The 55297-nt window shown below is 60.0% G+C and carries 63 protein-coding genes and 5 tRNA genes (1 of these 68 only partly in view); 14 read left to right on the top strand and 54 right to left on the bottom strand.

Going from position 1 to position 55297, the window contains the following annotated elements:
- The first annotated feature begins 106 nt into the window (after positions 1–106).
- Positions 107–448 (top strand): hypothetical protein, encoded by a 342-nt coding sequence (locus tag RIN56_10140; GenBank protein ID MDR7867169.1) that lies wholly within the window; start codon positions 107–109, stop codon positions 446–448.
- Positions 449–644: 196 nt separating this feature from the next.
- Here RIN56_10140 and RIN56_10135 read toward each other — a convergent pair whose 3' ends face one another.
- The 12 genes from RIN56_10135 to RIN56_10080 form a co-directional block, all read right to left on the bottom strand.
- Positions 645–1325 (bottom strand): hypothetical protein, encoded by a 681-nt coding sequence (locus RIN56_10135; protein ID MDR7867168.1) that lies wholly within the window; start codon positions 1323–1325, stop codon positions 645–647.
- The gene (locus RIN56_10130; protein ID MDR7867167.1) at positions 1322–1852 is read right to left on the bottom strand and encodes a 2-oxoacid:acceptor oxidoreductase family protein; all 531 of its coding nucleotides are present in this window, start codon (positions 1850–1852) and stop codon (positions 1322–1324) included. The genes RIN56_10135 and RIN56_10130 overlap by 4 nt, the downstream gene beginning before the upstream one ends.
- Positions 1849–2601: a thiamine pyrophosphate-dependent enzyme gene (locus RIN56_10125; GenBank protein MDR7867166.1), complete on the bottom strand. Its 753-nt coding sequence runs from the start codon at positions 2599–2601 to the stop codon at positions 1849–1851. The genes RIN56_10130 and RIN56_10125 overlap by 4 nt, the downstream gene beginning before the upstream one ends.
- Before the next feature lie 4 nt (positions 2602–2605).
- Complete coding sequence (vorB, locus tag RIN56_10120) at positions 2606–3667, bottom strand: 3-methyl-2-oxobutanoate dehydrogenase subunit VorB (GenBank protein MDR7867165.1); 1062 nt, start codon at positions 3665–3667, stop codon at positions 2606–2608.
- A 27-nt stretch (positions 3668–3694) separates the two neighbouring features.
- Positions 3695–3901: a 4Fe-4S binding protein gene (locus tag RIN56_10115; protein ID MDR7867164.1), complete on the bottom strand. Its 207-nt coding sequence runs from the start codon at positions 3899–3901 to the stop codon at positions 3695–3697.
- Positions 3902–3905: 4 nt separating this feature from the next.
- The gene (locus RIN56_10110; GenBank protein ID MDR7867163.1) at positions 3906–4817 is read right to left on the bottom strand and encodes a bifunctional enoyl-CoA hydratase/phosphate acetyltransferase; all 912 of its coding nucleotides are present in this window, start codon (positions 4815–4817) and stop codon (positions 3906–3908) included.
- Between the two features lie 171 nt (positions 4818–4988).
- Positions 4989–6053 (bottom strand): butyrate kinase, encoded by a 1065-nt coding sequence (gene buk / locus RIN56_10105; GenBank protein ID MDR7867162.1) that lies wholly within the window; start codon positions 6051–6053, stop codon positions 4989–4991.
- A 172-nt stretch (positions 6054–6225) separates the two neighbouring features.
- Positions 6226–7629, bottom strand: a complete 1404-nt coding sequence (locus tag RIN56_10100; GenBank protein ID MDR7867161.1) for a sodium:solute symporter family protein — start codon at positions 7627–7629, stop codon at positions 6226–6228.
- A 120-nt stretch (positions 7630–7749) separates the two neighbouring features.
- Positions 7750–9003, bottom strand: a complete 1254-nt coding sequence (larA, locus tag RIN56_10095; GenBank protein MDR7867160.1) for a nickel-dependent lactate racemase — start codon at positions 9001–9003, stop codon at positions 7750–7752.
- A 157-nt stretch (positions 9004–9160) separates the two neighbouring features.
- The gene (locus tag RIN56_10090; protein MDR7867159.1) at positions 9161–10426 is read right to left on the bottom strand and encodes a (Fe-S)-binding protein; all 1266 of its coding nucleotides are present in this window, start codon (positions 10424–10426) and stop codon (positions 9161–9163) included.
- Positions 10427–10438: 12 nt separating this feature from the next.
- On the bottom strand, positions 10439–11818 hold the full coding sequence (locus tag RIN56_10085; GenBank protein MDR7867158.1) for an FAD-linked oxidase C-terminal domain-containing protein: 1380 nt from the start codon (positions 11816–11818) through the stop codon (positions 10439–10441).
- Positions 11819–12126: 308 nt separating this feature from the next.
- Positions 12127–12900 carry an IclR family transcriptional regulator gene (locus tag RIN56_10080; protein MDR7867157.1) on the bottom strand — a complete coding sequence of 258 codons (774 nt, stop codon included), beginning with the start codon at positions 12898–12900 and terminating at the stop codon, positions 12127–12129.
- Between the two features lie 375 nt (positions 12901–13275).
- On the opposite strand from RIN56_10080, the gene RIN56_10075 reads away from it, so the two are divergent.
- Positions 13276–13731, top strand: coding sequence for a DUF1259 domain-containing protein (locus RIN56_10075; GenBank protein ID MDR7867156.1), 456 nt, complete (start codon positions 13276–13278; stop codon positions 13729–13731).
- Between the two features lie 56 nt (positions 13732–13787).
- Here RIN56_10075 and RIN56_10070 read toward each other — a convergent pair whose 3' ends face one another.
- The 10 genes from RIN56_10070 to RIN56_10025 form a co-directional block, all read right to left on the bottom strand.
- Positions 13788–14984 carry a radical SAM protein gene (locus RIN56_10070; protein ID MDR7867155.1) on the bottom strand — a complete coding sequence of 399 codons (1197 nt, stop codon included), beginning with the start codon at positions 14982–14984 and terminating at the stop codon, positions 13788–13790.
- A gap of 60 nt (positions 14985–15044) precedes the next feature.
- Entirely contained in the window at positions 15045–15314 is a 270-nt protein-coding gene (locus RIN56_10065; GenBank protein MDR7867154.1) for a hypothetical protein, read from the bottom strand.
- A gap of 46 nt (positions 15315–15360) precedes the next feature.
- Positions 15361–15561, bottom strand: a complete 201-nt coding sequence (locus RIN56_10060; protein ID MDR7867153.1) for a hypothetical protein — start codon at positions 15559–15561, stop codon at positions 15361–15363.
- Positions 15562–15625: 64 nt separating this feature from the next.
- Positions 15626–15874: a hypothetical protein gene (locus tag RIN56_10055; GenBank protein MDR7867152.1), complete on the bottom strand. Its 249-nt coding sequence runs from the start codon at positions 15872–15874 to the stop codon at positions 15626–15628.
- A gap of 216 nt (positions 15875–16090) precedes the next feature.
- Complete coding sequence (locus tag RIN56_10050) at positions 16091–16327, bottom strand: hypothetical protein (protein MDR7867151.1); 237 nt, start codon at positions 16325–16327, stop codon at positions 16091–16093.
- A 27-nt stretch (positions 16328–16354) separates the two neighbouring features.
- A complete protein-coding gene (locus RIN56_10045; protein ID MDR7867150.1) occupies positions 16355–16576 on the bottom strand; it encodes a hypothetical protein in 222 nt (73 codons plus the stop codon).
- 313 nt (positions 16577–16889) lie between these two features.
- Positions 16890–16974: transfer RNA gene (locus tag RIN56_10040), tRNA-Leu, on the bottom strand.
- An 18-nt stretch (positions 16975–16992) separates the two neighbouring features.
- Positions 16993–17068: transfer RNA gene (locus RIN56_10035), tRNA-Lys, on the bottom strand.
- A 7-nt stretch (positions 17069–17075) separates the two neighbouring features.
- Positions 17076–17151: transfer RNA gene (locus RIN56_10030), tRNA-Gln, on the bottom strand.
- Positions 17152–17165: 14 nt separating this feature from the next.
- A tRNA-His gene (locus RIN56_10025) sits at positions 17166–17241 on the bottom strand.
- A gap of 220 nt (positions 17242–17461) precedes the next feature.
- Here RIN56_10025 and RIN56_10020 point away from each other — a divergent pair.
- Entirely contained in the window at positions 17462–18328 is an 867-nt protein-coding gene (locus tag RIN56_10020; GenBank protein ID MDR7867149.1) for a hypothetical protein, read from the top strand.
- A gap of 331 nt (positions 18329–18659) precedes the next feature.
- Here RIN56_10020 and RIN56_10015 read toward each other — a convergent pair whose 3' ends face one another.
- The 8 genes from RIN56_10015 to RIN56_09980 form a co-directional block, all read right to left on the bottom strand.
- Entirely contained in the window at positions 18660–18857 is a 198-nt protein-coding gene (locus RIN56_10015) for a hypothetical protein (protein MDR7867148.1), read from the bottom strand.
- A 101-nt stretch (positions 18858–18958) separates the two neighbouring features.
- On the bottom strand, positions 18959–19114 hold the full coding sequence (locus RIN56_10010; GenBank protein MDR7867147.1) for a hypothetical protein: 156 nt from the start codon (positions 19112–19114) through the stop codon (positions 18959–18961).
- 5 nt (positions 19115–19119) lie between these two features.
- On the bottom strand, positions 19120–19323 hold the full coding sequence (locus RIN56_10005) for a uracil-DNA glycosylase (protein MDR7867146.1): 204 nt from the start codon (positions 19321–19323) through the stop codon (positions 19120–19122).
- Positions 19324–19406: 83 nt separating this feature from the next.
- Positions 19407–19637 carry a hypothetical protein gene (locus RIN56_10000; GenBank protein MDR7867145.1) on the bottom strand — a complete coding sequence of 77 codons (231 nt, stop codon included), beginning with the start codon at positions 19635–19637 and terminating at the stop codon, positions 19407–19409.
- Positions 19638–19649: 12 nt separating this feature from the next.
- A complete protein-coding gene (locus RIN56_09995) occupies positions 19650–20888 on the bottom strand; it encodes a DNA polymerase IV (GenBank protein ID MDR7867144.1) in 1239 nt (412 codons plus the stop codon).
- A gap of 137 nt (positions 20889–21025) precedes the next feature.
- Positions 21026–21538 (bottom strand): metal-dependent hydrolase, encoded by a 513-nt coding sequence (locus RIN56_09990; GenBank protein ID MDR7867143.1) that lies wholly within the window; start codon positions 21536–21538, stop codon positions 21026–21028.
- Positions 21539–21585: 47 nt separating this feature from the next.
- Positions 21586–21978: a response regulator gene (locus RIN56_09985; GenBank protein MDR7867142.1), complete on the bottom strand. Its 393-nt coding sequence runs from the start codon at positions 21976–21978 to the stop codon at positions 21586–21588.
- A gap of 44 nt (positions 21979–22022) precedes the next feature.
- Positions 22023–22778: a flavin reductase gene (locus RIN56_09980; GenBank protein MDR7867141.1), complete on the bottom strand. Its 756-nt coding sequence runs from the start codon at positions 22776–22778 to the stop codon at positions 22023–22025.
- Positions 22779–23035: 257 nt separating this feature from the next.
- Here RIN56_09980 and RIN56_09975 point away from each other — a divergent pair, with 257 nt between their 5' ends.
- The gene (locus tag RIN56_09975) at positions 23036–23302 is read left to right on the top strand and encodes a hypothetical protein (protein ID MDR7867140.1); all 267 of its coding nucleotides are present in this window, start codon (positions 23036–23038) and stop codon (positions 23300–23302) included.
- A 166-nt stretch (positions 23303–23468) separates the two neighbouring features.
- Here RIN56_09975 and RIN56_09970 read toward each other — a convergent pair whose 3' ends face one another.
- The 4 genes from RIN56_09970 to RIN56_09955 all read right to left on the bottom strand — a co-directional run bounded on the left by RIN56_09970 (position 23469) and on the right by RIN56_09955 (position 25199).
- Complete coding sequence (locus RIN56_09970) at positions 23469–24425, bottom strand: hypothetical protein (GenBank protein ID MDR7867139.1); 957 nt, start codon at positions 24423–24425, stop codon at positions 23469–23471.
- A gap of 55 nt (positions 24426–24480) precedes the next feature.
- Positions 24481–24642, bottom strand: coding sequence for a hypothetical protein (locus RIN56_09965; GenBank protein ID MDR7867138.1), 162 nt, complete (start codon positions 24640–24642; stop codon positions 24481–24483).
- Positions 24643–24664: 22 nt separating this feature from the next.
- Positions 24665–24958 (bottom strand): DUF2325 domain-containing protein, encoded by a 294-nt coding sequence (locus tag RIN56_09960; GenBank protein MDR7867137.1) that lies wholly within the window; start codon positions 24956–24958, stop codon positions 24665–24667.
- An 82-nt stretch (positions 24959–25040) separates the two neighbouring features.
- A complete protein-coding gene (locus tag RIN56_09955; GenBank protein ID MDR7867136.1) occupies positions 25041–25199 on the bottom strand; it encodes a FeoA domain-containing protein in 159 nt (52 codons plus the stop codon).
- Between the two features lie 557 nt (positions 25200–25756).
- Here RIN56_09955 and RIN56_09950 point away from each other — a divergent pair.
- Positions 25757–26296, top strand: a complete 540-nt coding sequence (locus RIN56_09950) for a ferritin family protein (protein MDR7867135.1) — start codon at positions 25757–25759, stop codon at positions 26294–26296.
- A 118-nt stretch (positions 26297–26414) separates the two neighbouring features.
- Here the strand turns inward: RIN56_09950 and RIN56_09945 are convergent, their stop codons facing one another.
- The 3 genes from RIN56_09945 to RIN56_09935 form a co-directional block, all read right to left on the bottom strand.
- Positions 26415–27020 (bottom strand): class I SAM-dependent methyltransferase, encoded by a 606-nt coding sequence (locus RIN56_09945; protein ID MDR7867134.1) that lies wholly within the window; start codon positions 27018–27020, stop codon positions 26415–26417.
- Between the two features lie 180 nt (positions 27021–27200).
- The gene (locus RIN56_09940) at positions 27201–27719 is read right to left on the bottom strand and encodes an ECF transporter S component (GenBank protein ID MDR7867133.1); all 519 of its coding nucleotides are present in this window, start codon (positions 27717–27719) and stop codon (positions 27201–27203) included.
- A gap of 322 nt (positions 27720–28041) precedes the next feature.
- A tRNA-Arg gene (locus RIN56_09935) sits at positions 28042–28118 on the bottom strand.
- A gap of 150 nt (positions 28119–28268) precedes the next feature.
- On the opposite strand from RIN56_09935, the gene rarD reads away from it, so the two are divergent.
- Positions 28269–29246 (top strand): EamA family transporter RarD, encoded by a 978-nt coding sequence (rarD, locus tag RIN56_09930; GenBank protein MDR7867132.1) that lies wholly within the window; start codon positions 28269–28271, stop codon positions 29244–29246.
- Between the two features lie 138 nt (positions 29247–29384).
- On the opposite strand, the gene RIN56_09925 is transcribed toward rarD, so the two are convergent.
- The 4 genes from RIN56_09925 to RIN56_09910 all read right to left on the bottom strand — a co-directional run bounded on the left by RIN56_09925 (position 29385) and on the right by RIN56_09910 (position 33036).
- Positions 29385–29777: a bacteriohemerythrin gene (locus tag RIN56_09925; GenBank protein MDR7867131.1), complete on the bottom strand. Its 393-nt coding sequence runs from the start codon at positions 29775–29777 to the stop codon at positions 29385–29387.
- Between the two features lie 116 nt (positions 29778–29893).
- Positions 29894–30700 (bottom strand): hypothetical protein, encoded by an 807-nt coding sequence (locus tag RIN56_09920; GenBank protein ID MDR7867130.1) that lies wholly within the window; start codon positions 30698–30700, stop codon positions 29894–29896.
- A gap of 221 nt (positions 30701–30921) precedes the next feature.
- Positions 30922–31836 carry a 2-dehydropantoate 2-reductase gene (locus RIN56_09915; protein MDR7867129.1) on the bottom strand — a complete coding sequence of 305 codons (915 nt, stop codon included), beginning with the start codon at positions 31834–31836 and terminating at the stop codon, positions 30922–30924.
- A gap of 225 nt (positions 31837–32061) precedes the next feature.
- A complete protein-coding gene (locus RIN56_09910; protein ID MDR7867128.1) occupies positions 32062–33036 on the bottom strand; it encodes a M48 family metalloprotease in 975 nt (324 codons plus the stop codon).
- Positions 33037–33363: 327 nt separating this feature from the next.
- Between RIN56_09910 and RIN56_09905 the strand changes: the two genes are divergently transcribed.
- Together RIN56_09905 and RIN56_09900 are read left to right on the top strand one after the other, a co-directional pair.
- Complete coding sequence (locus RIN56_09905) at positions 33364–34350, top strand: metallophosphoesterase (GenBank protein ID MDR7867127.1); 987 nt, start codon at positions 33364–33366, stop codon at positions 34348–34350.
- Between the two features lie 80 nt (positions 34351–34430).
- Positions 34431–34667, top strand: coding sequence for a hypothetical protein (locus RIN56_09900; protein MDR7867126.1), 237 nt, complete (start codon positions 34431–34433; stop codon positions 34665–34667).
- A 52-nt stretch (positions 34668–34719) separates the two neighbouring features.
- On the opposite strand, the gene larA (RIN56_09895) is transcribed toward RIN56_09900, so the two are convergent.
- Positions 34720–36015, bottom strand: a complete 1296-nt coding sequence (gene larA / locus RIN56_09895) for a nickel-dependent lactate racemase (protein ID MDR7867125.1) — start codon at positions 36013–36015, stop codon at positions 34720–34722.
- 120 nt (positions 36016–36135) lie between these two features.
- Entirely contained in the window at positions 36136–37467 is a 1332-nt protein-coding gene (locus RIN56_09890) for a polysaccharide deacetylase family protein (GenBank protein MDR7867124.1), read from the bottom strand.
- Between the two features lie 38 nt (positions 37468–37505).
- Between RIN56_09890 and RIN56_09885 the strand changes: the two genes are divergently transcribed.
- Positions 37506–40178, top strand: coding sequence for a molybdopterin-dependent oxidoreductase (locus RIN56_09885; GenBank protein ID MDR7867123.1), 2673 nt, complete (start codon positions 37506–37508; stop codon positions 40176–40178).
- Positions 40179–40211: 33 nt separating this feature from the next.
- On the opposite strand, the gene RIN56_09880 is transcribed toward RIN56_09885, so the two are convergent.
- Positions 40212–40391, bottom strand: a complete 180-nt coding sequence (locus RIN56_09880; GenBank protein ID MDR7867122.1) for a hypothetical protein — start codon at positions 40389–40391, stop codon at positions 40212–40214.
- 2180 nt (positions 40392–42571) lie between these two features.
- Here RIN56_09880 and RIN56_09875 point away from each other — a divergent pair.
- A complete protein-coding gene (locus RIN56_09875; protein ID MDR7867121.1) occupies positions 42572–43132 on the top strand; it encodes an N-acetylmuramoyl-L-alanine amidase in 561 nt (186 codons plus the stop codon).
- Positions 43133–43497: 365 nt separating this feature from the next.
- Here the strand turns inward: RIN56_09875 and RIN56_09870 are convergent, their stop codons facing one another.
- The 6 genes from RIN56_09870 to RIN56_09845 all read right to left on the bottom strand — a co-directional run bounded on the left by RIN56_09870 (position 43498) and on the right by RIN56_09845 (position 48263).
- Positions 43498–44184 carry an LrgB family protein gene (locus RIN56_09870; GenBank protein ID MDR7867120.1) on the bottom strand — a complete coding sequence of 229 codons (687 nt, stop codon included), beginning with the start codon at positions 44182–44184 and terminating at the stop codon, positions 43498–43500.
- Entirely contained in the window at positions 44172–44543 is a 372-nt protein-coding gene (locus RIN56_09865; protein ID MDR7867119.1) for a CidA/LrgA family protein, read from the bottom strand. Before RIN56_09865 ends, RIN56_09870 begins: the two co-directional genes overlap by 13 nt.
- Positions 44544–44632: 89 nt before the next feature.
- The gene (locus RIN56_09860) at positions 44633–45754 is read right to left on the bottom strand and encodes an HD domain-containing protein (GenBank protein MDR7867118.1); all 1122 of its coding nucleotides are present in this window, start codon (positions 45752–45754) and stop codon (positions 44633–44635) included.
- Between the two features lie 393 nt (positions 45755–46147).
- Positions 46148–46678 (bottom strand): hypothetical protein, encoded by a 531-nt coding sequence (locus RIN56_09855; protein MDR7867117.1) that lies wholly within the window; start codon positions 46676–46678, stop codon positions 46148–46150.
- A gap of 125 nt (positions 46679–46803) precedes the next feature.
- Entirely contained in the window at positions 46804–47448 is a 645-nt protein-coding gene (locus tag RIN56_09850) for a tetratricopeptide repeat protein (GenBank protein MDR7867116.1), read from the bottom strand.
- A 107-nt stretch (positions 47449–47555) separates the two neighbouring features.
- Positions 47556–48263, bottom strand: a complete 708-nt coding sequence (locus RIN56_09845) for a glutamine amidotransferase (protein ID MDR7867115.1) — start codon at positions 48261–48263, stop codon at positions 47556–47558.
- A 250-nt stretch (positions 48264–48513) separates the two neighbouring features.
- Here RIN56_09845 and RIN56_09840 point away from each other — a divergent pair, with 250 nt between their 5' ends.
- Entirely contained in the window at positions 48514–49038 is a 525-nt protein-coding gene (locus RIN56_09840; protein ID MDR7867114.1) for a DUF3231 family protein, read from the top strand.
- A gap of 89 nt (positions 49039–49127) precedes the next feature.
- Here RIN56_09840 and nadC read toward each other — a convergent pair whose 3' ends face one another.
- From nadC to RIN56_09820, 4 genes are all read right to left on the bottom strand, one after another.
- Positions 49128–49958, bottom strand: a complete 831-nt coding sequence (gene nadC, locus RIN56_09835; GenBank protein MDR7867113.1) for a carboxylating nicotinate-nucleotide diphosphorylase — start codon at positions 49956–49958, stop codon at positions 49128–49130.
- The gene (gene nadB, locus RIN56_09830; GenBank protein MDR7867112.1) at positions 49955–51538 is read right to left on the bottom strand and encodes an L-aspartate oxidase; all 1584 of its coding nucleotides are present in this window, start codon (positions 51536–51538) and stop codon (positions 49955–49957) included. Before nadB ends, nadC begins: the two co-directional genes overlap by 4 nt.
- Complete coding sequence (nadA, locus tag RIN56_09825) at positions 51539–52444, bottom strand: quinolinate synthase NadA (protein MDR7867111.1); 906 nt, start codon at positions 52442–52444, stop codon at positions 51539–51541. It lies immediately after the preceding gene.
- A 135-nt stretch (positions 52445–52579) separates the two neighbouring features.
- Positions 52580–53095, bottom strand: a complete 516-nt coding sequence (locus tag RIN56_09820; GenBank protein ID MDR7867110.1) for a transcription repressor NadR — start codon at positions 53093–53095, stop codon at positions 52580–52582.
- 170 nt (positions 53096–53265) lie between these two features.
- On the opposite strand from RIN56_09820, the gene RIN56_09815 reads away from it, so the two are divergent.
- The 3 genes from RIN56_09815 to RIN56_09805 form a co-directional block, all read left to right on the top strand.
- On the top strand, positions 53266–54120 hold the full coding sequence (locus RIN56_09815; GenBank protein ID MDR7867109.1) for a DUF2935 domain-containing protein: 855 nt from the start codon (positions 53266–53268) through the stop codon (positions 54118–54120).
- A gap of 131 nt (positions 54121–54251) precedes the next feature.
- Entirely contained in the window at positions 54252–54944 is a 693-nt protein-coding gene (locus RIN56_09810; protein ID MDR7867108.1) for a DUF421 domain-containing protein, read from the top strand.
- Positions 54945–55091: 147 nt separating this feature from the next.
- A protein-coding gene (locus RIN56_09805) for a methyl-accepting chemotaxis protein (protein MDR7867107.1) crosses the window boundary here: on the top strand, positions 55092–55297 show its start. 1204 nt of this gene lie beyond the right edge of the window; 206 of the gene's 1410 nt are visible here — the first part of the coding sequence; its start codon is at positions 55092–55094; its stop codon lies off the right edge, out of view.

Here is a 55297-nt window from a genome sequence, read left to right as displayed (position 1 = left end):
CGTCCGCCTCTCGCCGGCCGGTTTACACTTCGCCGCGGCCGCTACCGCTTTGGCGGAATCTTCCCGCTCATGGTAAAATAAATATATAGTGCGGAGGTGACGGTTCATGGGTCTCTTCCTGCTGTGGTCGGCCAGAGTTCTCGGCGCGCTGGCCACCGCCTTCTTCCTGTCCTTCTTCGCCGGCGAAGGCATCCCCGCCTTAATGCGCGGCGCCCCGCCCGACGGAGACCTGCTTATCTTTTTGCCCCTGCTGCTCATCGCCGTCGCCGGCTACTTCGCCGCCTGGCGGGCCGAGGCCGTCGGCGGCCGGCTGCTTGTCGTCGGTGGCGGCGCCATGATGCTCTACCACCTCGCTCACGGCGACCCGGAGATCGCCCTCATCTATGGCCTGCCGTTCATAATAACCGGCGCGCTTTATATTTTCCACCAAAAACTTAGCGGCCGTTGATACAAAAAGCAACCCCGACCGGAATCTCGGTCGGGGTCTTTTTCATCCCAAACGGTTTACCCTGAATTGCCGGGGCTGAGATAAAAAGCTCCAGATGCAAGGCGCACCGGAGAACACGACGCAGGCGTACTCGGTCGTACGCCGAGGAAGTGTTCGAGGAGCAACGCCGCAGATGGACTTTTTAGCCAGCCCCCTGTTATTTTACTCTCTTCAATTGTTGGGGTTTCCGCTTGGCAAACGCCAATATCCCCCCCAGCGCGATCGACAGGAACGCCGCCATCAGCACCCGGAACTCGGGCGGCAGCAGAAACGTCACCGTATGGGCCGGAATCCAGAACAGCGGCAGCGTCCTTACCACCACGAAGCTCACGAACCCGTGCCAGTCGATGCGGCCTATCACCGTTTTAAGCTCCACCCTCGCCAGGTTGGCCAGCTTGCCGTCGGCCAGGTCGATATACGTATCGGTGACGCGGTGGAAAGCCATGAAGGTCGGCGCGAAAGCCAGATTCATCACCGTGCTGATCAGGAAAGCGGTCACGAAAGTAGCCGTCGCGCTGTAGCCGCCCGGCAGCATCCCCTTCGCGATCGCCGCGACCACTCCGGTGCTGAACACCTGGAACATCAGCGTGATCGCCATCCCCAGCACGCCCCACACCGCGGCCCGCATCCACAGACCGACCGGCCGCCGCCACTGTCCGACCGTTATCCTCAAAGCCAGCAGTTCGCCCATCGTGGCCAACACGACGAACTTGGCGAACCCCATCATATAAGGGTAAGCGGTGCTCAGGCCGACGAACGCCTGACGGGTGTCGGGCAGCGCCAGAACAAGGACGATTACGCCCAGGCCAGCCAGCCAGAGGAAATCCCCAGACCTCATTGACCGAGGCCCTTCCGCACCGCCGCAAGATTAAGCTCGTAAAGCTCGGGCTTCTTCTTGCCGACAACGGCGCTCACAGCCTTCTCCACGCTGGCCAGATCGACCATCGTCAGCTTGGGCAGCAGCGCCCCCAGGCAGACCATATTCGCCAGGCTGACGTTGCCCAACTCGTTGGCCATCTCCCCGGCCGGCACGGCGATAATCTCGATATCGTCGCGCTTCTCGGCCGTGGAAATGATCGAACTGTTCGCCACCAACACCCCGCCCGGTTTGACGCGCGGCAGGAACTTGTCATACGACGGCTGGTTCAAAACGATGGCGAAATCGGCGTACTCGATGACCGGGGAATGGATCTCCTCATCGGAAATCAGCACCGAACAGTTGGCGGTGCCGCCGCGCATTTCAGGGCCATAGGAAGGGATCCAGCACACCTCGCGGCCGTCCAGCATGCCGGCGTAGGTGAGGATCTTGCCGATGAACATGACGCCCTGGCCGCCGAAACCGGCCAGAAGAATTTTATCCATCATAGCGCCTTCACCTCCTCGGTCACCTTAAGCTCGCCCATCTCGTACACGGGCAGCATATTCTCCTGCAGCCACTTCAGGCTGTCGGCCGGCGACAGTCCCCAGTTGGTCGGGCAGGTCGACAGGATGCTGACAAGCGCGTACCCCAGCCCGGCCTGCTGCACCTGGAAGGCCTTCTTCAGGCACTTCTTGGTCTGGATGATATTCTTCGGCGTATCGACCGAACAGGCGGCCACATACACCGCGCCGTTCAAGGTCGCCACCGTCTTGGGCATATCGATTGGTGTGCCTACCAGGGCGCAGTCGCGGCCGTAAGGGCTGGTCGTCGTAATCTGGCCGCCGATCGTCGTCGGCGCCATCTGCCCGCCGGTCATGCCGAACACCGCGTTGTTGACCATGATCGAAGTGATCTTCTCGCCGCGGGCCGCCACGTGGATGGCGTGGGCGGTGCCGATCGCGGCGATGTCGCCGTCTCCCTGGTAGGTGAAGACGACCTTATCGGGCAGGGCCCGCTTGATGCCGGTGGCCACCGCCTGAGCGCGGCCGTGGGCGGCGCCCACGAAATCGCAGGCGAAGAAATCGAGGGAAAAACCGGCGCAGCCTACCGGCGCGACGCCGATGGTATCGCCGATGATGTCAAGCTCCTCCAGCACCTCGCCGATCAGACGGTGGATGACGCCGTGGGTGCAACCCGGGCAGTAATGGAAAGGCAGCTCGGTAAGGCCTTTGGGTCGGCCGAATACTCTTTGCACGCTGTTACACCTCCACCGCCAGGTCGAAGACCTGGCCAAGCTTGCGCAGAATTTCGTTCTCGCTGGGCAGCATGCCGCCCAGGCGGTTATGGAAATACACCGGCGTGCGGCACTCGACCGCCAGCTTCACGTCCTCGACCATCTGGCCGAAGTTCAGTTCCACCGTCAGGATGCCCTTCACGCCGTCCAGGTTGGCAAACGCCTCTTCCGGGAACGGCCAGAGAGTAATCGGGCGGATGAGCCCCACCTTAAAGCCCTGTTTGCGGGCCTTCAGCACCACACTCTTGGCGATGCGGCCGCATGTGCCGTAGCCGACGATCAGATACTCGGCGTCCTCGGCATGGAAGGATTCCCAGCGCTGCAGGCTATCCTTCATCTCGGCGAATTTGGCCTCCCAGTGGAGGTTGTTGACCTCGCCGATCTCGTTAGTAAGGGAATAGCTGGCCACCTTGCGCTTGGCCCGGCCTTTGCAGCCGCCCACCGCCCAGTCCTTTGCCGGCAGCTCGGCCTTGGGCCGTTTTTTCAGTTCCACCGGTTCCATCATCTGGCCGAGGAACCCGTCGGACAGGATGACCACCGGCGTCCGGTACTTATCGGCGAGATCGAACGCCTCCATCGTGAAATCGTACAACTCCTGGCCCTTCGACGGCGCCAGCACGATCTGGCGGTAGCCGCCGTGCCCGCCGCCCTTGGTGCACTGGAAATAATCCGACTGGGACGGACCCAGTCCGCCGAGGCCGGGACCCGTGCGGTTGACGTTTACCACGACCACCGGCAGCTCGGCCGCGGCCAGATACGACATACCCTCCTGCTTGAGGCTGAACCCCGGGCTGGAGGAAGCCGTCATAACCCTCGCGCCCGTCGTCGCGGCGCCGTAACACATATTGATCGAAGCGACTTCATCTTCGCCCTGCAGGACAGTGCCGCCCGCCTTGGGAAGATGCTTCGACAGATACTCGACAATCTCGGTCGAAGGGGTTATCGGATAACCGAAAAACAATTTGCAGCCGGCGCGGATCGCCGCTTCGCCGATGGCCTCGTTCCCCTTCATAAGTTCCTTGGACACTCGCTTCATCTCCTTTCCCGCTGCTTGCTAATCCTTGTAGATCTCCAGGGCAAGATCGGGGCACACCGTGCCGCACAGCCCGCAGCCGATACACTTGTCAGGGTCGGCCGGCGTCACCACGTAATAGCCCTTCGAATTGGGTTTGTCGCCGATGGCCAGCACCTTGCGGGGGCACACCCCGATGCACAGGCCGCAGCTCTTGCAGTACTCGCTCAACACAACGACTTTCGCCATTTGCTCACCGCCTTTCCGCCCCGCCCGCCGCCAGGCAGGCCAGAGCGATCGAATATAATTTGCCTTCCGCCGTTTCGGCGCGGGAAGTCAGCACAATGGGGTTCCTGGCGCCGAGCACTATCCCGGCCATCTTCGCCTTGCCATAATATAAAGTGGCCTTGCCCAGCGCGTTCCCTGTCTCGATATTCGGCATCAGGAAAAGGTCGACCTGGCCGGAAATCCGGCTGGTGATACCTTTGTGCCTGGCCGCTTCGGGGTTGACCGCCACATCGAAAGCGATCGGGCCCTCCACGACCCCCGGCGGCAGCTCGCCGGCGGCCGCCATATCGGCGAGCGCCTTGGCGTCCAGCGTCGCCGGCATCTTGGGGCTGACCTGCTCGTTGGCCGTCAGCACAGCCACGTTCGGCCGCTCGATACCGAGAGCCTGCAGCGCCAGCATGGCGCTCAGCAGGATATCCTTCTTCTCCGCCAAGGTCGGCGCGATATTCATCCCCCCGTCGGAGTGGAAAATCAGCTTGGGCTCGCCCGGCACCTCGAAAACCGCCAGGTGGCTCAGCAGCCGCCCGGTGCGCAGGCCCACCTCGGGATGGAGCACCGCCTTGAGAAAATCGCTGGTGTTGATGAGGCCTTTCATCACCACCTGGGCCTCGCCCTTGCTCACCAGCGCCACCGCCGTCAGCGCCGCCTTGTTCATATCCTTCTCGTCCACCACCGGCGTATCGGCCGGCAGACCGACCTCCGCCAGCAGCGGCCGGATGGCCGCCTCGTCGCCGACCAGCAGGGGACGGGCCAGGCCGTTATCCTGGGCCAGCTTCACCGCCTGCAGCACATCCTTGTCCTGGGCCGCGGCCACGCTGATCGTTATCTGCCCCGGCCGTTTGGCCCAAGCCAGAACTTCTTGAAAATTCCTTAGCACTAACTTACCCCCTAAACCGTTCTCCCCCAAAGGAATCGTGCCGGCTGATTTAGGAAGCTCCAGATGCAAGGCGCACCGGAGGCTGACACCGGAAGCGTACACGAACGTACGCTGAGGATGGCAGCCGAGGAGCAACGCCGCAGATGGACTCCCTAAACAGCCGCCCCGTATCTACTTATATTCCTTAGCCTTTTCTTCGCCGCGTAGCACCCGCAGCGCCCCCAGCATCAGCGACTCCATCTCCTCCTCGCCGGGAGACACCACCACCGGGGCGATATGCTTGACGCGCGCCGTCACCGCCTCGGTGATCCGCTTTGAATACGCGATGCCGCCGGTCAGCACGATATAGTCCACCTCGCCCGCCAGCACCGTCGCCAGCGCGCCGATCTCCTTCGCCACCTGGTAAGCCATCGCGTCCAGCACCAGGTCGGCCTGGGCGTTGCCCTCGGCGGCCATCTTCTCCGCCTCGCGGACATCGCGCGTGCCGAGGTAGGCGAACATGCCGCCGGAGCCCAGCATTTGTCCCGCCAGCTCCTTGGCGGTATACTTGCCGGAATAGCACAGCTTCATCAGCAGCGTCGACGGCAGCCCAGCGCAACGGTCAGGGGAAAAAGCCCCCTCGTCCTTGCCGTTGCTGACATCGATCATCCGGCCTTTGCGGTGGGCGGCGACGGAAATCCCCGAACCCAGATGCGCCAACACTATGTTAAGATCCTCGTAGCGCCGGCCCTTCTCGGCGGACACCTTGCGGGCCACCGCCTTATGGTTGAGAGCGTGAACCAGGCTGACGCGCGGCAGCTCGGGCAGGCCGGAGATGCGGGCCACATCCTCCATCTCGTCCACCGACACCGGGTCGACGATGAACGCCGGAATGCCCAGCTTCTTCGCCAGATCGAGCGCCAGCGCGGCGCCGAGATTGGAAGCGTGCTCGCCCTGGGGACGGTGTTCGAGGTCGTCGACCATCTGCGCGTTGACTTCGTATGTACCGCTGGTCATAGGCTTCATCAGCCCGCCGCGGCCGACCACGGCGCTGAGGCTGTTCAGCGCGATGCCCGCCTCCGCCAGCGTCTTGAGGATGAGCTCCAGGCGGTAGTTCTCCTGGTCGAAAATGCGGGTGAAACCCTTCAGCTCCTCGCCGTGATGCTCGACCGTCTTCTTGAACAGCGGCTTTTCAGCGTCGAACACGGCCAGTTTGGTCGAAGTGTTTCCGGGGTTGATGGCGAGAATCCTTTCCACAGCAAACCTCCCCTAAGTTGTTCCGACAGACGGAACAGTGTTCCATAAATACGCAAGTAGATAAATGGGGCCCAGCCCCACTTATCTACTTTTTTCTACTATGATTCTACCTTATATTTTTCACGGCTGCAAGACTATTATCCGTCTGCCGTCACAAAACTCGGCCGGCGGTCTACTTAGCCCCCGTCACGTTGGCCGGGCGCGGGTCGAGGAAATAGACGGCCAGAAAGGTGACAATCGCCACCGGCCAGGCGAGGTAGATGGGATGAGATACGATGCGGATGGCCGGCACGAACTGCCACAGGGCCAGGAAGATTATGCCGGTCAGCAGCGTCCAGAAGGCCGAGCCCTTCTTGCACAGGCCGGGGGTAAACAGCAGACCGAGCAGCACGACGGTGTACGAAGTCGTGAGCGTCAGGCCGATGAGCAGCGTCTTAATGATCCCCACCGCGTACGTGGCCATCCAGTAGGTCAGGGCGCTGATGCCCAGCACGGTCAGCCGCGAAATCAGCATCTGCTGTTTCTCCGGCACATCGGGGTTGATAAACCGCTTGTAGATGTCGTTGACCACCAGCGTCGAGCTGCCCAGCAGCAGGCCGACGGCGGTGGAAACGTCGGCCGCCCACAGGCCGGAGAGGGCCAGTCCGGCCACCCACGGGTTGAGCTCCAACAGCGTCTTGGGCAGAGCCATGGCCGGGGTGATGCCGGGGAACTTGGCCGCAGCCACGATGCCGAATATCGCGCAGATGAAGCCGGCCGGGAGAATGATCAGGCCGCCGAGGATGAAGCCCCACTTGGCCTTTTTGCCGTCCTTGGCGGCGAAGGCGATCTGGGCAACCGCCTGGATGGACTGGGCCTGGGTAAGCATGACCACGAACCAGGCGACGATGATCGCCATCGGCAGCCCGGCGAGCAGGTCGAAGCCCGGATGGCCGGCCGGCAGCGAAGAAACCACCTTGCCGATACCGCCGGCATTGCTCACTACCATGGCCGCGCCGGCGACAATCCCCAGATAAATTACGATGACATTGATGATGTTGCTGAGCCCGGCGGCCCAGTAACCGCCCACCAGCGTTACGCCGATGAACACGACCGCGCTGACCATCATGCCGCTGTTGAAGGTGAAAATCCCCGGCATGAGCGCGGCCAGGATGGCCCCGCCGGCCACGTACTGCAGCGAGGTGATGACCATCTGGATGATGATCTGGCCGAAAACGCCGATGACTCTTCCCGAGGTATCGAAATGGCGTTCGAGGATCTCAGGCACCGAAGTCGTCTCGAACTGGCGGAATTTTTCCGCCACCAGGAAACCGGCGGCGATGGCCCCCGCCGCCCAGGCGGCGTTGTACCAGCCGGCGGCCAGACCCTGCTTATAGGCTCCCTCGGCCACACCGATGGTCGACGCCCCGCCGACCGCCAGGCCGGCGATCATCGTCGCCACGATCGCGGGGCCGAAGCCGCGGCCGGCGAGCAGATACCCGAGATAGCCGCCGCCCTTGCTGAGCTTGGTGGAATACCAGGACACCGCGTACAGGACTAAAATATAAACAATAACAATACCGAGGGCGATGTTCACCTGCACAAACCTCCCTTTTTATTGCGGCCGTCCGTCGGCGGCGTCTTGCCCCGCAGCCCGGCGGCCCCCGTCTAATACCCCGCTGCTAAAAAAACGTCTGTCCCTCCCCCTTCTTGCCCCCTATTCGAGCTGCGGAAATGTGAGCGTGCCGTGCGGCATTATATGGACCAGGCCGCCGCCGGGCAGGACCGCCGCCAGCGCATCGGCCACCGACGCCGCCGGCTTCATCCCCACCCTGGCCGCCGTCGCGGCGTCCAGGCCGCTCACCAGGTAAACAGTCTTGCTTTCCAGGATCTGCTTCGTCCGCAAAGCCACGAAGCCGGGCATCGTAAAATTTTCATGCAGCGCCGCACTCATCGCGGCATACGTCTCGTGCCGGAACCAGCTCAGAAAAGCCTCCGGGCCGGGGCCGTCGAAGCACTCGCTCACCAGGATGATGGCGCCGCCGTCCCGCGCGGCGTAGTCGGCATTGTCGAGCGCCTTGATCGACTGATAAAGCTGGATATCCTTCGGGTACCCGCCGCAGCTGGCGACAACGACATCCGCCTTCTCGCCGATAGGGACGGCGAACGCCTCCTCGACGACCTTCGTGCCGGCGGCGTGGGCCTCGCGCCAGTGGCCGGCCACGATGCCGATGAAATCCTTGTTCTCGTTCACCACCACATTCAGCAGGAAATCCGGCGCCGCCAGCGCGCAGATCTCGTCCATATCCTCGGCCACCGGGTTGCCGGCCATCACGCCGCCGCCGATCTCGCCCGGCCCCGCCTTGAGAGCCAGCCCGTGGTTCTCCTGGATGGTCGCGTACCCGGCCACGCCCGGGGCTACGCTCTTGCGGCCGCCGCCGAAGCCGGCCAGCAGGTGGTAAGATATGCCGCCGGTCAGAATGAGCTTCGGCGCCTCGTACACCATGCGGTTGAGCAGTACCGCCGTCCCCCGGCTGCTCCTGCCGAGATCGACAAGGTCGGCCGCCTGGCAGTCGTGGTCATAAACCTTCACCCGCCGCAGCACCTCATCGCCGACGATCAGACGGTGCTCCTCCGCGGACTGGCTGCGGTGGTCGCCGGTCGCGAACACCACCGCCACATCGGCGTCAGGCACGCCGACCGCATTCAGCTCGTCGAGCAATATGGGCACAAGCACGTCGCTCCGCACCCACAGGCGGGTAACGTCGCTGACGACGATCACCACCTTGTCGCCGCGCCCGAACACCTGCCGGAAGGGCGGCGAACCGATCGGCGCGGCCAGCGCGGCCAGCACCCCGGCCTTCATATCGGCCACCGGCCGGGTCGGGTTGGAACCGATAATATTCACCCGGTAAGAATCAGGTATATCGAAAACTTCGTCGCGTTTGCCGTAATGGACGCTATATTGCATACTATAGTCCTACCTCTCTTTCAGGGGAAGCTTCCCCAAAAGTCCATCTGCGGCGTTGTTCCTGCGGGCGCTTGCTAGCGTACGTCAGTACGCGTCGCGGCGCGTCCTCGGAGCCGCCTTGCATCTGGAGCTTTTGGGTCGCTTCGCACAAATCGATTTATTTCTCGTCCTTATACGCCCGCGCCAGCAGTTCGGCCGTATGCAGCACCTCGCCGGCCACGCCCCGCTGATTCATGCCGTCGCGGATATGCATCATGCACATCGGGCAGCCTGTCACCACCGTGTCCGCGCCGCTCGCCGCGATATCGTCCACCTTATGGTCGTTGATGCTGCGCGACAGGTCGTAATGGGCGAGGCTGAAGCTGCCGGCCGCCCCGCAGCAGCGCGCGGGCGCCTTCAGCTCCTTGAAGGTCAGCCCCGGCACGCCGGCGATCAGCTGGCGCGGCTGCCGCCTCACCCCCTGCGAACGGGCCAGATGGCACGAATCGTGATAAGTCGCCGTCGCCGCCAGCCCCCGCATCTCCGCCGTCAGGCCGACCTCGGCCAAAAACTCGGCGAAATCCTTCGTCTTGGCCGCCAGAGCGGCGACCTTCGCCGCATACCCCGGCTCATCGGCCAGCAGCGCCGCGTACTCCTTACGGAGCGCCGCCCCGCACGACCCGCACGCCGTTATCACCGCATCCACCTCAAGGTCAGCCAGCGTATCCACCGTCGCCCGCGCCAGCTCCACCGCCGTCGGCACGTCGCCGTTCACGTACACCGGCGTGCCGCAGCAATGCTGGTCGGCGGGGATGACCACCGCGACGCCGTTGCGTTTTAAGACCTCGACCACCGCCTCGCCGATCTGGGGATAAACGTAATTGATCATACAGCCGGTGAAAAACGCCACCGTCTTGCGCGGGTTATCCACCGCCACCACCGCGGGCACGCGGCTCCGGAAGGGCCGCGCGTCCACCGGCGACACCAGCCGCCTCATATCCAGCCCCATCGGCAGCCTCGGCAGCATCCCCTTGCCCCCCGGCGCCGGCCGCAGCACCAGCCCCTGGAACACCGACCCCATGCTCATCCCCAGGTCGAACAGGCGGCGGTTCTTCAGCCCGAGGCGGAAAATCAGTCTTTTCAAAAGCGGCAGGCCCTTATCCTCGGCCAGCTTGCGGCGCGCCGCCAGCATAAGCTGGTCGAGCTTCACCCCGCTCGGGCAGCTCTCCTGGCACGCCTTGCACATCAGGCACCACGACATCCGCTCCTCGAAGCCCGCGCCGGCCGCGTCCACATCGCCGCGGATGACCGCCCTGATAAGATTTATCTTGCCGCGGGCCACCGTCGACTCCGCCTTCAGCTCGCGGAAAACCGGGCACACCGACTGGCACGCGCCGCACTTGATGCACCTTATTACTTCCTTCTCCAGCTCGCTCCACTGCATAGCCCCCACCCCCTAAACCAGCTCGGGGTTGAGGATATTATTCGGGTCGAGCGCCTTCTTGATGGCCCGCATCGCCAGCATGCCGCCCTCGCCCAGCTCCAGCGGCAGATACTTCTTCTTCACCAGGCCGATGCCGTGCTCGCCGGTCAGCGTGCCGTCCACCGCCAGCGTCGCGGCGAAAATCTCCTCCGCCGCCTTCTCCACCCGCGCCATCTCCTCCTTATCCCGCTCGTCAGTCAGGATGGTGGCGTGCAGGTTGCCGTCGCCGGCGTGGCCCAGCACCGCGATGATGATATTGTACTTATCCGCGATCGCGCGGATGGTCCGCACCATCTCCGGAATCTTATCGCGGGGTACCGTGCAGTCCTCGCCGATAATCGTCGGCCGCACCCTGGAAACGGCCGCGAACGCCGAGCGGCGGGCCACCCACAGCTCGTCGGCCTCCTTGGCGTCCTTCGCCACCTTCACCTCGGTAGCCCCCTGCTCGCGGCAGATGCGGGCGATGATCCCCACCTGCTTGTCCAGCACCGCGGCGTCGCCGTCCACCTCAATGAGCAGCACCGCCTCCGCCTCCACCGGCAGGCCGATATTCACCGCCGCCTCAATATTGCGGATATAAATATTGTCCAGCAGCTCCAGCGTCGTCGGGATCACCCCGGCCATGAACACCTGGGCCACCGTCTCCGCCGCCTTTTCCACATCGTCGAAAATCGCCAGCATCGTCTTCTTCGCCTCAGGCAGCGGCAGCAACTTCACGATCGCCTTCGTCACCACCCCCAGCGTCCCCTCGGAGCCGGTCATAAGGCGGGTAAGATCGTAGCCGGCCACGCACTTCATCGTCCGCGCCCCCGTCTTGATGATCTCGCCTGTCGGCAGCACCACCTCGAGGCCGAGGACATAATCCCGCGTCACGCCGTACTTGGCGCCGCGCGGCCCGCCGGCGCACTCCGCCACATTGCCGCCCATCGTCGAAAACGCCTTGCTCGCCGGATCGGGCGGATAAAAAAGGCCGAGCTTCTCCACCTCGGTCTGGAAATCGGCGGTTATAACCCCCGCCTCCACCTCGGCGACCATATTCTTGCGGTCGATGGCCACGATCTTATTCAGCCGCGTCAGCACCATCACCAGCGCCCCGGCGCAGGGAATGCTGCCGCCGCTCACGTTCGACCCCGCCCCGCGCGGGATGACGGGGAACCTATGCTCGTTCGCCAGCTTCAGCAGCGCGGAAACCTCGGCGGCGCTGCCCGGATAAACCACCAGGGCCGGCATCCCCTCCTTGCCCGCTGTCACCGCCGACGCGTCGTAAGTGTAACAATACCTGTCCTCATACTTCTCCAAAACGTGCTCCGCCCCGACGATGCCCTTCACCGCCGCGACAACCGCCTGCTCCATATCCTAGACCTCCGCTCTTCTGTTCCGCCAGATGGAACAGCGTACCGAAACTGTCCATCCCTGACGAGCATATTTCCTTCCTAGTTCAATGTATAATGTAATATTCCTCCCCTAATCTGTCGTTTTTTTCATAGCGGCCGTTGATAAACCCCCATCTGCGTTGTTGGCCCTCCGCGTGCTCACTCGGCGTACAGCTTAAGTACGCCTCCGTTCGCATGCTCGGTCCGCCTAGCATCTGGGGGTTTCTGAACGGCCTTTCGCATCGAAAAGCCTTTTTTATCGAATTTTTTAATCAGCAATGACCGGGGTTAACCGAGGGAGGACGAAATCGCCCCTGTCGTCCTCATAACCTCGGCCGCAATCTCCGCAAACCGCGCCCGCACCCTCGTCGTCGGGCCCGACAAGCTCAGAGCCGCGATAATGCCGGCGTGGCGGTCCAGGATCGGCCCGGCGACACACGTCAGGCCGAGCTCCAGTTCCTCGTCGTCGACCGCGTAACCCCGCCGCCTGATCGTCTCCAACTCCGCCAGCAGCTTATCCCACGAACAGATCGTCTTCTCGGTGAACGCCGGCAGCGGATTGCCCACGAACCGCTCCAGGTAACTGCGGGGGCTGAACGCCATCAGGCACTTGCCCACCGCCGCGCTGTGGCAGGCGGCGCTCGAACCCACCGGCGGCGTCAGGCTGAGCACCTGCTGCCGGCCCTGGATCTTGTCGATGATGATATGCTTGGGATACGTCAGCGCGCTCTTATCGAGGATCGAGATATGCACAACCTCGTCGAACATCTCCGACAGCTCCTTGGCGAAGGGATAAGCGATATTCTTCAGCGGCAGCCGCTCGCGGATCAGCATCCCCAGCGAATACAGGCGGATGCCCAGCCAATACTTGCCGTTGTCGGGGTTCTGCTGCACAAAGCCCTTGGCCTCCAGCGTCGCCAGCGTGCGATGGGCGGTGCTCTTGTAAATGCCGAGGGCCGAGCCGATCTGCGTCACCCCCATCTCCTTGCCCTCCTGCTGAAGCAGCAGCAGGATATCGAGCGCCCGGTCAATGGAATTTATAAGTTCGTTGTCGCCGGCCATATCGTCCCTCCCAGGTTCGGACCTTTTCCTAAAGAGTAGCATAAACAATCCGCGGCAGCAACCTCTCGGTACCGGCCGTTGATAAGCCCCCATCTGCGTTGTACCCGCAAGGAGTAGGCCGCCCCTCTAACCGCTAACGCGCCAAGAGTGGCGCTCTTACGACTGCGTTTGCTTGCTTGCGTACCGAGTACGCGCGATGCTGTTAAACCGATCCTGTGCAAACAACGCATCGGAGGAAACGGTGGCGCAAGCCTCGTCGTGCCTGGCATCTGGTGGCTTCTGAACGGCCTTTGCTCCGCTCTCCCGCTCCCGCGTTCACATAACATCCCCATTTCCCATACTATATAATGAAAACCATTACGGGAGATGATATACTTGCCCAAAAACAACGCCGTCCCCGCCTACGTCGCCGGCGAGATCGCCAACAACGCCAGCGTCTGCCGGCAGTTCGCCCGCATCCTCGGCGGCGACGTCCTTGACTCCGCCGACGACTCCTGCACCGTCATGCGCGCGCGGCCCGAGCTCTCGCTGACCATCCTCGGCCGCCCTTACGAAGCCATGGCAATGTTCGAATACCAGTCCCCCGACACCGACGGCAACACCCTCAACACCGGCGAAGTCCCGATGCGCCAGCGGGATGTAAACCCCTTCATCGACAGCCTGCGGGCCGACGGCCTCCTCGTCGCCACCATCCAGACCCACTGGCTGTTCGACCGGCCGCGTCTGATATCCGTCCACTTCGAAAACATCGGCGACCCGATCGGCTTCGCCGAAGCGGTGGCCAACGCGTTTACCGTGCTGGCCGGCCGCGCGGATGAAGAACCCGGGTAACGCTCCCCCAAACGTGAAGCCCTCCGGCAAATGCCGGAGGGCTTTAAAAATTTCCCCTACCCCAATATCCTCTTCACCGCGGCGTCCGCGTCCTCCCACTCCCCGCTGTACGGGTCGTAGGTGCAGTACCACGGCTTCGCGGTCAAACCGCCGTCCAGCGTATCCGGGCGGCAGTCGTGGCAGGCATAGCGGAACTCGCAGTCCCGGCAGCCCTCCACCTTGTCCTTGTTCATCCCGCAGATATCCCGCTTCAGCAGCGCCTTCAGCCCCGTATCCCGCAGGCTGCCGTGGCTGATCCGCCGCTCCATCACGCACGGGTAAACCTCCAGCGCCGGCGAAATGCACACATCGCGGCCGAAGCAATTGTGGCGGGCCAGCGCCCGTTCCACCGTCTTCCTCTGGAGCGGCCAGCGGAACATCTCCTTCGTCGTCAGCCGCCGCTTCACCAGCTCCGCGTCCAGCAGGCCGATATTGCCGCGCCCCGTCAGGCGGACGACATCGCTCCCCTCGTCGAGGTTGTAGGCATCGGTGTTCTTCTCGCCCAGCGAAATCCCCGTCATGCGGATGCAGGCCGTCCGGCAGGGCACCCCGTGCTCCTTCAGCAGCGCCACCGCCGCCGCCGTCCGCGCGTGCGAGCCCGCGCCCTTCGTCACCTTATCGTGCTCCGCCGCGTCGTACGAATACACCGACACCGCCACGTTGATCCCGTGGGCCTTGAAAAACTCGCACCACGCCTTATCGATCAGCGTGCCGTTCGTGAACACCTCGAAAAACTTGAACTGCCCGGCGGCGTACTCAGCCATCCGGCGGAAATCGGGATGCGCCATCGGCTCACCGCCGATCAGCTGCACCTTTTTTATCCCCGCCGCCTTCACCTCGGCCACCGCGCGCCCGAAGTCGGCGAAGCTCATGTCCCGGCCCTCGCCGGCCTTGGCGTTCTCGTAGCAGTGCAGGCACCGCAGGTTGCAGCGGTCGGTTATCACCAGCCAGGCGAAGCTCGGTTTCACCGCCGGCCCCGTCCGCTTGCGCACCGGTCCCTGTCCCGCCGGGCCGAGGATGCCGGCTTCCGCCAGCTCGTCCCTCACCGCCGCTTCCTCGGCGTCCAGCGCCAGACCGCGCGCGTGCTTTACGGCCACCTCGCCGGCCTGCTCCGATACCCGGTAAAGCTTGCCGCCGGCCAAGTCGTAAATGCAATGCTTATGCGCGCCCTTCACCAGCAGCAGATCCTTGCTGAGGGCTACCGTCTTCCTCATCCTCTGTTCACCGCCATTAAATAATCCTTCGTCAGCCGTCAGGCCGGGCGTCAGGTCGGCCTACCCCTGCGGCGACGGGAATGGCCCGCAGAAATCCGCTCCCGCTTTTCCCTGCAGCGCCTGCGACTTCCCGCAGGTCACCTTCTCTTTCGGCTCGCACGGCGTCGCCGTCGGCATGCAGCCCACTTTCCCCTTCGGCTCGCACGGCGACCAGGACGGCTGGCATCCGATGTTTTTCCCGCCCGACACCTTGTCCAGGCTCTCGTCCGTCAGCTTCTCCACGCTCTTGCCCTTCTCTTCGCCACAGGAGCCCTTCTTGTTACAGGTCATTTTCTTTCTCCTCCTTCACATATTGTTGCCGGCCGTTCGCCGCCGGCTATTCACGCGGCGGACACCAGGGCGGTGTTAACGGCTTGCAGGCCGAGCGAGACGGGTCGCACATAACCGCCGGCCAGCAATTTTTGTCGGGGGCACCCTTTTTCTCCGCGCCTCCCGACACCTTGTCGAGCTGCTCGTCGGTCATCTTTTCAACGTTCTTGGCCTTCTCTTCCTTGCCGGGACCCTTATCGCCGGTCATCGGTTCCCCATCCCCTCGTCACGTTATTGGCGGCCGTTTCATGCTAGCAACCTCGCTGGGCTCCCTAGTCCTGCTTGGGATGGCACCCGCCGGTCGGCCCGCACCAGTGAATCTCCGGCGCCGCCTTATGCGGCTCGCACTGCGGCGGCCACGACGGCTTGCAGCCCACCTTCCCCTCGGTCCGCTTCTCATGCTGGGGCTGGCAGATCAGGCAGATCTTCCCGCCCGACACCTTGTCCAGCTTCTCGTCCGTCAGCTTCTCGACATTCCCGGCCTTCTCTTTTGTGTCGGCGCCCTTCTTGTCTGTAGCCATTCTCTTCACTCCTCGCTTTTTTCCCTCTTCACCCGTCCCGTCGCTTAACAAATCCTTTTTCTTCCTTCTTCGACAAAACCTCCCTATCTCCTGCAAAAAATATAACCTACGGTAATTTTTTTTGCAAAAGATATCCTCCAGTATTAACCGGAGGTTTTATTAAGCAACGCTATTATCCTCTTGCGGCGCGTTAATTCCACCCGCTCTCTCCGGGCCTTATCGCCAGGCCGCCGGCACGCAGCCGCCCTTCCGCAAGGGCTCGCACGGCGGAGCATTAGCCGACGGCACGCAGACGAAACTTGACAAGACATAGCCATGCTCAAAATCGTATCGCACCATCCCTGGCTCGCAGCGGCTGTGCCCGCCCGAAACCTCGGTAAGCTTCTCATCCGTCAGCTGCTCCACGTTCCTGGTCTTCTCTTCCTTGCCGGAGCCGTCCTTATTGCCCGTCATCCTGCCGCTCCTCCGTTATTGTTCTCCTCAGCGGGCCCGCACCACCGCGCACTCCGGCCCCGGCCCACACTGCTCGCGCTTCGGCGGTGGCGGCGGCGGCGCGCACTGCTCCGGCTGGCAAGGCCTGTCCTGTCGGTTCACTATCCCGCCCGACACCCTGGTAAGCTTCTCATCCGTAAGCTGCTCCACACTCTTTTCCGGTTCGCCTTTGCCCGCCTTCTTGCCGGCGCGCTTCTTCGCCTCGGTCAAATCCGTTCCTCCCCCTTTGCCGCAATCCTTTTTCTTCCTCTTTCGACAAAACTTGCCTATCTCCTGCCATAAATATAACCAACAGCAAAAATATTTACGAAAAAAAGCCTCCGTTTTTAACCGGAGGCTTTACGACTGTCATCTTATGTCATTTATCAGTCTTGGCGTCACGCTCGCCCTTTTCTGGCCGGCCGTCAGCCTCTTGCGCCCTCCGCCCCCCATGCGCCTTATATCGGCCGCCGCAAAGGATTTTCCCGCCGCGCAAAAAAACAAGACCTCCGCCTATCGGGCGGAAGCCTCGGTCTCATCTATATGGTGCGGGCGAAGGGACTTGAACCCCCACGGTTTTACCCAACGGATCCTAAGTCCGTCGCGTCTGCCAGTTCCGCCACGCCCGCATGTCCAAACATAGAAAATGGTGACCCACGATGGACTCGAACCATCGACACCCTGATTAAAAGTCAGGTGCTCTACCGACTGAGCTAGTGGGTCACATTAGTGGCAGGGGCGGCTGGACTCGAACCAACGCATGACGGAGTCAAAGTCCGTTGCCTTACCGACTTGGCTACGCCCCTGTGTATTGATTTAGTGGGGTGACTGGAGGGGCTCGAACCCTCGCATAACGGATCCACAATCCGCCGTGTTAACCGCTTCACCACAGCCACCATAAGTGCCGGCAGCCCCTGCTGCGACAGAATATATTCTATCATGGGGGTACCCTTATGTCAATAAGGTTGACAGCTAAAAATAAATGGAATTAATGGGGACTTTTGGAATAAATTTCGCTCACTTTCCGACGAAATATTTTCACAACTGGCAGGATTTGTAAATTTTTACTCGAATGTAAATATTTGCCATAAAAATATCACAGGAGGATAATCACCGATGAAAAATCCGCTCCGCACCCGTATCCTGGCGATCCTGCTCGCGGCCCTCTTCACCGCCGCCCTGCCCTGCGCCGCCCTCGCCGCCGAGCGCCCCCCCCAGCGCATCCCCGCCGGCATCTTCAACCTCTTCCTCAGCGACGAACTTCAGGGCCCCCTTCAAGGTCCGGTCAAAAAAGTCACCGTCAAAAGTGGCGAATCTTACTGGTCCGCCTCTTTCGCCCACGACGGCAAGCCCCTGAGCCGCGAACAATTCATCCCCGGCTTCACCAACGAAGAAATCGCCTACGAAGCCGGCCGCCCCGTCAAACGGATCGAAAACGCCGGCGACAAGCAGGTCGTCTACTTCGTCCGCTACGACCCAGCCGGCCGCACCTTCAAACTCCTCGTCCCGACCCTCGGCGGCAAAATGGCCGAGCTGGGCGCCGGAACGATGGACGCCAACGGCCTGGTCACCGCCAAAACCGTCCGCTACGCCGAAGGCGTCCTATACGAAGCAGCCTACGAATACAGCCCCGCCGGCCTCGTCGCCCGCGAATCGTCGCGGCTTACCAAGCGCGGCACAATAAACATCGAACGCGCCTACGACAAAAGCGGCCGCATCCTGAGCCGCCTGACCGTAAACTCTCCCCAGCCCGACGGCCAGCCGAACGCAGAAAGCCAGAACAAGCTCGAATACCGCTACGATCTCAGGGGGCGGCTCACCGACGCCTTCTACCAGTCCGACAAACCCGCCACCACCGTCACCCTCTCCATCCAGGGCGAATACGACAAGCGGGGCAACTGGACCAGGCTCGTCATGACCCGCCGCGACGCCAACGGCCAGGCGTCCGCCCAGACATTCACCCAGGAAATCGAATACTACTAACCTTCTCGGCCGTTGATAAGCACCCATCTGCTGCGTTGTTCCTGACGTTCTGTGTTCGAGGCTCTGTCAGCGCATTATGCCAGGTGCATACCGCCTGCTACGATCAGTGCACGAGCCGCTTGCTAGCGTACGTACCGAGTACGCGGCCGGACGCTTTCGCCATCCTTGGCGCGTCCGGCACTAGGCCCGTCCGGGGCCGTCGTCGCTGCGCGTCCTCGGAGCCGCCTTGCATCTGGGCGCTTCTGAACGGCCTTTGCCTATCTCCAAAACCGCCCTCTACCCCCCATTAAAAAAGCTTCGCCCGCGGCGAAGCTTTTTTAGTTATCCCTGCCTAATCCGCCGGGGCACTACCGCCCCGGTACCTTATCACCTGATCGATCGTCATCTGAGCCAGCGCCAGATTCGGCACCCGCTCGGCGATCCAGCGGCGCCACAGCTCCATCAGCTCAGCCTCCCCGGCCCGACGGGCCCCCGGATTCGCCGCGAAAAAGCACTCCAACTCGCCCTCGGCAAAATTGTCGATCAACATCCACACCCCGCTTAGCAATCAACTACGCGGGGTAATTATACCATATATTTCCAAAAAATTCCACTTATTTTACACAATTTTCCATAAAAATTCCGACCTGGCTAGCTCTGTTTGAGAGCCTGGTCGAGCATCGTCTGGGTTATCCAGCGGTAATAAGCCTCGCCGCACCGGTCGCAGCAGTAAAGGTTCCAGCCGTGAACCGGCTGCTTGCCCACCAGATGGGCGATTCCTCCGCACTCATGCCTCACTCTGAACATCGTTCCTACCTCGCTCCGTCATTATCCTGCTCCCCTTTCGCCGCCTTCGCGGCGAAAGACAAACACTCCAGCCCGGAAGCATCCTTCGTCACCAGGCACGGAGCGGCCTTGCTCTTGAACCCCATCGCCCTGCAGCCATAGGGAAAGTCCCTGTCCCACGTCACGTAATAATGACGGCACATAAGACACAGCGGTTTCGCTGGCGGCATCGCGCATCCTCCGGGAACCGTATAAAATCGTGTCAACTTATATTATACCAGCATTACTGTCCGCTAGGAAAACTTTTTCCGGCTCACCTCTCCACAAACCACTTCCCCTCGTCGCAGAACAAATATATCTCCTTGCCCCGTATCCGGCAGGTATACCTCACCCCCAGGCCGCCGCCCTTTAAGGACGGCGCCTGCCGCACATCCGTCACCCTGTCCACCTCATACCGCCGGCCATCGGTCCACGTAACCAGGAGCGGCCTTATCCGGCCGCCCTCGTCGTGCTCCGCCGTCACCTTCACGAACGTCTTGCCCATATAACCCCTCACCTACCGGAAGAATGATATCGGATGAATCACATGGTCATCCTTGGGATTGAACCCCGTCAAAGCGCGATCCTGGAGCATCGCGCAGCGCTGCACGCTGTAAGGCCCGAACCGCTGCCTTATGCCGTCCACCGTCCTCTCCAGCGCCTCCCTGTCCGCCGCGTCCGCCGCGAACAGGTCGAGCTGCGTCAGGCTGTCCGCCGTCACCAGCTCCGCGCCGCGGACACCGATGCTGCGGATCGGCTTCTCCCAGCCGTAGTGCTCCCGGAAAAGTCCCATCGCCCGCGCGGCGATCTCCGACGAAACACAGGTCGGCGCCGTCAGCTTACCCTGGCGCTCGAAAGAGAACAGCTCCGCGTCCCGCACGCTCACCGCCACCGTCCGGCACTTCAGCCCGTGCCGCCTTAGGCGCGCAGCCACGCTCTCCGCCAGCACGAACACGATCAGCCTCACATCCTCCTCCGAAAGCAGATCGCGCGGCGTCGTCGTGCTGTTGCCCACCGACTTTATAAAGCCCTCCTCGCCGCTGCGGCGCACCGGCGAATCGTCCAGCCCGTTGGCGAAATGCCACAGCGTCTCCCCCCACACCCCCAGCAGCAGGCGGAGAGCCTTCACCTCGCGTCCCGCCAAATCGCCGATCGTATAAACCGCCCTGTTCGCCAGCCTGCTTTTCGTAGAGCGCCCCACATACAGCAGCTCCCCCACCGGCAGCGGCCACACCAGCTCGCGGAAATTTCCCGCCGTTATCGCCGTCGTCGCGTCCGGCTTCTTCATATCGCTGCCCAGTTTGGCGAAAATCTTGTTGAACGACACACCCACCGACGCCGTCACCCCCAGCTCCTCGCGCAGCCGGCGGCGGATGGCGTCCGCGATCGCCGCCCCGTCGCCGAACAGGCGCACCGAGCCGCTCACATCCAGCCACGCCTCGTCGATCCCGAAAGCCTCGATCTGATCGGTATAATCGGCGTAAATCGCCCGCGCCAGCCGCGAAAAACGCAGATACTTACGGAAATCCGGCGGCAGGCACACCAGTCCGGGGCATTTCTGCTTCGCCTGCCAGATAACCTCCCCCGTCTTCACCCCGCACCCCTTGGCCAGATTATTCTTCGCCAGGATGATGCCGTGCCGCGCCGCCACATCCCCGGTTACCGCCACCGGCAGCCCGCGCAGCTCAGGCCGGTACAGGCACTCCACCGACGCGTAGAAATTATTCAGATCGACATGCAGCACCGTCCTGGCCAAACCCTCACCGCCTACACCAAACGCATGTTCGTATTTTTAGTATAACGGCGGACAAGTATGCGTGTAAAGAGGGGTAATTACTGGAAACGCCTGTTCGCCGAACCGGCACAAAAAAGCAGGCCCGCTAGGCCTGCCTTCTAGCCATACCTTCCCGTCCGCAAAAAATCCCCGCCCCCGCGCCGCCATGCCCTTAGTCCCATATACGCCACGATGCAGACGCCGGCCGCCTCGGGAACAAAAACGGCAGGATCGTTATAGAAATTATCGGCCACCCCCGCGAGCCAGTCGGCCGACCCGTCAGGCTCGAACGCCAAGCCCCGCAGCGGCCAGAAGAAAGACCGCGGATAAACCCACATCGAATCAAGCAGATCGTGAACCAGCACCGCCCCGCCGAACGCCAGCACGCCGGTCCCTCTGCCCCTCGCCCGCCTGTAAACCCCCACCGCCAGCAGCACCAACGCCACCAGCAGCGTATGCGTGAAAAAGCGGCCGCTCGGCACGCCGGAGAACAACATGAAAGCAGGCTTATCGATCACATCAGGAAACAGCGACCCCGCGATCACCAGCCGGTAATCCAGCCGCGCCCCCGTTCCCCTCTCGACCAGCCTCGCAGCCGCCGCCGTAAGCCCCACATGCCCGAAAAAAACCATTCTCCTCCGCTCCCCCGCCGGTACCCCAAAGTCCCACCCGTTTCGGCTTACTTCTTGCGTTTTTTTCCGGTACCAGCCGCCACTATATTACGGGAAAGCGTTTCCACCACCCTTTCCTGAGAAAACGGTTTCAAGATAAAATCATCAATCCCCATGTTGACCAAATCTATAACAGTATTGGCTTCACCGAAACTGCTGCACATCACGATCCGCGCGTTAGGCTGAATCTGTCTGGCTTCCTTAAAAACGGCGATGCCGTCGACCCCTTCCATAACAATATCCAATATGAGGAGGTCAAAGGTATATGAGTTAAGTTTACGCAAAGCTTCAGCGCCGTTATGAGCTTCAACGATTTCACTTTCCTGGAGGCCCAGTGACAACAAATGCTTTATAAGGATTTTCCGCATTACATCCGAATCATCCAACACCAGAACCCGCATCGTCATCCCTCCACCCACCGGCAATATTCCGCGGCTATAACAACCTATTTCGCCCGGCGATAAAAAGCATACGTAAGCGCGTCGCTCGTGCCCGCCAGCTTCCCGTCGGTGACTTTTGCGACAAATAGCATATGGGTACCGACATCGGTAGTTTTATCCGGCAGAACCTCCGCCTCCAGATACCCCAGGCAGTTTTTCAATACCGGGCAGCCGTTCTTGCCGGGAAGGTATTTAACCGCGGCAAACTTATCGGCGGTGCGGCCGGATTGGTAGCCGAATATCCTCACCATATCGCGCTGGTCCTGGGCGAGAATGGATACCGCCACTTTGCCGCTGGCCAAAATAAAATCGGTCGTCAGGTTAAGCTTATTCAGACACAGGGCGATTTGCGGCGGCTTGGCGGTAACCTGAAACACGGCGTTTGCTATCTGTCCGTTTATTTTCCCCTCCTTCGTCGACGAAACGACGTACAAACCGTAGGACACGGCGTCCAGGGCGGCATTGACCGTTCCCTCGTCGGTCGCCAGGATAGCCTCCGCGGTAAGTTCGGCGACTTCATCGACCAACAGTATAAACTTGTCTTTACCCTCGTTGCAAACAGGACAAACGTCCGGCGGCTCATCACCTGCATGAATATAATCGCACACCGTGCATTTCCAGCGTCTGGCCGTCGCTGCCCCCTCGGGCGCGTCGGCCTGCAGGCTGAACTCCTCCGGCCCGACACCGCATACCGGACACACGTCGGGCGGATTATCCCCTTCATGTACATAGCCGCAAACATTGCAAACCCACTTTTTCACAATACCCGCCTCCGCGCTGAAAATATGCCGTGACTTGTGGCTTTTTTATTACGCACTTCTTCAATTATGATTAACCAAAATCCTGCAATCGATAAGGATTCACCCTGCACCTTTGCGCCCGGCGCTCCCGTCCGCGCTAAAGTCTCCCCCCATACGCGGTTATTTTTACAAGACACCCGCCAATCCCGGCCCATTTTGTGGTATAATAAAGCACATCGCAGCAAAAACAACAATCTCAATTTACGGAGGAAACGACATTGGTAAAAATATACCCTACAAGATTCTTTATCGAAAGTGCGGATAAGACCGAACAATTATGGCTGTGGATAAACGAAAAGATAAAGGACACCAAAATCAGTCAAGTCGTACCGCTCCAGATGGAAAACCACTCCACCAAAGACTCTCATATCCTCAAAGGGCTGATCGAAGTGCACAGCAACGAAAATGTAAGCACGAAAGAGCTTGACAGCATTTTAAAGCCGCTGCCAAGTTTCATCCACCATATATATTTCACCTTTCAGTAATAAAAAGGAAAACCTTTCTATCACAACGGCTCCGCCTTATTTGCCCCCCGCATAGCGGGGGGTATTCGCTGACGCAAGAAAAAAGCAACCCTAATCAGGGTTGCTTTTCATATGGCCTGGAGGCCCGGCAAGGCGAGCCGCACACGCGTAGGCGGCACGCCCCGTTTTAGAACGAATAACTGACCGTGGCCTCGAACGAAGTGTTTTTCTGCCCGCCGTTGATGGTTTTCTGGTCTTTGAAGACCAGCTCCAGGCCGGCATTATCGCTCAGCTTGCGATTGATCGCGTAATGGATGCCGCGGTTGTTGGCGTCATACTCGCTCTGGCCGCCCATCGAGCCGAACTCTTCCACCCTAAAGCCGGTGATCGCCGCGAAAGTTTTGTCATCGAAATCGTATCCCAAGACAACAGCGTACGCTTTGTTATCGGTATTGCCGCTTGCCTTGGTGTATTCCGCCGTCAGGCTGCTCTTGCCGAACTTGTACGTACCGTCCACCGCCCAGTGATTGGTGCTCTCCGTTTCCCCCCGGAAACGCCCCAGCGTAACGCCCCAATTAAAACTCTCCGTAGGCTTAAAACCGGTCCTGATGGCGTAAATCTTGTTCTTATACGACCCGGCGGCGTTATCCTCCCGCGCCGCCAGCGCCGTTATATCCGCCACGCCGACGGTGCCGGCAACGGTAAGGCCGTCCACGAAGACCTTCTTGCCGATGTTGGTATCGGGCCGGTGGTACAGCAGGGTGGTCGCGCCGACGCCGACATCCTGGCGGCCGAGTTTATAGGTCAATTTATCTGTCTTATAATTTAGCCCGAACTGATCGAGCGCGGCCACCGATTTTTTATTCTCGCCATAAACTTCGGGAGAAATATTAAAATCGGCCAGCAACGGGTTGGTCACACTCTGGGCGCCGAGGCGGGCGTACAGCGACCAGCCGCCCCCCAACTCCGCCTCGCCAAGCAATTTAAGCGTATAGATCGAGCCGGACGCGGCCGGATCGCCGTCGGCGGTATCTCGCTGATACTTGACCGCCACATCGCCGCTGAGCTTAACCGGCGCCGCCAAAGCCACCGGCGCCGTCGCCATAATCATCCCCGCCACCATAACCGACACCGTCTTTTTCATTACAACACCTCTTGATCAAATTTTCTATTTATCACCGTCGTATTTAATAAAAGCTCTATTGCGGCCGGCTCTTCGCACCGCACCGGCAACTCCCGCCCGCTTCCCGGCAAGCGCTGCCGCAGGCGCAGCCACTCTTGCCGCCGACACCGCGCCAGACGACATATGCCACATAACCAAGAGCCGCCGCGCCGACGCCGGTCAAAATTACCGCCTCCATCTTCGCACCCCCTCCGTCAAATTCAATTGGCAAGACACTTGCTCGCCTTCAGCTTTTCCTCGACAGCGCACCAGGAACGTTTGGCGAACACTACCGGTATCGACCGCGATTTGGCCACCGTCTTCACATTCTGGGCCGTGCCGTGATTGACATAGTCGGTCAGCACCAGGACAAAAGCGGTAGCCTTGGGCAAACTGATTTTGTTCCTTTCGAGCGCTTTCCGGCCGGAAATATGCACCAGCTCCGTCACTCCCATGGAGTAAAGGTTCTTCTCGATTCCGCCCAGGTAGTCTCCGCCGACGATCACAACAGACATATGACCCTCCTGTTTCACGAAAATAGGCGCTTTTTATAAGCCCCCTCGCGTATATCCTGGAAATGCCGCTTCCCCCCCGCCGTCAGGACGTCTCAATCTCGATCAGGGCGGCCTCCGTCTTGCGCAAGGAAAGATTAAAGTTCTTAACCTTGACCTCCATCGGGTCGCCCAGCGGGGCAAACTCTTGCACCCGCACCGCGGTGCCGGCGACAAGCCCCATATCCACAATCCGGCGCTTCACCGCCCGCTCCCCTGCACCTTCGTCACCACGCCCGCCTCGCCGGGCCCCAGCTGGTCGAATGTTTTCATCATATTAGTCCTCCTTATACCCCTTATGTTTTTGATAATAGTTCTCATTTATCCGGCAAAATAAAAACCCTTTCGCAAGGATAAAGCGCCTTTGTCTTCGTTTGCGGCCGCGCTCCGCCCAATCCGCGCCCCATCGGCGCCGGCGGCCGAATACGTTTTATAAACACTCGCGGCAGATGCCGTATAGCTCCAGCCGGGAATGAAAAATCCGGAAAATATTCTTTTGAGCCATTTTGCTCTGCAGCTCTTTTAATTCCGGATCCATGCCCTCGACCAGTCACCCGTACAGATGATATTGATTATCATTATCATCTGTATTATATCCGTCCCTTCTCTCCGCTGTCAATATTTTCAGCAAAAATAGTTACAAAATTCTCCGGGGCAAAAACGCACCCGCAAATTTGCCGCAGCGACTCTGGCAGGAAGATCCGTTTTATGCAAAGAATAAAAGAATAGGTTGTCAGTATCAGCAAAAAGGAGGCGTATAAGATGAGTCAGAACCTTAAAGACTCCAAAACAGCGGCCAACCTCATGACAGCTTTTGCCGGCGAATCGATGGCCAGGAATAAGTATACATACTTTGCCGGCGTTGCCAAGAAAGAGGGCTACGAAGCCATCGCGGCAACTTTCCTGGAGACGGCCGACAACGAAGCCGCCCACGCCAAAATCTGGTTTAACCTCTTGCAGGGCATCGGCGACACCAAGGCCAACCTCAAAAAAGCGGCCGAGGGCGAGCACGAGGAATGGACCTGCATGTACAAAGAGTTTGCCGAAACGGCGGAAGCGGAGGGTTTTACCGAAATCGCCGCCTTGTTCAGACGGGTGGGCGCTATCGAAAAAGAGCACGAAGAACGCTACAAAACCCTGCTCAGGAATGTGGAAAACGCGACCGTTTTCAGCCGCGAAAGCAAACAACTCTGGCAATGCCGGGTATGCGGACACCGTTTCGAAAGCCCCAACGCCCCCCTGGCGTGCCCGACCTGCAAGCATCCTCAGGCTTTCTTCGAATTAGCCAGAACCAACCTCTAGAGACTGGCCGGCAAACTTTCCACAACTGCGGCACAAAGCCAGGCGGCGGGATTACTCCCGGCCCGCTTGGCTTTTCCGTTTCAGCAAGTGACAGATAAACGCAGACGTCGCCCTGCCGCTATTTCCTTTCCACCGGACTCACCGCTTTGACAAAATACTTTTCCTCGTCATCTATTACTTCTTGCACCTCATAGCCGGCGGCAATAAGCATAGCGGCCACCGCCGCCCCTTCCGGCAGGCGGTCTTCGGTCACCACCCGGCTGCTTTTATGGATGGCGTTCACGGCGGCCCGCGACATATCGTGCATGATGACCAGCGACCCGCCCGGTTTCAGCAGGCTGCGCATTCTCGCCACGAACCGCGGCTTGTCGCCCGCATGGGGAAAGAAGTTGAAACAAAAAGCGGCGTCGTATAATGTTCCCGGCTCGAAAGACCAGATGTCGCCGGCGATGCAGGCTATATTGTCGCGCCGGCCGATCCTGGCCCGCGCTTTCGCCACCATATTCTCGGCAAAGTCGATTGCGGTTATGCTGCCCGCCTCGCCGACCGCGGCCAACAAATGCGGCAGCAGTACCCCGGTGCCGCAGCCGATATCGAGCACGGCCTCCCCCGGCTCCAGACCGGCCAGACGAACCAGGCCGGCGATTTTTTGGTCGTCGGCCGCCCGCATACCGTCCCACTGCTCGGCCAGGTCGTTGAAGAAGTCTTTTCCCCGTTCGCTCATGCTTTCCCCCGCTTATATTTTTTGATTGCAGGCCACGCTGACCAGCCGCCCGGCCCTGGGATAATTATACTGCTCCATATAGTTCTTGTTGAAAAGATTGTCGAGGTAGAGGCCGATGGCCCGTTTGGCGTCGTTGACGCTACTGGCCGGTTCGCCGGCATACGCGGCCGAGACTCCCGGCTATGACATGGAGGAGATCCGAAATGTTGCTGCCAGTCTTCGGACTAAGAGCGGCACCAGCATCAGCTGAGCGGTTATGCCCGGCAACCCGGTGAGCACCGCGCCGGTAATAAAGACGAGCGGATTAATCTTGGCGCCAAACAGCTCAACCAGCGCGAAGGCGCCGCTGGCGGCCGCCAGCCTGCCAGCCGTCATGGCCGTTATCAACGAAAGCCAGATACTCAGTTGGCGGTTGCGGTAAAGCCACCCGCCGATTGCCCCATAAACCGACAGCTCGACAGCCATGATCGGCAGGACGGGAATAGGCGGCATTCCGGTCGACAGGCCGCTGATCAGCGGCGAGAGCAGCCCGACGCAGAAACCGCAGTATGGCCCGAGCAAAAAGCCGGCGAGCAGGGCGGGAATATGCATCGGCAAAAAGATCGACCCTGCCGCCCCCACCATGTGAAAAGCCATCGGCAGCAGCACCCCCAGCGCCACCAAAACTGAGCTAGCGACCAATTTAAAAGTCTTCGTCACGGCATCACTCCCTGCGAAATTGGGAATAAGGCTGCTGCCCCAGATAAAAGTTCCATTGTCAGCCTCCGTAGTTATCGAAAAAGATTCTGCGGCAACAAAAAAGCCATGAAAAGCCTACCCTTCATGGGGGAAGCCCTTCATGGCGCATGTCGCAATACTCGCTAATTGTCGACCGGAGCGAACCTTCAGGTATAGTGGCAGGCGTCGTGCTTGCCGTTAATTCCAGCGTTTACCTTTAACCATTCTACTTTAAACCCGTACCCCTGTCAATATAAAGCAAAAACCGCAAAGGCCATAAGCCCTTGCGGTTCCTGTCTTCAAATGGCGACCCCGGCAGGATTCGAACCTGCGACCTTTTGATTCGTAGTCAAACGCTCTATCCAGCTGAGCTACGGAGTCATATCGCCGGACACCTCAATCGCTGTCCACTCGTATATTATATCTGGACGGACAGGCAATGTCAACACAGTAAATGCTGGTATTTCCTGCCTTTGATAAGCTCGGCAAATACTGCTGCAAAACAAGCGGATACATAGTAAAATAAATAATATGTCACCGGCCCCAAAATACAAAACCGAGGTGATCGCCATGCCGCACCGCACCCCGAAAATCGATACAGGCTTCGCCTCAGCCATCGGCTGCTATATCCTGTGGGGTTTCCTGCCCATCTACTGGAAATTCCTCGACCACATCCCCGCCCTCGACATCCTCGCCCACCGCATCATCTGGTCCTTCGTCTTCCTCGTCGGCCTGCTCGCCGTCACCGGCAAGCTCGGTCACGCCCGCCGCGAAGCCGCCGCCATCCTCGCCGACAGGAAAAAGGTCGCCGGCGTGCTCGCCGCCACCGTCCTCATCACGATAAACTGGTTAGTCTACATCTGGGCGGTCAACGACAGCCGCATCCTCGAAACAAGCCTCGGCTACTACATAAACCCCCTCGTCAGCGTCCTCCTCGGCATCCTCGTCCTCAAAGAGCGACTCACCGTCCCCCAGACAATCGCCGTAGCGCTGGCCGCCCTCGGCGTGCTCAACCAGGCCGTCAACGTCGGCGGCCTCCCCTGGGTATCCCTCTCCTTGGCCGTCAGCTTCGGCCTCTACGGCCTCTGCAAAAAAATGCTCGGCATCGGCGCCATCACCGGCATCACCCTCGAAACCCTCCTCCTCTCGCCGGCCTTCCTCGCCTACCTCGCCTGGATGCAAAGCCAGGGCCGCGGCGTCCTCACCCCCGACCAGCCCGTCACCGCCCTCCTCCTCCTCGGCACCGGGATAACCACCGCCATCCCGCTCCTCCTCTTCGCCAACGCCGCCAACCGCATCCCCCTCACCGTCCTCGGCTTCATCCAGTACCTCTCGCCCACCATCGCCCTCTTCGTCGGCATCTTCATCTACCACGAGCCCTTTTCCGCCAGCCACCTCCTCTCCTTCGCCTGCATCTGGGCGGCGCTGGCCGTCTTCTCCCTCGCCCCGGCCAAGCAGCCCGCTCGGCGTCAGCCGCCCCTCGCCGAAGCCCGTGAAACCGCAAAATAACATCCCGGCAAAAACAAAACCCCCGGAGCGAAAAACGCTTCGGGGGGTTGATTTTAGGCCGGCTTCGGTGGCGGCGCCGGGTGCGTCCACCTATTTAATTCCGTTGCGCCGTTCCGTACGCACCTGGCCAACTTGTCTCTATCCGCCGACATACATACGGTCGGTTTTCAAAATATGGCTCACGAGCCAGTCGGCAAAGAACTCCAACAACTCGGACAAATACTCTTCTTGATTGGCGTCGACCGAATTCAGATCGACGTTACTGATCTTTTCGATGAAATCGCTATGCTGAACATTATGAGACAGCAGCTTAGGGTAATTAATACTGGCCATATATTGCTCTTCCTGGCTGAAGTGCGTAACCGTATAATCCCTTAACTCGTCCAATATCTCCATAATTTGATCATACTTGTCTGTCCGCAGTTCATTTTTCAAAAGATCGTACGCTTTATTGGCGACAGCGAATAAATTCCGGTGCTGCTCATCGATGTCTTTTAGCCCCAGGCGATACTCTTCCGACCATTTAATCATATCATGGTCCCCTTTCTCCTCTGTGAAATAAGGTGTAACAGCCTACATATAATTTCATTCGGCTTCTAATTGTTTAAATCCTTTCCCAAGCCCCCGGATCGCTCCGGGAGCTTTTCCTACTTTATCACCCACGCGCCTTCCGCCAAGCCTATCCAGGTATTGTCGAAAGGCATGTCGGCTTTATCCACGGCCAATATTTCGATCCCCCCGCGGCACGCCCTGACCTCCAGATCATTCCCCGATTTCCCGCCCACCGCAGCGTGGCTTATGCTGAAACTCCCGTCACCCGTCCGGACCGTCCATTGCCCCTTGGCCTTAAGCTTCGGCGGATTAAGATACTCCTGCCATTTCCCTTTCTCAAGCTTCCGGGTATATACGCTCACATACTTATCCTCAGGTCCGTAATGCTTTTCCGCGATCACCAGCAAAAGACTGCTCCCGGAACCGACTATCCCGGAAAATACGATAGCCCCTGTATTGGCTCCCTGGCTCAGCGTATGCACCCTTTCCGCCGAGATCGCCCTGTCACCCCTTCTGGTCTGGGAAAAAACGCTCGCCATCGCCCCCGTGTCCATCTCATTCGGACGCAAAACTACAAGCCGGTATTGCCTCTCGCCGGCGCCGGCCCAATTGCCGAAATCCAGCGCGAACCGCCCGTCGTCGCCCAGAATATCTCCCGGAGTCGCCTTGAGGCTTTCCTCTTCCCGCAGCACAGCGAGCAAAGCCGCATTTATCCTCTTCCCGGCGTCGTACCCCTCCTGCGGCCGCAGCGGCCCCTGATAACCGCTCAATTCCGCCCTAAATGCTTCGACCTTGGGGGAAAACGCATCGCCCGCCAGGGCTTTACCGGGGAATACGTTACCGAGGGATAATACGGCAATGAGCAAAACAAGCGATAAATAAGCCCGGAATCCGGCAAACATGATTATCCCATCCTAAAAGATATTTTCAGCTGCAATAAAAGCCATATCCCCCAATTCCATGCCCCAAGCCATATTCCTTTAATCCTCACCTGATTACCACTTGTCCTCAAAACAACCTCCCGGCGAAGCAAAAACCCCCGAGCGAACTGCTGCGGGGGTGACTTTTATGGGCGGCTATGTTGGCGGTTCGGGTGCGCCCCACGCTGCTGCTGCGGACTTAGCTAGTATATCGCTTCGACAGTTTTCATCGCCAGGGTTAGGGCTTCGTTGACCGGAGTGGGAACACCCTGGCGTTTTCCCTCGGCTACGACTGCGCCGTTAATGGCATCGATTTCGGTTTTCCGCCGGTGCAACACGTCCTGAAGCATAGGAGACTGATAGTCTTTCATCGCTTCGGCGTACGCCAGCATCGCCTGGGCGCAGTTGGGGTAGAGGAGAGGTATATCTGCGGCGGTGGCCACAGCGGCGACTTCAGCGACGACAAGCCTGGACAGGCGTATAGCTTCGGGCCGCTGCAAAAAAAGTTTGTTGGACGTGCGGGTTAGGGCGGTAATTGCGTTAAGGCCGGCATGAATGGAAAGCTTACTCCATAAAAGCGAGGCACAGTTTTTTTCGACGACCACCGGCAGGCCGCATTTGGAGAATATTTTGGCGATCGCGGCTACTCGCGGGTCACTGGTGTTCGTCCAGGAAGCGATATGGGTTTCTCTTACGCCACTGCGAAAAACAAGGCCGGGTTCCAGAACGGCGGCGCCCATAAGGGTTGTGCCCACCAGTATCCTTTCGGCACCGAAGTGGTCGGCGAGAATCTCGGTGTTGCCAAGCCCATTTTGCAGAGTAAGGATAGTGGTGTCTGGCTTAACGAACAGTTCGGCCTGGATGGCGGCTTCGGTGGTCTGATGAGACTTGACGCATATGATAATTAGGTCAGCCGGGGGAACTTCGCTGGCGTTGGTTACGGCCCGCGGATTGGACTTAAACTCCTCGCCCGCGGCAATAAGGGAGAGACCGGCGGTATTGATCTTGACCACATGATCCTGCCAAGAATCGAGGAGACAGACATTTTCCCAGCCCCGGGACAGATAACTCCCGTATAGGCATCCCATGGCACCGGCGCCGACAATGACGATTTTCATGTTGCACCCCCTTTGCATTATTAATTAAATATATTAGATTGCGATTCCTTTTTGTGTAATTATTAACTTGCTTCAGTCCCCGCCTCCAGCCGCCCGAACCGCCCCTGGCCGCAAAAATAAGCAAATCCCCGAAACGCTTCGGGGATTTGCTTATTTTTGCGGGGCCGGCTTTGGCCTGCCAGATTTATCGGTGCCCGTTTATCTCCTGCCTTTGTTTAGCCCCCCCTAATTCACCGCCAGTATCCCGTGAAGCCTTTCCGTCAAAACCTCGGCAGGATCTTCCCCTTCGCCGGGGGTAACCACGGCGATATCGCCTAAAAGGACTTCCCCCTCGTCACTGACAGTACCGCCAGTCAGCGTAAACGGCTTATCATGAAACGCCCTTGCCATTTTGCCGGCGATCAGGTACGCCCGCTCGTCCTGCGCCTGGCCATAATTCGCCTTTGGCACCATGAACAACTTCCCCTTCACGAGGATGGCGGCGCCGGTTTTCCCCTCGACTACCGCGACCTTGCCGCCCGAGTAACCGGTCATACTCTTCGAAAAAGCAGCGACCCTGTCGGATGTTTTGGGATGATTGTTCGGATTGATGAGCCGGGCGAGGCCTTCCACCCATATCTCGCCATGTTCCTTACGTATTCTGGCCATGTTGGCGGCTCCCGCCCCGGGGTTGAACCCGGCCGCCACAGCGTAGTTGAAGGCATACTCGTCCGCTTCCCATTCCTGCCCCATCGTGAAAAATTCATTGTTTATGTAGTTGGCGGCCACCCCCGCGAGAATCTCGGAGGTCAAGTTGTCGTTTTTCTGGAGGAACAGATTCACTACCACACCCAGCCCCAGGAGCTTCTGGACGCCGGCGATATTATGCTTCGCCTCACCGTGACGCAGCTCATGGGCAAGAGTAAAGGCAACCTCATCATCCGTGAGCAGGTCAAAATTCCCCCGGTACATGCAGATTACCCTGCCGATGTCGCAGAAGGCGTTAAGTTCTTTGCCAGGGCTTATGTAAAGGGCATAGTTGCTCTTGATCTGCCCGTTGGCCCTAAGCTGGGAATAAAGGCGGCCGAGCCTTTCATTCAAGTCCGGGTCGGAGTCTACGCCCGTCTTCCGTTGGTCGATGGCGAGCTGTTGTTGTTGGTGGTTGTCGTTGATGTTTTGCAGTTGGCCGTTAATGTACGCGTAAGCCGCAGCGGCATACAAAAGGTTTTCCGCTGCCGAAGCGGCCTGTACAAGCCCAGGAGCGAAGCTAAAAAACATTACCAGACTAATTAAAGTTGAAACTACATACTTCTTAATTTTAACGCCCCCTTTTGCACGATTCGTCAGTTGTTTGCCAGCCATCCATAGAACGACTTATATATTTATCCATTTTTCGATAATTCTTTCATAACACCTCTAATACAAACCTGCCTAGTTATAATTTTCACCGTCTCAAATTCTGCAAAAACCATGCGCCACAGCAGGATTCACCGGCAAAAACGCGGAATACCCAGCCTTAAACCGAACCTGCGGAAAGGAAGACCCGCCATGCCGTCGTTCAAGCCCCGCAAACCGCATGTCGTCGCCGCGCTGTTATTCCTCTGCCTGTGCCTCCTCGCCGGCCCTGCGCTTGCCGCCCCGGAGCCGCCGCCCGGCTATTACCGCATTGTGCTGCTGGCCGACCCTCACCTGCCCTTCCGGGCAGCCCATGCGGCCGACCCTGGCAGGCAGAATAAAATCGTCGCCGCCAAAAACAAACTGATCGAAGACATCAACGCCTGGCAAGACGTCGGCGAGATCGTCGTCCTGGGCGATATCGCCGCCAGCCGCGGCACTGCGGACGAATACGCCTACGCCGCCGCCTATTTCGCCAAGCTCCGCGCGCCGCGCGTATTAATCACCGGCAATCACGACTATCTCTACCTCGACGAGCCGGACCGGAACGGCCGCAGCGTCCGCGGGGACGCCGCAGCCCGCGCCGACAAGCTGCGGCGCTTCAAAGAAACGTTCGGCCTGCCGGAATTATATTACACCCAAAAAGTCGGCGGATATCTGCTTATATTCCTGTCCGTGGACGCGCTCGACTCCCCCTGCCTCGCGCAGCTCTCCGACCGCCAGCTCAAGTGGCTGGACGGGGAGCTGAAAAAAGACCCCGCCGCGCCGACGATCATCTTCTGCCACGCCCCTCTGGCGGGGACGCTGGCGCAATATAACAAATCCGTCAACACCCCCAATTTTGTCGCTCAGCCCGAGCAGCCCCTCGCCGGCATAATCGCCGCCAACCCGCAAATCCTCCTGTGGGTCTCCGGGCACACCCACACCCCGGCCGACAACCCCTCGTTCGCCGCCGCGGTCAACCAGTTCGCCGGGCGGGTGACCAACATCCACAACACCGACCTGGACCGCGAGGGCATCTGGACAAACTCGCTCTTCCTCTACGCCGACAAAGTAACCGTCAGAACCTTCAACCACAGGAAAGGGATCTGGGTAGAAGAACTTGAGCGCACCGTCCCCCTCCCGCCGCCGTACAGGTAAACAATAATAGTGGTAATATGTAAAACTGCGTGGTAAACTATAATTATAATTAAATACACTCGTCCGAACGGAGGTCGCTTATGGCCAGAAAGGGGTACAGCGCGGGCGACGTGATCTATCTGGGCAGGCTCGACAACGGCAAGGTTTCCGTCCTGCCGGTGCTGCTTGTCACGCTCGTCAGCGTGAGTTTCGACGGTGAACTGTGGAAGGTGCGCAGCACGGAATCCGACGACGTGTATACCCATTTTATCCAGTATCCGGATGCAGACGACGACCCCGGCGAAGGCGGCCCCTTCGTAAACACCAGCCTCTCCTAGCCTCCGCAAAATAGCAAGCCCCCCGTCGCCGGGGGGCTTTTTCCGTGTTTTTTTACTTTTGCAGCACAGGGACCGTATTCGCCGCTCCCGGCATGACGGTGATGGTGAAATCCTTCTTGCCGAGCTTCTCCTTGGCGATGCGGTACGCTTCGTCCAGGCTGGTGACGGCGATCATGCCTGTGCCGTTGACGAAGTCGACATTTTCGGGCTTGGTGACGACGATCAGCGGCTGCTTTTGGGCGATGTCGGCGCACTTGTAAGCGACGAAGCCGGGGATGGTGAAATGGTTGCGGATAGCCATCTCGAAGTCCAGCATAACCTTGTGCTTGAACCAGTCGCTGAATTCCCGCGGCTCGTAGATATCGCGGCACTCCATGATGCAGATGATCGCCCCGCCCGGCTTGCAGGCCATAAAGGCGTTATCGATCGTCTTCGAGCCCTGGTAGAGGTTGATATCCTTCGGGAAACCGCCCGAGGAGGCGATAACCAGATCGGCCTGCGCCTTGATCGGCACGCCGTAAATCTCCTCCACCAGGTTGGTGCCGGCCTCCCACGCCTTGTACCAGTGTCCGGCGAAGAATTTCGCGAACTTGCCCTCCGGCGTGAAAACGGCGTTCAGCAGGAAATCGGGCTTGGCCAGCTCGGCCATGTCGCACATATCGTGGTGCATGTCGTTCGGCTCCAGCGAGCCCGACGCACACAGCGGATTCAGGCCCTTGCCGACCTCTTTGTTCATGCAGAACAGATGGTTGCCCTGGATGGTGCGGAAGCCGCTGATCGCCGGCATGATCGACTTGCGGCCGCCGCCGTAGCCGGCCATGAAGTGATAAACGATGCCGCCGGTGATGATCATCCTGTCCGCCTCGGCCAGGCGCTTGTTGATGTATGTCTCGACGCCGCGCTTGGTTTTGCCGACATACGTGAGCTCGTCCTTGTTGTGGCAGTCGTGCTGATAAATGGGCACCCGGTGGCAGACATCCTGACCGCATACCAGCACGTCCTCGTCGGCGGTGTGGGCGCGGTGGGCGCCAAGGCCGATGACGATGAACATGTCGCTGTCGGGGATGCCGCAGGCGTTCAGCTCGTCAAGCAGTACCGGTATAAAGTGATTGAACTTGACCCAGGCCCGGGTGATGTCGCTGACGACGATGCCGACCTTCTCCCCCGGTTTGACGATTTCTTTCAGGGGCGGGGTGCCGATGGGATTGGCGAGCGCCTCCTTGACGGCTGCCGCCACATCGGTAACCGGCGGATAAGCTTTCCCTTCGATGATCTGTATTATCTGCTCTTCAGGCAGGGCAAGCTTGAGCTTCTGATCACCGAATCCGAACTCGAAAATCTTTTCCATGATAAATATCCACCTCACGTAGCAATTTATCCTATACTATTAGCCCTCCAGGTAACTATTTCCTGCCCGCCCCAGGGCAAAAAAGTATTCCCTGTAATATTATATTTTTTTATCCCGCCGCTATCCGCCGCCGTCGCCGAAAAGGTCGCCTATGGTCGTCAGCCCGTAGCCCCTGGCCCGCAAGGCGGCAATAACCTCCCGCAGAGCCTCGGCCGTATGCGCCCCATGCAGGTGAAAAAGGACGACCGATCCGGCCGCGGCGTCGCCGGCAACCTGCCGGGAGATCGTCGCCGCGTCCAGCCCGGACCAGTCGCGGCTGTCCACGTCCCACATCACCAGCGCCCGATAGCCCAGCTCGTTCAGAAGACCGGTCAGCGTGCCGTTATACACCCCGTAAGGCGGGCGGAAGAACCGCGCCCCTTCCCGGCCGGTCACCTCACGCAGCGCCTCGCGGGCCGCCAGGATTTCCTCCCGCATCGCGGCCGAGTCCAGCCAGCTGAAGCGGGGGTGAGAATAAGAATGGTTGGCGATCTCGTGCCCCTCGGCCGCCATGCGCCGAACCTCGTCGGGGTTTGCCCTTACCCACTCCCCCAGCAGGAAGAAGGTGCTGCGCACCCCGGCTTCCTTAAGGACATCGAGAATCCCGTTCACCCGCCAGGCCGGGCCGCCGTCGTCGAAAGTAAGCGCCACATAAGGCCGCCCGGCCTCGCTCCGCCGCAGCACGGCCAAGGGCCCGCCCGTCCGCGGCGGGGCGGCCGGCGTAACGGACGGCGGAGCCACTGCGGCCGGAGGAATTTTTCGCAAAAGCTCGCTCGCCGTCACCAGCTCGAAGCCCCGCGCTTTCAGTTCGCGGACGATCGCCGGCAGAGCGGCCGCCGCCGCCTTGACCTTCATATTGATATTGACGATCGCCCCGCCGGCGACCGCACCCTTTAGCTGTTCGACCACCGCCTCCGGCGAATCCACCAGCCAGTCGCCCGTATCCAACCCCCGGACCAGGACAACGGGCGGCGTCAGCTTCGCCGCGGCCTCGCGGAAGTTGTCGCCATAGTAGTCGTAGGGCGGCCTCACGACGCGCGGCAACGCGCCCGCTGCCGCCTGCACCGCCTTGGCCCCGGCCGCCAGGTCAGCGACGATGGCCGGGACGCCGGCCTCAGCCCAGTATTCGTGGCGCAGCCCGTGGTTGCCGAATTCGTGGCCGGCAGCGACCGCCTGCTTTACCGCCAGGCCGGCCAGGGCTTCGCCCTTGACGAAAAAGGTGACTTTTATCTTTTCTTCCCGGCACAGCTTGAGCACGGCCGCGAACTCGGCCGCCCCGTCCAGGTCCTCCAGCGTCAGGGCCACCGCCTGCGCCGCCGGCGCCTTATCGACGACGGCCGGCAAAGCGCCCGCAGCTGACTGCGGGCCGGCCAGTACGGCGAAAACAATTGCGATGATAATCGCTATCTTCAAAGCATCATCCTCCTGTCAGTATTGTTCACTGACAGTGTATGACGCCTGTCCGCCCGGTAGAACCGCCGGCGGAGGTTGCCACCGGCGGGCAAATTTACTACAATGATAGGTATGGAAAAGCCCTGGCAGAACCACTAGCATTCTCGTACATTTTTTCTGACATTCGCCCTGGCATTTGCCCTGGCATCTTCCTTAACAAGGAGTACTGCGCGATTATGAGAACAATTCCCGGCATCTGCCGTTTTTGCTCCGGAGGGTGCGGCGCCCTTTTCAACGTGGCGAAGGGCGAAATCGTCGCCGTCCAGGGAGACCCCTCCCACCCCGTCAGCCAGGGCGCCCTGTGCCCGAAGGCGGGAGTGGGCTCTTTCCGCGGCCGTCCGGGCCGCGTCACCCGGCCGCTGTGGCGGCCGGCGGGGACCGACGGGTGGCGGGAGATCGGCTGGCGGCAGGCCACCGACCTGCTGGCGGCGAGGCTCAAGGCGGCGCGCGACGCTGGCTGGGCGCCCGCCGATGCCCGCACGGACGGCATCGCGGTGTTCGGCTCGGCCGCGGTGACCAACGAGGAGAGCTATCTGCTAGCTAAATTCACGCGCTTGCTGGGTTCGACGTATATCGAGCATCAGGCCCGCGTCTGACACGCCCCCACGGTGGCAGGTCTGTCATCGACTTTCGGTTACGGGGCGACAACAAATTCGTGGACCGACCTGGCCGCGGCCGGTACGGTGCTGATCGCCGGGGCCAACGTGGCTGATAATCATCCGGTGGCGATGCGGCAGGTGCTGGCCGCGCGGGCGGCCGGGGCGAAGGTGGTGGTCGTCGACCCCCGCCGCACTCCCACCGCCGCCCAGGCTGACGTTTTCGCCCAACTCCGTCCCGGCAGCGATATCGCCCTGCTGGGGGCGGTCATCAATATTGTCCTGGAGAAAGGGCTGTTCGACCGTGATTATGTAACCAGATTCACGAACGCCCGCTTACTGGTTAATCCCGGCTACAGCTTCGCCGACGGGCTGTTCGCAGGCTATGACGCCGCGACCCGCAGCTATGACTCCGGCCGCTGGGCGTATGCCGCGGACGAAGGGGGCCGGCCGGCCGCAGCGGCGGATATCGATGCGCCGGGAACGGTTTTCAGCCACCTGCGCGAACATTTCCGCCGCTACGACGCGGCGACGTCGGCGGCGATAACGGGCGTGCCGGCGGCGACGATTGCCGAGATGGCGGCAGCGGTGGCCGGGCGGCGGCCGTTGGCCATTCTTTACGCTTTGGGGATTACCCAGCATACGACCGCTGTGCAGACTATCCGCTGCTACGCCATCCTGTCGCTGCTCCTGGGCTCGGTGGGGCTGGCGGGCGGCGGGGTGAACGCGCTCAGGGGTGAGGCCAATGTGCAGGGGTCGACCGACCTCGGCAGCCTCGCCACCAGCCTGCCTGGCTATCTGCCGGTACCGTCCCGGGAGGACACGACGCTGGGGGACTACGCGGGCAGGCACGGCCAAGAGGCGGCCGACGGCCTCGCGGCCCTGCTGGCGGCGTGGTTCGAAGCAGCGCCGGAGCAAGGCTACGGCTGGCTGCCGCGCCAGGGGGCAAACAAGCCGGCCACATACCTGCCGATGCTTGCGGCGATGGCGGCCGGACAATTCAAGGCGGCGCTGGCGGTGGGCATCAACCCGATGATCAGCACGCCCGACAACCGTCTGGCGGCGCGGGCTCTGGCGGCGCTCGACACGCTGGCGGTTGTCGATCTCTTTCCTTCCGAGACGGCCGAGTTTTGGCGGCTGCCCGGTGTGAATCCTGCGGAGATCAAGACCGAGGTCGTGCTGCTGCCGGCGGCCCACTTTTACGAGAAAGCCGGTTCGGTGACGAGCGGCGGCCGCCTTATCCAGTGGCAGCGGCGAATCCTCCGCCCCGCGGGGCTGTCCAGGCCCGACCTGGCGATAATCGACCGTCTGTTCCGGGCGGTGCGCCGCCTGTACGCGGCGGACCCGGCTCCCAAGGACGCGCCCCTGCTGGCGGCGAAGTGGGACTACGGGCAGCCGGCGGACGCACGTAAGGTCCTGCAGGAGATCGACCGCGGCTGCCGGCTATATGCCGGGGCGGCCGGAGCTGTCGCGGCGGGGCGAAGCTATGCCTGGCCGGACGGCCGGCGGATACTGTACGAGGGCGGAGCGTTCGCCACGCCCGAGGGGGTGGCCCGCCTGTTCGCCGCCCCTTATGCCAGCCGGCAGGAGGACGGCGCCGCGCCGGCGAAGGTGGCGGCGGTCTGCGCCGATGGTCCGTTGCCCGAGCACTACGAGCCGGCGGAGAGCCCGCTGATCAACCCCCTTCATCCGGCGGTGAGCGCCAATCCTCTGCTGCGGGCGCCGGAGGCGAGCGGAAACGGCGCTTTCCCGTATGTGCTTACGACATACGCCGCTCCGGCCGGGGCGGGAACGGCGGTGATGGTGGAGGTCTCGGCCGCGCTGGCGGACGAGCTGGCGCTGACCGGCGGCGAGGAGGTAACGGTGGCGTCGGCCCGCGGCGAGGTGCGGGCCAGGGTGCGGGTGAGCGAAACGCTGCGGCCGCTGACGGCGGGTGGGCGGGTTATCCATACGGTGGCCATGCCGCTGGGGCGGGCGGCGACCGCTCTGGGCGTCAACGCCATCACCAGCGCGGCGGCCGATCCCACCGCCGGCACACCGGCGGCGAAAAGCTGCCTGGTGGACATCCGCAGGTGATAAGAAATGTAAAACCCCGGTCTGCGACCGGGGTTAGCTATGTTTGGCCCTGTTCCAGTTGACCTCGTCCTTGCCCCTTGTCAGGAGGGCGCTGACGATTTTGCCTGACGGAAGGCCGGTTTTGCCTTTCACCCTCACGAGCAGGTGGATGAGATAGTTGAATTTGGCCTGTTCATCCGGCTGCCGTGAAAAGGTCGGTTTCACGGATTTCACGGTAATCATCTCCATTTGTGTCTTTGTCTTATTTTTACCATTTTCACGCCAATTTGTCAATAATTATTTTATTTAACAATAATTATTGTTTTTAATAAGTAGCGAGATGGCATAATCAACAAGTAATCATTTTCCGCGGGTGGTGTGGCAGGGTATGGGTAGAGAGAGTTCACTTTGAGATTGGGGAGAGTGACGGAGGGATGAAACAAAGCGGAACCGGGAAATAGGCATCAGCTACAGCGGGGGGACAATGCAGAGGCATCGCTGGAAAGAATCAAGCCGGCGTTGTGAAATATTGGTGGCTGCTAGATAAGGAAGCATCAGACCCGCCCTTTGCTTCTTGCCGCTTCCCTCCCCTTCCTCGGCCGGCAGGCTTATTGTTTAGTCTTGCGGGTGAGGCGCTGACCGCGATGGCCGTATACCTCGCGGGGATGGCCGGGAATACAACGAGGCTGCCGAGGTGTTCTTGGCAGCCTTTTGGGGGCGTTGCAAGGGCCGGTAGGTTCTTTGTAATCGATAATTTACAGCGGCAAGTAATGAGTTTCCGCGGGTGGTGTTGCAGGGTAGTGATAGGGAGAATAATTCTCTTTGGGGGAGGGAATGAGGTAGAGAATTGATGGGATAGGCGAAGGGAACGGCGATGGGTGGGCGATGTGAAAGGGGCCGGGATGGGCGATGGGTAGGCAGGAATGCTTGTAGAGGGCGGTGAGGTGGCGTTAATGGGTTGGTGGGGGTGGGCAAGACCAGAATTTTGTGTTTTTGGGGGTGACCCTCCTCCCCTTCTTGGGTGAAAGCGGCGTTAGCGATGGTCTGTATGCCTCGCGGGGGTGGCCGGGAATATGACGAGGCTGCCAAGGTGTTCTTGGCAGCGTTTTGGGGGCGTTGCAAGGGCCGGTAGGCTCTTTGTAATCGATAATTTACAGCGGCAAGTAATGAGTTTCCGTGGGTGGTGTTGCAGGGTATGGTGATAGGAGAGTAATTTTTTGAGGATGTGGAGACTGCGACGGTAGGTTTTTTTGGGGGGGCGGGGTTCTGGGAGGCGGGGTTTTGGGGTTTTGGTGTTTTGGGGTTTGGGGTTGGGATGCTTGGAGTGGGTTGGCGGGGGTGGCAAGACCGGAATTTTGTGTTTTTGGGGGTGGCCCTCCCTTCTTGGGTGAAAGCGGCATTAGCGTCTGTATGCCTCGCGTGGAGGGTCGGGAATATGACGAGGCTGCCAAGGTGTTCTTGGCAGCCTTTTTGTGCGTGGCAAGGGCCGGTAGGCTCTTTATAATCGATAATTTACAGCGGCAAGTAATGATTTTCCGCGAGTGGCTTGGTAGAGTGTGGTTAGGGAGAGTTCATATTTGAGAGTGGGGAGACTGCGAGGGTAAGGGTTGGGCGGGTGGGATGCGGGGGTGGGGGGTTGGGATGCGGGGAGTGGGTTGGCGGGGGTGGGCAAGACCGGAATTTTGTGTTTTTGGGGGTGACCCTCCCTTCTTGGGTGAAAGCGGCGTTAGCGATGGTCTGTATGCCTCGCGGGGGTGGAATACAAAAAAGGCTGCCAAGATGTGCTTGGCAGCCTCTTTGTGCTTGGCAAGGGCCGGTAGGCTCTTTGTAATCGATAATTTGTTTAAAAACTATAGTGCTTCTGAAGGCTTTTTATCGTGAATTAAGTCCTCGGCATATTTTAGTTCAGCTTATATTCCGTAGTCAGTAAATTTGTAGATATATCAATGGTGGATGAGATACCATGAGATATCTCCGCCACCCCTCTTGCTAATTCTACTAATGGAACTGAATTGGCATTTATAGAGCTGGTTATTTCGGCTGCAAAATGATTCAGTGGATAATCACAAAAAACAAGCCCTGCAGTCCGCTTTGTGGCGGAAAACGAGGCTTGACATGATTTTGTATTATGAGGGGATTTGCATGGTGGAGGCGATTTATAGCCTTGCAAATCCATCCTATTTAGGATTGCTTTTGTACCTTTGAGCGAGTCCTACAGAGCCCGGCCTAATGCCGGGCTTTCTTCCGCTCTTTCGGATCTTTGGTGACTCAGCTGCCGGAACCTTCTTATGCCTCTTAACATAATATAAAGCAAGAAGCATGTTGGGGGAATGAGAATGTGGCACTGTGATGTCTGGCATCAACAATATGTCAGCGGTCGCGACTGTGGCTGCGGGAAAGTGTCACAGCCATTATTGAATAAAGTCGTTGTCCTCGACCCTGGTCATGGAGGTACTTTTTCGGGAGGCGTACACTACGGGTTCCGGGAATCTGATATTAACCTTGCGGTCGCTCTTAAGCTACGCAAAAAACTGACGCAGTTAGGCGCTAAGGTTGTTATGACGCGAACGCGTGACGTAAGCGCGGCGCCGGTCGGCTCGACTCTTGAAGCCGATCTCCAGGCCAGAGTGGACATTGCGAAGAAGTCCGCCGGGGATATCTTCGTAAGCCTACACGTTGACGATGTACCCAATATCAATCTCACTGGTGTTGCCAGTTACTTCCCGGAAGGGCGTTCTTCCGGCCTCGCCTGCACTATCCAAACTGCTCTGGTGAATGAAACCTGCGCGGTTGACAATGGTGTCAGCCCGGCCAATTTTTATGTGCTTGTTCATAATGACATGCCCGCGGCATTGATCGAAATGGGTTATCTGTCCAATCTTGCTGAAGCAATATGTCTTATGGATGACTGCTATCAAAGCTTGATAGCGGAGGGCATTTTAAACGGCATTGTCAACTACTTCCTTTGCCAATAATATTGTTTTGACGCACAGTCTGAAGTGCGCAAGTTCTTGGCGCTTTAGCGCCTAGAACTGCGGCCTGCCCCTTGCGGGTACACGAACGTACGCCCGGCCATGGACGGCCGGGCGAGGAGCCATCAGTCACGGACGACTGTTGGCGACGGTACGGCTGTGTCGGCGCGAGCCTTTCGCCTTGCCGGCATAAGCGATCACATCGCCGCTAAAGCGGCGTGTGCCTGCTTACGGCGCGTTCGGCCGGAGCATCGGAGCAAAAGGCTGCGCCCCCCGCAAAGGCGGGGAAGCTAGATGTCGGTTTGCGTAGTCTTCGCTAAGATAGCGGCAAGTTGAGCCGGCTATATGTGCCTCGCAAAGAGCGCTTCTTATATTAATATGGGGATCAAAATCGGCGCGATGAGTGAGGTGAATACACCGGCCAGGCCCATCGCCATGCCGGCCATTGCCCCTTGCTGTTCCCCTTCGGTCAGCGCCATGGCCGTGCCCTGGCCGTGGGCTACCGTGCCCATCGCCAGCCCGCGGGCCACCGGGTTTTTGATCTTGAGCCAGGTCAAGATCGGCAGGCCGAGCAGCGCACCGAAGGTTCCGGTGGCAACGACGAAAGCCGTCGCCAGGGCGGGATCGCCCCCCAGCAGCTGGGCAATCGGGGCGGCAAAGGGTATGGTCGCGGACTTGGGGACTAACGAGATAATCACCTCTTTGGGCAGGCCGCCAAGCCTGGCGATAAGTAAGGCGGTCGCCATCGACGCGATCGAGCCGAGCCCCACGCCCGCCAGAATGGCCCACATATATTGCCTGACCAAATGCCGGTTTTTATAGAGCGGAACGGCGAGGGCCACCGTGGCCGGGCCAAGCAGATATGTCATGATGGCCTCGCCTTGTTTATAGTCCTCGAATGTCAGCCCGCACAGCAGCAGGACGGCGATGATAACCGTCATGCTGAGAACTACGACGTTGATCAGCGGATTGCGGTACTGCAAATAAAGCTGCCTGAAGAAAACATAGCAGGCCAGCGTAAGGGCGATGCCAAATACGGTAATCAATTGCTGCACCGGTTTTCCTCCTTGGCGGAATACTGGGCAAGAAAGCCGACAAGCCAGAAAGGAACAACGGCGCCGATTATGACCGCCGCCGCCAATACCAGCGCGTGATCGTAAAATAGTTGTCCCCAGTTCATCAGCCCAACGGCAATCGGCACAAAGAAGAACAACATGTGCTTGAGCAAGAAGTCGGCCGCCTGCTGAATATAGTGCAGTTTTATCACGCCGAGGCAAAGCAGGCAAAACAATAAGATCATGCCAAACACGTTGCCGGGAATGGGCAAGCCGCTCAGCAAGGCGATCTGGTTGCCAAGCCAGGATACCGCACATAGTAAAATAAGCTGGGCGACAAACTTCAGCGCTTTTTTCATCCCTGTTCCTCCTTATGGTCCATGCCGCCATAATGCACAAGGAAGCCCTGCAACCCCCGATTGCAGGGCCTCGCTAAAGCAACGGGCCATTATTTGTTTCGCTGCTCTACCAGCGCCAGTAATGCGTCGACTACTATGGGATCGAATTGTTGCTCTTTTCCTGCCTGTATTATGTCTATCGCTTGTTCTAAGCTCATTGCTCTCCGATATACCCTGTCGGAGGTAAGGGCCTCAAAAACGTCGGCAACGGCGAGAATCCTGGCAATCATAGGTATGTCGTCTTTCTTTTTGCCGTTGGGATATCCTTGTCCGTTGCAGTGTTCGTGATGGTCCTGAATGGCCTGGCTGACGTTTTGCAGCCGCTTGATATGCTTGATTGCGTCGTAGCCGATCTGCGGGTGGCGCTTTATTATCGCAAATTCGTCCTCTGTCAGGCGCTGCGGTTTGTTGAGAATGGCTTCGGGGATCCCTATTTTCCCGATGTCGTGGAGGATGGCGGCGATGCTGAGTTCTTTGCGTTCCTTGTCGCTTAAGCCCATGATTTCCCCAATGGATACGGCTACGCTTTGTACGTTGATGCAATGGGTTCTTGTGGACGGGTCGCGGCTTTCGATGAGATGGGCCATCGAGGTTACGATGTCCATGAGGATGTCGAGATTTTCCCTCTCCAAAGATACTTCTTGGGTTATATCTGTTACTATTTCATAGACATATTCGATATTTCCGGCTTGGTCTTTGATCGGGATAACTGTTTGCTTGCCGTATATTGGTTGGCCGTTTTTATCGTATTTAAGCCGGGCGCCGCATTCCGGTCTGCCGGATATGAGCGCTTTCTGCACGAGGCAGTCGCAACATATGTCGCCGTTGCCCAATACGTCATAGCACTTTTTCCCTTTTATGGCGCCGGGGTGAAAGCCGGTGACTTTCCTCATTAATTCGTTGACGTCAATGATGGTGAAGTCTTTTTCGAGCGTCATTACGGCGCCGGGCATATGCATGAACAGCGCCCGGTTTTCAGGGCGGGAATGCTGCGCGGCGTTCCGATGCCCCGAAAAGAAAGCATAGGCAATGAAGATAAGGAGCAGGATGCTTACGCCATTGAGCGCAATGAAGTAATCAATTCCCCGGTATTCCGTCAATTGATCGTTTATCGTGCTGAGGATGGTAAACGCGATTACTGCAAAAGATAGTAGCGCCGTTATTTTCTTCATCTTTTTCTTCCCATCCAGGCCTATGGGTACTTTTTTGCATTCGTGCTTTTCGGTAAACTTGCCGAATATTGTATTATTCTAACATCATATTTTCAATCTGTCTATCGGTGCTTATAAGGCATCCGGTTACCGTCTGCGGCGTCCTCCGCAGACGGTAGAAAAAGTCAGACTGGTGAGAAAGGTCCAGATGCAAGGCGCACCGGATAAGCAGACACACAACGCTTTAGCGTTGATGTGATCGCTTATACCCGAAAGGGTGCGAGCGCGCCGCGCCGCGTACTTTGGGACGTACGCAAGCAAGCGCTCTGAGGAGCAACGCCGCAGATGGGCCTTTATCACCAGTCTGAGGCGCCCTGCCGTCGTAGAGACGTCAGGGCGCCGGAGTGTCGCGAGCTATTTGATGTTGGCGAGGAGGGTGTTTTCCTGGGCGGGGTCGCTGGCGGCGGCCTGTTTCGCCGCTTCGCGCCTGGCGATTTCGGCGCTGTATTCGCTCTGGGTGATTGCACCGCTGGTGAGCATCTGCTGCAGTTGGGAGTCGCTGTAGCTGGCGAGGCTGGTGGTGCCGGTGTCGTCGTCGGCGTCGGTTTCGCTTGCCCGGGTGGCGCCGGCTGCCGCGCCGGAGGGGGCCGGGCCTGCCGGCGGGGCGCCGGTCGGAGCTGCGTTGGCCGGAGCCGCGTTGGACGACGGGGCAGGTTGTGAACTTAGCTGGGCGCCTTCTTCGCTGATTTCGACGGTGTAGGCCGGGGAATAGTCGGCGCCGGGGGGCGAAACGGTCTGAGCGGCGGCCGGCGCGGCCCCGGAGGCTGCGCTCAACTGCTGGGATTTTGTTTGTTTTTCGTCCTGGGGCTTGACCGTCTGGGCCGGATTGGCATACGGGGAAGCGGTCGTACTGCCGCCCGCCTGGATATTGCCGATCTGGTTCATGGGGAAAACTTCCTTTCGCAGAAGCGTTGCCAGGTCTTTTCTTTTATTGTCGCTTGCCTGTATTTGAATAGGGTTTGATTTTACCCGGTTTTTTCCGTGGCAGATAGCCGGACGCGGGGCCGTGGCTAGCGGACGACGGCCTGGAATTCCGGGAGGGTGCGCATGCGGGCGAAGTGGTCCTGCCGGCGGGCGACTTCTTTGACGCTTTGGTCGAGGGCGACGGCTTTTTTGAGGTATTTGAGCGATTCCTGGGTGTTGCCGCGGTCGGCGTGGATGGTGGCGATGCCGTAGTAGCTCCAGGTGCTGGCGGGGTCGCCCTGGAGGGTTTTTTCGAACCAGAGGAGCGAGTTGTCGAGGTCGTCCTGGAGTTTGTAGGCCATGGCCATGTCGTAGAAGGCGGGGACATAGTCGGGACGCATGTCGAGGGTTTTGTGGATGAGGGCCACGCCGCCCTGGTAGTCGCCTTCGAAGCAGAGGGCGATGCCTTTGGCGGTGTAGATTTTGTGGTTGGCGGGGTCGGCGGCGATGGCCCGGTCGTAGTCGGCGACCGCTGCCCGGTAGTCGTATTGCTCGTAGTGTTTGCGGCCGCTGGCGAAGAGGTTTTCGGCTGCGGCCGCCTGGGCCTGGTCGACGGCGGGGGCGGCGGGTTTATGGGCGGCGGGTTTTGTGGGCGGCGGCGCGACGGGCGCGGCTTGCGGGGCGCAGCCGGCAAGGCCGGCGAGCAGGGCCGCCGCGGCGATGACGATGATTTTTGCTGTGATGGCGTTCATGTGTTTTCCTCCGCCCAGCCGATAAATTTCATAACAATTTTATCACTTGCCGGCCGGTTTTCAAATGCCGCCGGGCAAAAAAAGGGCCGGCACGGCCGGAACTTGTTTTAGGCGAGGCTGATAAACCGGCGCAGGAGGCGCTGCCCGTAAGAGTTATCTGCCAGCGAATTTTTCAGTTTATCGATATCGAAGCCTTCCCGGAGCAGCGCCGGGCTTTCTTCCTCGATATAGGCGAGCATCACTGCCGCGTTGAATTCGGGATGGAACTGGACGCCCCAGATGTTGTCGTGGATTACGAAGGCATGATGGGGTTCGAAGGCGTTGGCGGCCAGCAGGCTGGCAGCGGGAGGCAGCTTTAGAACGGTCTGGGCGTGGAAGACGTGGCCGGGGAATTTTGCCGGCAGGCAGCTCAGCAACGGGTCGCGTTCGCCTGCGTCGGTGAGCTGGATTTCGACGGCGCCCACTTCCCGGCCGCGGGGGTGGTAGCCGACGGTTCCGCCCCAGGCGTCGGCGATGATCTGGTGGCCGTAGCAGAGGCCGAGAACGGGCACGGAGGCGCCGCACACGTGCCTGAGCCAGTAGGCGAGACGCCTGCTCCAGTTCTCCCGGTCGGTGACCATGGCGTGCGAGCCGGTTACGATGACGGCGGAAACGTCCTTGAGCGCCGGCATGGTTTGGGCGATAAAGACGGGGGCGACGACAACGTCGCCCGCCGGGATGCCGAGCTGCCCGATGATATAGTCTTCGAAATCGCCGTGTTTTTGCCGGATCGACGGGAAGGTCGTTCCGGTTTTTATGATAAGCAGTTTTTTCATTGCGGCACCCGTGTTTCAAAAAAATAACCCAAAGGGTTTTCCCTTCGGGCTTCGTTGCTCACTTTTATAATAAATACCTCAGGGCTATTTGTCAATCGGGGGGTGGGTCGGGAATGGCGCGGGGGCGATGGCCAGTATTCTCAGCACGAGCGCCCTCCCCGGATGAGTTTCCGAGGTTGCGTAAAGGCGTTCATAATTCTTCCTCCTTTACCCATACTAGAAGGAGTTAGTGTATTAGGAGGGGGCAAATATGAATATCTTCGATGTTATCCATGATAATTTCGAACCGTTTTTGGATGGCGAGATAAGGCCGCTGAATGTTATGGAGGCGGCGAATTTATGGTATTTTCTCGCCATAAGCGAGACGACGATGCGCAATGAGGAGGTGGCCTATAATCTGGCGCAGGACCAGGAGCTGAGGGACAAGCTGCGGGATGCGAAGGTCAGCGTTCATCAGCCGATCGCCAAGGAAATACAGGAGTTTTTGCTCAAGGAAAATGTGCCACTGCCCCACGGGACGCCGCCGAAGCCGGTGGTCGCTTATCAGCTCCCCGAAGGCGCGAAGTTTAATGACCAGGAGATCGCCAATCTGATGTCGTTCAACCTGCTTCTCGGCATTACTTTTGCGGCCAGGGGGCTTACCGAGTCCGTCCGCGCCGATGTCGGCCTGATTTTTTTCAAGGTTATCGTCAGAAAAGCGGTTTTCGGCGCTTCGGTCAAAAAGCTTATGGCCAAACGCGGCTGGCTTAATAATGCGCCTGCTTTCAAGGCCTAGATGTATTGTCGGCGAAAAGAAACGGCGGTATGCGGAAAAACGGCAAAACCTCCGGCGACGAGCCGGAGGTTTTTTGTGTGCAGATTTAGTTATTCCAGGCGCATGCTTATATCCGCGGCCTTGACGGAATGGGTGAGGGCGCCGCTGGAGATGATGTCGACGCCGCCGGCGGCGAGGGCGACGATTTTCTCCAGGGTGATGTTGCCGGATACTTCGACGAGGGCGCGGCGGTCGATGATCCGCACCGCTTCCTCGATCTTGGCCGGCGGCATGTTGTCGAGCATGATGACGTCGACGCCGGCGGCCAGGGCTTCGTGTAGCTGAGCGAGTTCTTCGACTTCGACTTCGATTTTTACGAACGGCGAGACGGCGGCCCGCACTTTCCCCACGGCTGCGGCGATACCGCCGGCGGCTTTGATGTGGTTGTCTTTGATGAGCGCCATCGAGTCCAGGCCGAGGCGGTGGTTTTTGCCGCCGCCGACGGTGACGGCGTATTTTTCGAGCATCCTGAGGCCGGGGGTGGTTTTGCGGGTATCGACGATGACGACGGGGCGATGGCCGCAGGCCGCGACGCAGCGGGCCGTTTCGGTGGCGATGCCGGTGAGGCGCTGGAGGAAGTTGAGCGCCACCCGCTCGCCGGTGAGCAGCGGGCGCGTCGGTCCCTGGAGGCGGGCAAACTTTTGCCCGGCGCCGATGCGGTCGCCGTCGGCGTTGGCAAAGGTTACGGCGACGTTCCCGTCCAGGAGCGAGAAAACCCGCGCGAATACTTCGCGCCCGGCCAGGACCACGTCCTGTTTGGCTATGAGCCAGCCCGCGGATTGGTGGTCGGGGGCGAAGATCGCTTCGCTGGTGATGTCGCCGTGGCCGATGTCTTCGATCAAGGCTTGGCGCAGGATCCGGTCGAGGGCCAGTCCGTTCATTCGATTACCGCCTTTCTTCCCCATTGCTGCAAGCTGTGCCTGCGGAAAGCTTCGTCGTTTTTCGCGGGATAGTCCTCGCGGTAGTGGACGCCGCGGCTTTCGGTGCGCAGGAGGGCGGCGGCCAGCAGCAATTCCGCGAGTTGGCAGGCGTTGACCGTATGGCAGGCGGGCCGGTCGGCGGCGCTGACCGGCATGCCTGCGCCGCCGGCGCGCAGCCAGTCGAGCGTTGCCGCCAGTTCTTCGCCCCGCCGCACCACCCCGGCGACGCGGTCGAGCCGCGCTCCGAGGCCCGGCAGGGCGCGGCCGGGCGTGGCCACGCCGCCGGGCGAGAAGCCGCCGACGGTTCGCGGTACGCCGCGGACGCCGTTGATGTGGGCCGCCGTCCGCCGCCCGAAGACGACGCCTTCAAGGAGGGAGTTGCTGGCCAGGCGGTTGGCGCCGTGGACGCCGGTGGCCGCGGCTTCGCCGCACGCGTACAGGGAGGCTACGGTGGTGCGGCCCCACAGGTCGGTTTTGATGCCGCCGATGGTGTAATGGGCGGCGGGGGCTACGGGGATGAGGTCGCGTTCGAGGAGGAGGCCGTTTTCGGCCAGTTCGCCGTAGACGTGACGGAAGCGGCCCGCCAGGTGCTGCCTGCCGAGACGCCGGGCGTCGAGGAAAACGGGGCCGCCGCTCTGGCGGGCGGTTTCGCGCAGGATGGCGCGGGATACTTCGTCGCGGGGGGCGAGCTCGCCGCTCTGATGGTAGGCGGCCATGAACCGCTGGCCCTGCGCGTTGCGCAGGACGGCGCCTTCGCCCCGCAGCGCTTCGGTGAGCAGGAAGACTTTGCCGGACGGCAGGGTGGCGGCGGTGGGGTGGAACTGGACGAATTCCAGGTCGGCGAGGGCGGCCCCGGCCCGGTAGGCGGCGGCGATGCCGTCGCCGCCGGCGGAGGCTTCGTTGGTGGAGCGACTGAAAAGGCCGCTGTAGCCGCCGGTGGCGACGACGACGGCCGCGGCGCGGAGGTGAAACAGACGGCCGCCCTGGGCGGCGATACAGCCGCAGCAACCGTCGCGGTTTGTCGTTATGTCGAGAAGGAAGCAGTCGTCGAGCGGCGTTATGTTGGTCCGCCTTGCGGCTTCGGCGGCCAGCGTTTCGGCGATATGCCTGCCGGTATGGTCGTAGTAGTGGACTACCCGCCGGCGGGAGTGGCCCGCCTCTCTGGCGAGGTCGAGGCCGCCTGGGGCCGAGGAGAAGGCCGCCCCCAGGGATTGTAGGTATTCCAGGGCGGCGGGGCCTTCGCGGACGAGGATGTCGACCGCTTCTTCCCGGCACACCCCCTGCCCCACTTTCAGGGTGTCGGCGATGTGGTCGGCGGCGCTGTCGTCGGGACCGACCGCGACGGCCATGCCGCCCTGGGCTTTGTATGTGCTGCTGGCGGCGAGGGGTTGTTTGCTGAGGAGGGCCACTTTGAGCCGGGGGGCGAGCGACAGGGCGACCGTCATGCCGGCGATGCCCGCGCCGACGACGGCGATGTCGCAGTTGCGTTGCGCCAGTTTTTCCGGGCGCAGGCATTCGGGGGCGATATAACCGCGTGCCATTCAAACCACCCCGAGCATGCGGGTGATGGCCTGGCTGGCTTTGCCGGCGACCGTGGCGTCGACGGCTATCTGCTGCCGGTTGTGGAGCAGGGCGTCATGGATGCTTGCGAGGCGCGTTTTCTTCATGTTGGGGCAGACCAGTCCGGGGTGGAGGAGGAAAACCTGTCTGTCCGGCCGGGCGGCTTTGATGGCGCTGAGCACGCCGGCTTCGGTGCCGATCGCGAGGACGGGCGCGCGGGAGCTTGCCGCGTAGCGGATGATGTCGGCGGTGCTGCCGGCGAAGTCGGCCATTTCGACGACGGCGGGCGCGCACTCGGGGTGGACGAGGATTTTCGCGGCGGGGTGTTTTTCCCGCACGGCGAGGATGTCGCGCGGCGCGACTTTGGCGTGGGTAACGCAGGTCCCTTTCCACAGTACGAGTTCTTTGGCGGGCAGGCGTTTGGCGACGTATGCGCCGAGGTTGGCGTCGGGGACGAAGATGACTTTGGCGGCGGGGAGCGAGGCGACGACTTTGACGGCGTTCGCCGAGGTGCAGCAGATGTCGCTGAGCGCTTTTACTGCGGCGGAGGAGTTGATGTAGCAGACGACGGGGGCGCCGGGATGGAGCCGCCTGAGGTTTTCCACGTCCGCGGCGGCGATGGTGTCGGCCAGCGGGCAGCCGGCGTCAGGTTCGGGCAGGAGGACGGTTTTGGCGGGCGCGAGGATTTTGGCCGTCTCGGCCATGAAGCGGACGCCGGCGAAAACGATGGCGGCGCAGTCGGTTTGGGCGGCGATTTTGCTCAGATGGAACGAGTCGCCGACATGGTCGGCCACCGCCTGCACTTCGTCGAGCTGGTAGTTATGCGCCAGGATGAGCGCGTGGCGGTCGTGTTTGAGTTTTTGTATCTCTCTGGCAAGCTTGTCCATGTCTTTACCTCCCGGCAACCGCCGTGCCCCGCTGGGGCAGCGGCCAATGTGACATTACAGTTGTCTTGTCACTTATGGTTATTATACGGCCTAGGCGGTATGGCTGACAAGCGGAATCGGCATGTTTGGCAGATTTTATTTGTAGAGGATGTTCTCCCGCTCCAGTTCGCGTTCGATGCGGGCGAGCGCTTGCGGCGACGGCGCTTCGACGGTATGCAGGTGCACGCCGCCGGTTATGGCCGACAGTGGCTCGGCGCCGCTGTTCTTCAGGTTGTGGAGGAATTCGGCCAGGTCGTGGCGCGAGGCGAGCATGAGGTTGGCTTTCAGTTCGCCGTATATCGGGTGCTCGACGATGACGTCGAGGACTTTACCGCCGTTGTCGATGATGATCGCCAGTTCGTCGGCAAGTTTGTCCCAGCCGTGATGGCAGGCTATTTTGGCCGTTTTGGCGGACGGCAGGCGGGCGGGCGGTAGCAGGTAGCCCTGGGGGGTGGCGTATATTTCCTCGCCGGCGGCCCTTAGTATGGCGATGTCGCCGACGATTACCTGCCGGCTTACGCCGAGTTCCTGCGCCAGGGCTGCGCCTGTGACCGGGGCGCCGGTCTTTTGGAGTTTGTCGATCAATCGGGTGCGCCGTTCTTTGGCGTCCATCGCTCATCCCTCACATCTTGAGCCGTCCCGGAGAACGGCGGGTGTCATTTATAATTATACACGCGGCTAAGACGATAGGCTACTCTGCGGAGCGGAAAGGGAGAACACCCGGCACTTATTTGACATAAAATATAACATAAAATATAACTGCGGGGAGGATGATTTATCGTATGGAGATTATCTGCAAGGAGGTCCGGCCGTTCCCGGCGCTCGATATGCACCAGGTGTGCTTCTGGCTGCGGATAATGAAGGAGCATGCGCTGTTCATCAGACTGGGGCTGCCCTGCGACCAGACGGAACTGCGCAAGGAGGCGCAGTGTTTCTACGATTTGTTCCAGAGGCTTGAGCAGAAGGCCTGCCAGGTGAACTGCAGCGAGGCTTTCCGGGCGTTCGTCGAGGAAGTGATGGTGGCGGTTAAGAATTTCTTCGCCTTTAAACGCCATCTGCTGTGCCTGCTGGTGGAGTGCAAGATCCGCGGCGGGGCTAATTACCCGCTGCTGATCGACCATATCTCGCGCGAGGCGCTGTATTTCTATAAGCTGCTGCAGAAGGTCTGCGATGGGGAGATGCAGTATCCGGTGGACGCGATCGTGAGCGAGAATGTGTTCTGGATCCGCATCATGGCCGATCACCTCAAGTTCATCCGCGGCCTCCTCGATCCGTCGGAGCGCGAGGCTTTCGAGCAGGTGCAGGCGCTGAGCGACAAGTGGGACGGCCTCAACCTGCACGCCCGCGATTTCGAGAGCATGCTGTGGCATATGAGGCCAAATAACGATTTCACACGGTTCGAGAAGACGGTGACGGACGCGGCGGTCGAGCTGCGCGATTTCAAGGCGATGGCGCAGGAGCTGATCGAGCAGTGCAGCCTGCTGTCGCTCATCCCTCCCCTGCTGGCCGACCATGTCCGCCGCGAGGCGGAGCATTTCCTGCATATTCTGGAGATGATCGGCGGCGCACTGGGCGGCTGCCACGATTCGCCGATCATCCGCTGCGACGACGGCTGTATGGATCTGCCGAAGAGGTAATAACACCAGCGCAAAAGGCCGCCGGGCTTCCGGCGGTCTTTTGGCGCGCGGCCGGGCGAGGTTTAGCCGGGCTGACCGTATAGCATACTAGTAAGGACATTACACGCGAACAGGAGTGAGGCACTTTGGACATGAATGAATTTCTCCGCGATATCTGGCAGACGTCGCTTGTTTTCCTGACGATGCTGGTTCTGGCGAAGATTCTCGGCAAAACGCAGGTGGGGCAGCTGACTTTATACGAGTACATATGCGGCATCACGATCGGCTCTATCGGCGCGAACATCGTGGCTTCCAAGCCTGAGGAGGTCTGGAACCACTATTTCGATCTTCTCCTGTTTTGCAGTCTTACCCTTATCGCCGCCCGGGCGACGCTGATCAACAGGCCGCTGCGCAAACTGATCGAGGGCTCGCCGACGATCGTGATCGAGGATGGCCGGATATTGAAGGATAAGCTGAAGGATTTGCGGTTCGATGTCGACGAGCTGATGGGCCAGCTGCGCGAGCAGGGCATTTTCGATGTCGGCGAGGTGCAGTTCGCCATCCTGGAGACGTCGGGGCATCTGAGCGTGCTGCAGAAGGCGGCGTACCGCCCGGCCACGGGGCAGGACCTGAACATCCGCCAGGACGACGCCCGCCTGCCGGTCGAGCTGATCGTGGACGGCGAGATCGTGGCCGATAACCTGCCCCGCGCGGGGGTATCGCGGGAGTGGCTGCTGAACGAGCTGGCGCTGCGGGGGATAACGGACGCCGATAATGTTATCTATGCCGGGTTCGATACCCAGGGGACTTTTCAGGTGAAGGTCGCTAACACCACTGCCCAATAGGCAACTATTAACAACGCAAATCGCGTTATTTAGGTCGAAATTTAGCGATATCGTGGCATTTTTTTGTTTATTGGCAAAAAATGAAGGATTAGGGTATATTGCACCGAATTGACACCTCACTATATTTATTTGTGGGGGGTATAACCGTTGTTTGGGCTAGGAAAAAGAAACGATGTTACCAAGAGAGAAAGCTCCGTCCACAGTGAGGCCCATATTTGCCGACAGTCGCTGATTGACGCCATCAGGAGCGTACGCGCCGGGAAAGACGCGTATCTGGACGGGAATACGCCGGGGTGCGGAGAAATCGCCGGCGAGTGGAACGCGATGCTGGATACCGTGTGCGGGGATAAACG

This window comes from Sporomusaceae bacterium (assembly GCA_031460455.1).
Lineage (GTDB): Bacteria > Bacillota > Negativicutes > Sporomusales > UBA7701 > Anaeroselena.
This window is presented reverse-complemented; position numbering and strand designations above follow the sequence as displayed.

Excerpts from the sequence above, each read along its gene's own strand:
- RIN56_09840 (MDR7867114.1), top strand. The coding sequence starts at position 48,514 with ATGAATATCTTCGATGTTATCCATGATAATTTCGAACCGTTTTTGGAT.
- RIN56_10015 (MDR7867148.1), bottom strand. The coding sequence starts at position 18,857 with ATGTTGATCGACAATTTTGCCGAGGGCGAGTTGGAGTGCTTTTTCGCG.
- RIN56_10000 (MDR7867145.1), bottom strand. The coding sequence starts at position 19,637 with ATGGGCAAGACGTTCGTGAAGGTGACGGCGGAGCACGACGAGGGCGGC.
- RIN56_09985 (MDR7867142.1), bottom strand. The coding sequence starts at position 21,978 with ATGCGGGTTCTGGTGTTGGATGATTCGGATGTAATGCGGAAAATCCTT.
- RIN56_09810 (MDR7867108.1), top strand. The coding sequence starts at position 54,252 with ATGAATGAATTTCTCCGCGATATCTGGCAGACGTCGCTTGTTTTCCTG.
- RIN56_09990 (MDR7867143.1), bottom strand. The coding sequence starts at position 21,538 with ATGGTTTTTTTCGGGCATGTGGGGCTTACGGCGGCGGCTGCGAGGCTG.
- RIN56_09820 (MDR7867110.1), bottom strand. The coding sequence starts at position 53,095 with ATGGACGCCAAAGAACGGCGCACCCGATTGATCGACAAACTCCAAAAG.
- RIN56_09950 (MDR7867135.1), top strand. The coding sequence starts at position 25,757 with ATGAGTCAGAACCTTAAAGACTCCAAAACAGCGGCCAACCTCATGACA.
- RIN56_10135 (MDR7867168.1), bottom strand. The coding sequence starts at position 1,325 with ATGAGGTCTGGGGATTTCCTCTGGCTGGCTGGCCTGGGCGTAATCGTC.
- RIN56_09945 (MDR7867134.1), bottom strand. The coding sequence starts at position 27,020 with ATGAGCGAACGGGGAAAAGACTTCTTCAACGACCTGGCCGAGCAGTGG.
- RIN56_09845 (MDR7867115.1), bottom strand. The coding sequence starts at position 48,263 with ATGAAAAAACTGCTTATCATAAAAACCGGAACGACCTTCCCGTCGATC.
- RIN56_09920 (MDR7867130.1), bottom strand. The coding sequence starts at position 30,700 with ATGTTTGCCGGATTCCGGGCTTATTTATCGCTTGTTTTGCTCATTGCC.
- RIN56_09965 (MDR7867138.1), bottom strand. The coding sequence starts at position 24,642 with ATGGAGGCGGTAATTTTGACCGGCGTCGGCGCGGCGGCTCTTGGTTAT.
- RIN56_10010 (MDR7867147.1), bottom strand. The coding sequence starts at position 19,114 with ATGTTCAGAGTGAGGCATGAGTGCGGAGGAATCGCCCATCTGGTGGGC.
- larA (MDR7867125.1), bottom strand. The coding sequence starts at position 36,015 with ATGGAAAAGATTTTCGAGTTCGGATTCGGTGATCAGAAGCTCAAGCTT.
- RIN56_10050 (MDR7867151.1), bottom strand. The coding sequence starts at position 16,327 with ATGACGGGCAATAAGGACGGCTCCGGCAAGGAAGAGAAGACCAGGAAC.
- nadA (MDR7867111.1), bottom strand. The coding sequence starts at position 52,444 with ATGGACAAGCTTGCCAGAGAGATACAAAAACTCAAACACGACCGCCAC.
- RIN56_10130 (MDR7867167.1), bottom strand. The coding sequence starts at position 1,852 with ATGATGGATAAAATTCTTCTGGCCGGTTTCGGCGGCCAGGGCGTCATG.
- RIN56_09970 (MDR7867139.1), bottom strand. The coding sequence starts at position 24,425 with ATGAAAAAGACGGTGTCGGTTATGGTGGCGGGGATGATTATGGCGACG.
- RIN56_09925 (MDR7867131.1), bottom strand. The coding sequence starts at position 29,777 with ATGATTAAATGGTCGGAAGAGTATCGCCTGGGGCTAAAAGACATCGAT.
- nadC (MDR7867113.1), bottom strand. The coding sequence starts at position 49,958 with ATGAACGGACTGGCCCTCGACCGGATCCTGCGCCAAGCCTTGATCGAA.
- nadB (MDR7867112.1), bottom strand. The coding sequence starts at position 51,538 with ATGGCACGCGGTTATATCGCCCCCGAATGCCTGCGCCCGGAAAAACTG.
- RIN56_10070 (MDR7867155.1), bottom strand. The coding sequence starts at position 14,984 with ATGAGGAAGACGGTAGCCCTCAGCAAGGATCTGCTGCTGGTGAAGGGC.
- RIN56_10115 (MDR7867164.1), bottom strand. The coding sequence starts at position 3,901 with ATGGCGAAAGTCGTTGTGTTGAGCGAGTACTGCAAGAGCTGCGGCCTG.
- RIN56_09855 (MDR7867117.1), bottom strand. The coding sequence starts at position 46,678 with ATGAACCAGATCGGCAATATCCAGGCGGGCGGCAGTACGACCGCTTCC.
- RIN56_10080 (MDR7867157.1), bottom strand. The coding sequence starts at position 12,900 with ATGGCCGGCGACAACGAACTTATAAATTCCATTGACCGGGCGCTCGAT.
- RIN56_09865 (MDR7867119.1), bottom strand. The coding sequence starts at position 44,543 with ATGAAAAAAGCGCTGAAGTTTGTCGCCCAGCTTATTTTACTATGTGCG.
- larA (MDR7867160.1), bottom strand. The coding sequence starts at position 9,003 with ATGCAATATAGCGTCCATTACGGCAAACGCGACGAAGTTTTCGATATA.
- RIN56_10005 (MDR7867146.1), bottom strand. The coding sequence starts at position 19,323 with ATGCCGCCAGCGAAACCGCTGTGTCTTATGTGCCGTCATTATTACGTG.
- RIN56_10020 (MDR7867149.1), top strand. The coding sequence starts at position 17,462 with ATGAAAAATCCGCTCCGCACCCGTATCCTGGCGATCCTGCTCGCGGCC.
- RIN56_10055 (MDR7867152.1), bottom strand. The coding sequence starts at position 15,874 with ATGGCTACAGACAAGAAGGGCGCCGACACAAAAGAGAAGGCCGGGAAT.
- RIN56_09815 (MDR7867109.1), top strand. The coding sequence starts at position 53,266 with ATGGAGATTATCTGCAAGGAGGTCCGGCCGTTCCCGGCGCTCGATATG.
- RIN56_09850 (MDR7867116.1), bottom strand. The coding sequence starts at position 47,448 with ATGAACGCCATCACAGCAAAAATCATCGTCATCGCCGCGGCGGCCCTG.
- rarD (MDR7867132.1), top strand. The coding sequence starts at position 28,269 with ATGTCACCGGCCCCAAAATACAAAACCGAGGTGATCGCCATGCCGCAC.
- RIN56_09960 (MDR7867137.1), bottom strand. The coding sequence starts at position 24,958 with ATGTCTGTTGTGATCGTCGGCGGAGACTACCTGGGCGGAATCGAGAAG.
- RIN56_10060 (MDR7867153.1), bottom strand. The coding sequence starts at position 15,561 with ATGACCGGCGATAAGGGTCCCGGCAAGGAAGAGAAGGCCAAGAACGTT.
- RIN56_10065 (MDR7867154.1), bottom strand. The coding sequence starts at position 15,314 with ATGACCTGTAACAAGAAGGGCTCCTGTGGCGAAGAGAAGGGCAAGAGC.
- RIN56_09915 (MDR7867129.1), bottom strand. The coding sequence starts at position 31,836 with ATGAAAATCGTCATTGTCGGCGCCGGTGCCATGGGATGCCTATACGGG.
- RIN56_10085 (MDR7867158.1), bottom strand. The coding sequence starts at position 11,818 with ATGGAGCAGGCGGTTGTCGCGGCGGTGAAGGGCATCGTCGGGGCGGAG.
- RIN56_09860 (MDR7867118.1), bottom strand. The coding sequence starts at position 45,754 with ATGAAGAAAATAACGGCGCTACTATCTTTTGCAGTAATCGCGTTTACC.
- RIN56_10140 (MDR7867169.1), top strand. The coding sequence starts at position 107 with ATGGGTCTCTTCCTGCTGTGGTCGGCCAGAGTTCTCGGCGCGCTGGCC.
- RIN56_09900 (MDR7867126.1), top strand. The coding sequence starts at position 34,431 with ATGGCCAGAAAGGGGTACAGCGCGGGCGACGTGATCTATCTGGGCAGG.
- RIN56_10090 (MDR7867159.1), bottom strand. The coding sequence starts at position 10,426 with ATGCAGTGGAGCGAGCTGGAGAAGGAAGTAATAAGGTGCATCAAGTGC.
- RIN56_09905 (MDR7867127.1), top strand. The coding sequence starts at position 33,364 with ATGCCGTCGTTCAAGCCCCGCAAACCGCATGTCGTCGCCGCGCTGTTA.